The sequence below is a fragment of the Pseudomonas sp. B21-047 genome (assembly GCF_024748775.1).
In the GTDB taxonomy this organism is placed as follows: Bacteria; Pseudomonadota; Gammaproteobacteria; order Pseudomonadales; family Pseudomonadaceae; genus Aquipseudomonas; species Aquipseudomonas capeferrum.
The window spans coordinates 1,423,045-1,480,715 of the sequence record NZ_CP087169.1; the positions used below are offsets into that span (position 1 = coordinate 1,423,045).

General features: G+C 59.5%; 44 protein-coding genes and 1 pseudogene (2 of these 45 only partly in view). 24 read left to right on the forward strand and 21 right to left on the reverse strand.

The genetic code is table 11. From position 1 onward, the window contains the following. The 13 genes from pheA to LOY26_RS06625 form a co-directional block, all read left to right on the forward strand. On the forward strand, nucleotides 1-1,033 hold the 3' portion of the coding sequence (pheA, locus tag LOY26_RS06565) for a prephenate dehydratase (RefSeq protein ID WP_033700696.1). Its footprint begins 62 nt before the window's first position; only the last 1,033 of its 1,095 coding nucleotides appear in the window; its start codon lies off the left edge, out of view; the stop codon is at nucleotides 1,031-1,033. Between the two features lie 109 nt (nucleotides 1,034-1,142). Next, a complete protein-coding gene (locus tag LOY26_RS06570) occupies nucleotides 1,143-3,350 on the forward strand; it encodes a bifunctional prephenate dehydrogenase/3-phosphoshikimate 1-carboxyvinyltransferase (protein WP_033701506.1) in 2,208 nt (735 codons plus the stop codon). Then, nucleotides 3,347-4,033 carry a (d)CMP kinase gene (gene cmk / locus LOY26_RS06575; protein ID WP_186663014.1) on the forward strand — a complete coding sequence of 229 codons (687 nt, stop codon included), beginning with the start codon at nucleotides 3,347-3,349 and terminating at the stop codon, nucleotides 4,031-4,033. Before LOY26_RS06570 ends, cmk begins: the two co-directional genes overlap by 4 nt. A gap of 124 nt (nucleotides 4,034-4,157) precedes the next feature. After that, nucleotides 4,158-5,834: a 30S ribosomal protein S1 gene (rpsA, locus tag LOY26_RS06580; RefSeq protein ID WP_003252673.1), complete on the forward strand. Its 1,677-nt coding sequence runs from the start codon at nucleotides 4,158-4,160 to the stop codon at nucleotides 5,832-5,834. 223 nt (nucleotides 5,835-6,057) lie between these two features. Beyond that, nucleotides 6,058-6,354, forward strand: coding sequence for an integration host factor subunit beta (ihfB, locus tag LOY26_RS06585; protein WP_003252675.1), 297 nt, complete (start codon nucleotides 6,058-6,060; stop codon nucleotides 6,352-6,354). A gap of 19 nt (nucleotides 6,355-6,373) precedes the next feature. Next, a complete protein-coding gene (locus tag LOY26_RS06590) occupies nucleotides 6,374-6,637 on the forward strand; it encodes a lipopolysaccharide assembly protein LapA domain-containing protein (protein WP_033700693.1) in 264 nt (87 codons plus the stop codon). 102 nt (nucleotides 6,638-6,739) lie between these two features. Further along, entirely contained in the window at nucleotides 6,740-8,167 is a 1,428-nt protein-coding gene (locus tag LOY26_RS06595) for an MBL fold metallo-hydrolase RNA specificity domain-containing protein (protein ID WP_258714495.1), read from the forward strand. Nucleotides 8,168-8,683: 516 nt separating this feature from the next. Then, complete coding sequence (locus LOY26_RS06600; RefSeq protein ID WP_258714496.1) at nucleotides 8,684-9,943, forward strand: glycosyltransferase family 4 protein; 1,260 nt, start codon at nucleotides 8,684-8,686, stop codon at nucleotides 9,941-9,943. Next, a complete protein-coding gene (locus tag LOY26_RS06605; RefSeq protein ID WP_186659305.1) occupies nucleotides 9,940-10,800 on the forward strand; it encodes an SDR family oxidoreductase in 861 nt (286 codons plus the stop codon). The genes LOY26_RS06600 and LOY26_RS06605 overlap by 4 nt, the downstream gene beginning before the upstream one ends. A gap of 21 nt (nucleotides 10,801-10,821) precedes the next feature. Beyond that, nucleotides 10,822-11,832 carry a polysaccharide biosynthesis protein gene (locus LOY26_RS06610; RefSeq protein ID WP_033700690.1) on the forward strand — a complete coding sequence of 337 codons (1,011 nt, stop codon included), beginning with the start codon at nucleotides 10,822-10,824 and terminating at the stop codon, nucleotides 11,830-11,832. After that, nucleotides 11,825-12,949, forward strand: a complete 1,125-nt coding sequence (gene wecB / locus LOY26_RS06615) for a non-hydrolyzing UDP-N-acetylglucosamine 2-epimerase (protein ID WP_156310840.1) — start codon at nucleotides 11,825-11,827, stop codon at nucleotides 12,947-12,949. Before LOY26_RS06610 ends, wecB (LOY26_RS06615) begins: the two co-directional genes overlap by 8 nt. A gap of 195 nt (nucleotides 12,950-13,144) precedes the next feature. Continuing rightward, nucleotides 13,145-14,071: an NAD(P)-dependent oxidoreductase gene (locus tag LOY26_RS06620; RefSeq protein ID WP_186659307.1), complete on the forward strand. Its 927-nt coding sequence runs from the start codon at nucleotides 13,145-13,147 to the stop codon at nucleotides 14,069-14,071. Continuing rightward, on the forward strand, nucleotides 14,068-15,198 hold the full coding sequence (locus LOY26_RS06625; protein ID WP_162525098.1) for a glycosyltransferase: 1,131 nt from the start codon (nucleotides 14,068-14,070) through the stop codon (nucleotides 15,196-15,198). The genes LOY26_RS06620 and LOY26_RS06625 overlap by 4 nt, the downstream gene beginning before the upstream one ends. Nucleotides 15,199-15,246: 48 nt before the next feature. Here the strand turns inward: LOY26_RS06625 and LOY26_RS06630 are convergent, their stop codons facing one another. From LOY26_RS06630 to LOY26_RS06645, 4 genes are all read right to left on the reverse strand, one after another. Then, nucleotides 15,247-16,557: a hypothetical protein gene (locus tag LOY26_RS06630; RefSeq protein WP_258714497.1), complete on the reverse strand. Its 1,311-nt coding sequence runs from the start codon at nucleotides 16,555-16,557 to the stop codon at nucleotides 15,247-15,249. Nucleotides 16,558-16,807: 250 nt separating this feature from the next. Next, complete coding sequence (locus tag LOY26_RS06635) at nucleotides 16,808-18,427, reverse strand: hypothetical protein (protein WP_258714498.1); 1,620 nt, start codon at nucleotides 18,425-18,427, stop codon at nucleotides 16,808-16,810. 60 nt (nucleotides 18,428-18,487) lie between these two features. Continuing rightward, on the reverse strand, nucleotides 18,488-19,393 hold the full coding sequence (locus LOY26_RS06640; protein ID WP_186659316.1) for a glycosyltransferase: 906 nt from the start codon (nucleotides 19,391-19,393) through the stop codon (nucleotides 18,488-18,490). After that, the gene (locus LOY26_RS06645) at nucleotides 19,380-20,756 is read right to left on the reverse strand and encodes a lipopolysaccharide biosynthesis protein (RefSeq protein ID WP_186659318.1); all 1,377 of its coding nucleotides are present in this window, start codon (nucleotides 20,754-20,756) and stop codon (nucleotides 19,380-19,382) included. Before LOY26_RS06645 ends, LOY26_RS06640 begins: the two co-directional genes overlap by 14 nt. A 300-nt stretch (nucleotides 20,757-21,056) precedes the next feature. Here LOY26_RS06645 and LOY26_RS06650 point away from each other — a divergent pair, with 300 nt between their 5' ends. The 4 genes from LOY26_RS06650 to LOY26_RS06665 all read left to right on the forward strand — a co-directional run bounded on the left by LOY26_RS06650 (nucleotide 21,057) and on the right by LOY26_RS06665 (nucleotide 27,231). After that, on the forward strand, nucleotides 21,057-22,019 hold the full coding sequence (locus LOY26_RS06650) for an NAD-dependent epimerase/dehydratase family protein (RefSeq protein WP_408980756.1): 963 nt from the start codon (nucleotides 21,057-21,059) through the stop codon (nucleotides 22,017-22,019). Beyond that, nucleotides 22,016-23,029, forward strand: a complete 1,014-nt coding sequence (locus LOY26_RS06655; RefSeq protein ID WP_033700680.1) for a glycosyltransferase family 4 protein — start codon at nucleotides 22,016-22,018, stop codon at nucleotides 23,027-23,029. Before LOY26_RS06650 ends, LOY26_RS06655 begins: the two co-directional genes overlap by 4 nt. Nucleotides 23,030-23,089: 60 nt before the next feature. Beyond that, nucleotides 23,090-25,087 (forward strand): nucleoside-diphosphate sugar epimerase/dehydratase, encoded by a 1,998-nt coding sequence (locus LOY26_RS06660; RefSeq protein WP_033700679.1) that lies wholly within the window; start codon nucleotides 23,090-23,092, stop codon nucleotides 25,085-25,087. A gap of 227 nt (nucleotides 25,088-25,314) precedes the next feature. Then, nucleotides 25,315-27,231: an acyltransferase family protein gene (locus LOY26_RS06665; protein WP_258714500.1), complete on the forward strand. Its 1,917-nt coding sequence runs from the start codon at nucleotides 25,315-25,317 to the stop codon at nucleotides 27,229-27,231. Nucleotides 27,232-27,327: 96 nt separating this feature from the next. Here LOY26_RS06665 and LOY26_RS06670 read toward each other — a convergent pair whose 3' ends face one another. The 11 genes from LOY26_RS06670 to wecB (LOY26_RS06720) form a co-directional block, all read right to left on the reverse strand. Next, entirely contained in the window at nucleotides 27,328-28,437 is a 1,110-nt protein-coding gene (locus tag LOY26_RS06670) for a DUF6270 domain-containing protein (protein WP_258714501.1), read from the reverse strand. Nucleotides 28,438-28,667: 230 nt separating this feature from the next. Further along, complete coding sequence (locus LOY26_RS06675; protein WP_258714502.1) at nucleotides 28,668-29,645, reverse strand: D-glucuronyl C5-epimerase family protein; 978 nt, start codon at nucleotides 29,643-29,645, stop codon at nucleotides 28,668-28,670. A 231-nt stretch (nucleotides 29,646-29,876) separates the two neighbouring features. Then, entirely contained in the window at nucleotides 29,877-30,260 is a 384-nt protein-coding gene (locus LOY26_RS06680; protein WP_186659330.1) for a hypothetical protein, read from the reverse strand. A 72-nt stretch (nucleotides 30,261-30,332) separates the two neighbouring features. Next, the gene (locus tag LOY26_RS06685; protein WP_033700675.1) at nucleotides 30,333-31,559 is read right to left on the reverse strand and encodes a glycosyltransferase family 4 protein; all 1,227 of its coding nucleotides are present in this window, start codon (nucleotides 31,557-31,559) and stop codon (nucleotides 30,333-30,335) included. A gap of 7 nt (nucleotides 31,560-31,566) precedes the next feature. Beyond that, on the reverse strand, nucleotides 31,567-32,802 hold the full coding sequence (locus LOY26_RS06690; RefSeq protein WP_095064130.1) for a glycosyltransferase family 4 protein: 1,236 nt from the start codon (nucleotides 32,800-32,802) through the stop codon (nucleotides 31,567-31,569). Next, the gene (locus LOY26_RS06695; RefSeq protein ID WP_258714503.1) at nucleotides 32,799-34,574 is read right to left on the reverse strand and encodes a hypothetical protein; all 1,776 of its coding nucleotides are present in this window, start codon (nucleotides 34,572-34,574) and stop codon (nucleotides 32,799-32,801) included. Before LOY26_RS06695 ends, LOY26_RS06690 begins: the two co-directional genes overlap by 4 nt. 3 nt (nucleotides 34,575-34,577) lie before the next feature. After that, nucleotides 34,578-34,991: a hypothetical protein gene (locus tag LOY26_RS06700; protein WP_186663023.1), complete on the reverse strand. Its 414-nt coding sequence runs from the start codon at nucleotides 34,989-34,991 to the stop codon at nucleotides 34,578-34,580. A 12-nt stretch (nucleotides 34,992-35,003) separates the two neighbouring features. Then, the gene (locus tag LOY26_RS06705) at nucleotides 35,004-36,803 is read right to left on the reverse strand and encodes a putative rhamnosyl transferase (protein ID WP_258714504.1); all 1,800 of its coding nucleotides are present in this window, start codon (nucleotides 36,801-36,803) and stop codon (nucleotides 35,004-35,006) included. Between the two features lie 8 nt (nucleotides 36,804-36,811). Continuing rightward, a complete protein-coding gene (locus tag LOY26_RS06710; RefSeq protein WP_258714505.1) occupies nucleotides 36,812-43,441 on the reverse strand; it encodes a methyltransferase domain-containing protein in 6,630 nt (2,209 codons plus the stop codon). 13 nt (nucleotides 43,442-43,454) lie between these two features. After that, complete coding sequence (gene wecC, locus LOY26_RS06715) at nucleotides 43,455-44,717, reverse strand: UDP-N-acetyl-D-mannosamine dehydrogenase (RefSeq protein ID WP_033700671.1); 1,263 nt, start codon at nucleotides 44,715-44,717, stop codon at nucleotides 43,455-43,457. Further along, nucleotides 44,714-45,856 (reverse strand): non-hydrolyzing UDP-N-acetylglucosamine 2-epimerase, encoded by a 1,143-nt coding sequence (gene wecB / locus LOY26_RS06720; RefSeq protein ID WP_033700669.1) that lies wholly within the window; start codon nucleotides 45,854-45,856, stop codon nucleotides 44,714-44,716. Before wecB (LOY26_RS06720) ends, wecC begins: the two co-directional genes overlap by 4 nt. A 687-nt stretch (nucleotides 45,857-46,543) precedes the next feature. On the opposite strand from wecB (LOY26_RS06720), the gene LOY26_RS06725 reads away from it, so the two are divergent. After that, on the forward strand, nucleotides 46,544-46,876 hold the full coding sequence (locus tag LOY26_RS06725) for a ComEA family DNA-binding protein (protein ID WP_033701499.1): 333 nt from the start codon (nucleotides 46,544-46,546) through the stop codon (nucleotides 46,874-46,876). 80 nt (nucleotides 46,877-46,956) lie between these two features. Here the strand turns inward: LOY26_RS06725 and LOY26_RS06730 are convergent, their stop codons facing one another. Further along, the gene (locus LOY26_RS06730; protein WP_077068581.1) at nucleotides 46,957-47,124 is read right to left on the reverse strand and encodes a DUF2897 family protein; all 168 of its coding nucleotides are present in this window, start codon (nucleotides 47,122-47,124) and stop codon (nucleotides 46,957-46,959) included. 182 nt (nucleotides 47,125-47,306) lie between these two features. Here LOY26_RS06730 and pyrF point away from each other — a divergent pair, with 182 nt between their 5' ends. Beyond that, the gene (pyrF, locus tag LOY26_RS06735; protein WP_047581794.1) at nucleotides 47,307-48,008 is read left to right on the forward strand and encodes an orotidine-5'-phosphate decarboxylase; all 702 of its coding nucleotides are present in this window, start codon (nucleotides 47,307-47,309) and stop codon (nucleotides 48,006-48,008) included. 134 nt (nucleotides 48,009-48,142) lie between these two features. Here the strand turns inward: pyrF and LOY26_RS06740 are convergent, their stop codons facing one another. Then, complete coding sequence (locus LOY26_RS06740) at nucleotides 48,143-49,144, reverse strand: NADP-dependent oxidoreductase (RefSeq protein ID WP_047581796.1); 1,002 nt, start codon at nucleotides 49,142-49,144, stop codon at nucleotides 48,143-48,145. Between the two features lie 183 nt (nucleotides 49,145-49,327). Here LOY26_RS06740 and LOY26_RS06745 point away from each other — a divergent pair, with 183 nt between their 5' ends. Beyond that, nucleotides 49,328-50,089 carry an SDR family oxidoreductase gene (locus LOY26_RS06745; RefSeq protein ID WP_258714506.1) on the forward strand — a complete coding sequence of 254 codons (762 nt, stop codon included), beginning with the start codon at nucleotides 49,328-49,330 and terminating at the stop codon, nucleotides 50,087-50,089. A gap of 137 nt (nucleotides 50,090-50,226) precedes the next feature. Here the strand turns inward: LOY26_RS06745 and LOY26_RS06750 are convergent, their stop codons facing one another. Continuing rightward, nucleotides 50,227-51,396 carry an MFS transporter gene (locus LOY26_RS06750; RefSeq protein ID WP_258714507.1) on the reverse strand — a complete coding sequence of 390 codons (1,170 nt, stop codon included), beginning with the start codon at nucleotides 51,394-51,396 and terminating at the stop codon, nucleotides 50,227-50,229. A 136-nt stretch (nucleotides 51,397-51,532) separates the two neighbouring features. Between LOY26_RS06750 and LOY26_RS06755 the strand changes: the two genes are divergently transcribed. The 3 genes and pseudogenes from LOY26_RS06755 (at nucleotide 51,533) to LOY26_RS26985 (ending at nucleotide 54,987) form a co-directional block, all read left to right on the forward strand. After that, entirely contained in the window at nucleotides 51,533-52,930 is a 1,398-nt protein-coding gene (locus LOY26_RS06755) for a PLP-dependent aminotransferase family protein (protein ID WP_186659340.1), read from the forward strand. Nucleotides 52,931-53,598: 668 nt separating this feature from the next. Continuing rightward, a pseudogene (locus LOY26_RS26980) lies at nucleotides 53,599-54,126 on the forward strand (HAMP domain-containing protein); the annotation flags it as partial. Then, nucleotides 54,124-54,987 (forward strand): methyl-accepting chemotaxis protein, encoded by an 864-nt coding sequence (locus LOY26_RS26985; protein WP_408980767.1) that lies wholly within the window; start codon nucleotides 54,124-54,126, stop codon nucleotides 54,985-54,987. The pseudogene LOY26_RS26980 and the gene LOY26_RS26985, both read left to right, overlap by 3 nt. 117 nt (nucleotides 54,988-55,104) lie before the next feature. Here LOY26_RS26985 and LOY26_RS06765 read toward each other — a convergent pair whose 3' ends face one another. Continuing rightward, on the reverse strand, nucleotides 55,105-56,295 hold the full coding sequence (locus LOY26_RS06765; RefSeq protein WP_258714508.1) for a benzoate/H(+) symporter BenE family transporter: 1,191 nt from the start codon (nucleotides 56,293-56,295) through the stop codon (nucleotides 55,105-55,107). 143 nt (nucleotides 56,296-56,438) lie between these two features. Here LOY26_RS06765 and LOY26_RS06770 point away from each other — a divergent pair, with 143 nt between their 5' ends. Further along, nucleotides 56,439-57,041 carry a glutathione S-transferase family protein gene (locus LOY26_RS06770; RefSeq protein ID WP_258714509.1) on the forward strand — a complete coding sequence of 201 codons (603 nt, stop codon included), beginning with the start codon at nucleotides 56,439-56,441 and terminating at the stop codon, nucleotides 57,039-57,041. A gap of 19 nt (nucleotides 57,042-57,060) precedes the next feature. Here the strand turns inward: LOY26_RS06770 and LOY26_RS06775 are convergent, their stop codons facing one another. Both LOY26_RS06775 and folE read right to left on the reverse strand, forming a co-directional pair. Continuing rightward, nucleotides 57,061-57,426: a glutaredoxin domain-containing protein gene (locus LOY26_RS06775; RefSeq protein ID WP_186659348.1), complete on the reverse strand. Its 366-nt coding sequence runs from the start codon at nucleotides 57,424-57,426 to the stop codon at nucleotides 57,061-57,063. A gap of 59 nt (nucleotides 57,427-57,485) precedes the next feature. After that, nucleotides 57,486-57,671, reverse strand: the end of a protein-coding gene (gene folE, locus LOY26_RS06780; RefSeq protein WP_033700657.1) for a GTP cyclohydrolase I FolE. 360 nt of this gene lie beyond the right edge of the window; 186 of the gene's 546 nt are visible here — the last part of the coding sequence; its start codon lies off the right edge, out of view — the gene reads right to left on this strand; it ends in the stop codon at nucleotides 57,486-57,488.

A 57,671-nucleotide genomic window follows, 5' to 3' on the forward strand; every position in this document is an offset into this window, starting at 1 on the left:
TGAGCTGATCAGTGAGCGCGCCCGTTGTGCCCAGGAAGTGGCCAGGGTCAAGACCGCCACGCTCGCCGAGGGCGAAAAGCCGGTGTTCTACCGCCCTGAGCGCGAAGCAGCTGTGCTCAAGCGGGTCATGGAGCGCAACAAGGGGCCGCTGGGCAATGAAGAGATGGCGCGGCTGTTCCGCGAGATCATGTCGTCCTGCCTGGCCCTGGAAGAGCCGCTGAAAATCGCCTACCTGGGCCCTGAAGGCACCTTCACTCAGGCCGCGGCGATGAAGCACTTCGGCCATGCCGTGATCAGCCGCCCGATGGCGGCCATCGACGAAGTGTTCCGCGAAGTGGCGGCTGGCGCCGTCAACTTCGGCGTGGTGCCGGTGGAAAACTCCACCGAGGGTGCGGTCAGCCATACCCTGGACAGCTTCCTTGAGCACGACATGGTGATCTGTGGTGAGGTCGAGCTGCGCATCCACCACCACTTGCTGGTGGGCGAGAGCACGAAGACCGACAGCATCACCCGCATCTACTCCCACGCCCAGTCCCTGGCCCAGTGCCGCAAGTGGCTGGATGCGCATTACCCGAACGTTGAGCGCGTGGCGGTCTCGAGCAATGCCGAGGCAGCCAAGCGGGTCAAGGGTGAGTGGAATTCGGCAGCGATCGCCGGCGACATGGCGGCGAACCTGTATGGCCTGACCCGCCTGGCCGAGAAGATCGAAGACCGTCCGGACAACTCGACGCGCTTCCTGATGATCGGCAACCAGGAAGTGCCGCCGACCGGCGACGACAAGACCTCGATCATCGTTTCGATGAGCAACAAGCCAGGTGCCCTGCACGAGCTGCTGGTGCCGTTCCATCAGAACGGTATCGACCTGACCCGCATCGAGACTCGTCCGTCGCGCAGCGGCAAGTGGACCTACGTGTTCTTCATCGACTTCGTCGGCCACCACCGTGACCCGCTGATCAAGGCGGTGCTGGAGCAGATCAGCCAGGAGGCTGTGGGGCTGAAGGTGCTGGGGTCGTATCCGAAGGCGGTGCTTTGATTGATGGTCTTGGGGGCTGCTGTGCAGCCCCATTGGCCCCGCAGACTGTCTTGATTTCTAAACAGGGTTCGCACTCGTGGTAGATGCCGTAACAAACAAACCCGCGCCAATCATCGGGCGCCTGGTCGTCGTAGGCCTGGGCCTGATCGGCGGCTCCTTCGCCAAGGGCCTGCGCGAAAGCGGCCTGTGTCGCGAAGTGGTCGGCGTCGACCTGGATGCCCCCTCGCGCAAGCAGGCCGTGGCCCTGGGCGTGGTCGACCGCTGCGAAGAAGACCTCGCCGCCGCTTGTGTCGGCGCCGACGTCATCCAGTTGGCAGTCCCCATCCTGGCCATGGAAAAGCTCCTCGCGCGCCTGGCCCCGCTCGACCTTGGCAACGCGGTGATCACTGACGTCGGCAGCGCCAAGGGCAATGTGGTTCGCGCCGCGCGCCAGGTGCTGGGTGGGCGGCTGTCGCGCTTCGTCCCCGGCCACCCGATCGCTGGGTCCGAGCAAAGCGGGGTAGAAGCCTCCAATGCCACCCTGTTCCGCCGCCACAAAGTCATCCTCACGCCGCTGCCGGAAACCGACCCGGACGCCCTGGCCAAGGTCGACCGCCTGTGGCGCGCACTGGATGCCGATGTCGAACACATGCCGGTCGAGCGCCATGACGAAGTGCTGGCTGCCACCAGCCATCTGCCGCACCTGCTGGCCTTCGGCCTGGTCGATTCGCTGGCCAAGCGCAATGAAAACCTCGAGATCTTCCGGTACGCTGCAGGGGGCTTTCGCGATTTCACGAGAATCGCAGGCAGCGACCCGACCATGTGGCACGACATCTTCCTCGCCAACCGCGAAGCTGTCCTGCGCACGCTTGATACATATCGCAGCGATCTCGACGCCTTGCGCGACGCGATCGATGCAGGGGACGGGCATCAGTTGCTGGGTGTATTCACCCGCGCACGTGTTGCCCGCGAGCATTTCAGTAAAATCCTGGCCCGCCGGGCCTATGTGGACGCTATGAACGCCAACGATCTGATTTTCCTGGCCCAACCGGGTGGCCGCCTGTCCGGGCGAATCCGCGTACCGGGCGACAAGTCGATTTCCCACCGCTCGATCATGCTCGGCTCGCTGGCCGAAGGCACGACCGAGGTCGAAGGCTTCCTCGAAGGTGAGGATGCGCTGGCGACCTTGCAGGCCTTCCGTGACATGGGTGTGGTCATCGAAGGCCCGAACCAGGGTCGCGTGACCATCCACGGCGTCGGCCTGCACGGCCTCAAGGCGCCACCTGGGCCAATCTACGTGGGCAACTCCGGCACCTCGATGCGCCTGTTGTCCGGCCTGCTGGCCGGCCAGGCGTTCGACGTGACCATGACCGGTGACGCCTCGCTGTCCAAGCGCCCGATGAACCGGGTGGCCAACCCCCTGCGTGAAATGGGCGCAGTGGTCGAGACCGGCCCCGAAGGCCGCCCACCGCTGACCATTCGTGGTGGCCACAAGCTCAAGGCGCTCACCTACACGCTGCCGATGGCCAGTGCGCAGGTTAAATCGTGCCTGCTGCTGGCCGGCTTGTACGCCGAAGGCAAGACCACCGTCACCGAGCCTGCGCCGACCCGTGACCACACCGAGCGCATGCTGCGTGGCTTTGGTTATGCGGTGCAGACCAATGGCCCGGTGGCGTCGCTGCAGTCCGGCGGCAAGCTCACTGCAACCCGCATCGAAGTGCCTGCCGATATCTCGTCGGCGGCGTTCTTCCTGGTCGCGGCCTCGATCGCCCAGGGCTCGGAGCTGGTGCTCGAGCATGTCGGCATCAACCCGACCCGTACCGGTGTAATCGACATCCTGCGCCTGATGGGTGGCGATATCACCCTGGAGAACCAGCGTGAAGTCGGCGGCGAGCCGGTGGCCGACCTGCGCGTGCGCGGCGCCCAGCTGAAAGGTATCGACATCCCTGAAAACCTGGTGCCATTGGCCATCGACGAGTTCCCGGTGTTGTTCGTTGCCGCGGCCTGCGCCGAAGGGCGCACCGTACTGCGCGGTGCCGAAGAGCTGCGGGTCAAGGAATCCGACCGTATCCAGGTGATGGCCGACGGCCTGATCAGCCTGGGCGTGAAGTGCGAGCCGACCCCGGATGGCATCATCATCGACGGCGGCCAGATTGGCGGCGGTGAAGTGCACGGCCACGGTGACCACCGTATCGCCATGGCCTTCAGCGTTGCCTCGCTGCGCGCCAGTGCGCCGATCCGTATCCATGACTGCGCCAACGTCGCCACCTCGTTCCCCAACTTCCTGGCGCTGTGTGCCGAAGTCGGCATTCGTGTGGCTGAAGAGGGCAAGTCGTGAACACCCAGGCGCCAGTCATCACCATCGACGGGCCAAGCGGTTCGGGGAAAGGCACAGTTGCCGGGCTGCTGGCCCGCGAGCTGGGCTGGCGGCTGCTGGACTCCGGCGCGCTGTACCGTCTGCTGGCCTTCAACGCCAGCAACCACGGTGTCGACCTGACCAACGAAGAGCTGCTCAAGCAGCTTGCCGCCCATCTGGATGTGCAGTTCATCGCGGCCGAGCCCGGTAAGCTGCAACAGATCATCCTCGAGGGTGAGGACGTCAGTAACGTCATCCGCACCGAAACCGTCGGTGCGGGCGCCTCGATGGTAGCTTCGCTGCCCGCCGTGCGCGATGCCTTGCTGATGCGTCAGCGCGCATTTCTGGAGGCTCCGGGCCTGATTGCCGACGGGCGTGACATGGGCACCGTGGTGTTCCCGGATGCGCCATTGAAGGTCTTTCTCACCGCCAGCGCGGAGGAGAGGGCACGTCGCCGTTACCTGCAGTTGAAGGGCAAGGGCGAAGATGTTAGTCTGTCGAGTCTGCTGGATGAGATTCGTGCACGCGATGAGCGTGACACCCAACGTGCAGTGGCCCCGCTGAAACCAGCGGCCGATGCCATTCAGTTGGACTCCACCGAGTTGTCCATCGAGCAGGTGTTGCAACGTATCAGGAGTGAGATCGCACTACGCGACCTTCACTGATAGCCAGGAGAGCAGGCAGGTGCACCAGTCAACGTCCTGCCCGCTTTCCTTTTAAATAACGAAACCCACATTGTCTGGAATGTGGCGATGGGCGTCTGTTTCGCCCGAATCTACAGGAATTAAAATGAGCGAAAGCTTTGCAGAACTCTTTGAAGAAAGCCTGAAAACCCTCAATCTTCAGCCGGGTGCGATCATCACCGGTATCGTTGTCGACATCGACGGCGACTGGGTTACCGTACACGCTGGCCTGAAGTCCGAGGGCGTCATCCCGCTCGAGCAGTTCTACAACGAAGCTGGCGAGCTGACCATCAAGGTCGGTGACGAAGTTCACGTTGCGCTGGACGCGGTCGAAGACGGCTTTGGCGAAACCAAACTGTCCCGTGAAAAAGCCAAGCGCGCCGAGTGCTGGATTGTTCTGGAAGCAGCTTTCGCCGCCGAAGAAGTGGTCAAGGGCGTTATCAACGGTAAGGTTAAGGGCGGCTTCACTGTCGACGTTAACGGCATCCGTGCGTTCCTGCCGGGCTCCCTGGTTGATGTCCGCCCTGTGCGCGACACCACCCACCTGGAAGGCAAAGAGCTGGAATTCAAGGTCATCAAGCTGGACCAGAAGCGCAACAACGTTGTCGTTTCCCGTCGCAGCGTGCTGGAAGCCGAGAACAGCGCCGAGCGCGAAGCCCTGCTGGAGACCCTGCAGGAAGGCCAACAAGTCAAAGGTATCGTCAAGAACCTCACCGACTACGGCGCCTTCGTGGACCTGGGCGGTATCGACGGCCTGCTGCACATCACCGACATGGCCTGGAAGCGCATCAAGCATCCTTCCGAAATCGTTAACGTTGGCGACGAAGTCGACGTTCGCGTTCTGAAGTTCGACCGTGAGCGCAATCGCGTTTCGCTGGGTCTGAAGCAGATGGGCGAAGATCCGTGGGTTGCTATCACTGCCCGCTACCCAGAAGGTACTCGCGTACAAGCTCGCGTTACCAACCTGACTGACTACGGCTGCTTCGCTGAGCTGGAAGAAGGCGTTGAAGGTCTGGTACACGTTTCCGAAATGGACTGGACCAACAAGAACATCCACCCGTCGAAAGTCGTTCAGGTTGGCGACGAAGTGGAAGTCATGGTTCTGGACATCGACGAAGAGCGTCGTCGTATCTCCCTGGGCATCAAACAGTGCAAGTCCAACCCATGGGAAGACTTCTCCGGCCAGTTCAACAAGGGTGACAAGATCACCGGTACCATCAAGTCGATCACCGACTTCGGTATCTTCATTGGTCTGGACGGCGGCATCGACGGCCTGGTTCACCTGTCCGACATCTCCTGGAACGAAACCGGCGAAGAAGCCGTACGTCGTTTCAAGAAGGGCGACGAGCTGGAAACCGTCATCCTGTCGGTCGACCCAGAGCGCGAACGCATCTCCCTGGGCATCAAGCAGCTGGAAGACGATCCGTTCTCCAACTTCGTTGCTGTCAATGACAAGGGCGCTATCGTCAAGGGCATCGTGAAAGAAGTTGACGCCAAAGGCGCCATCGTCACCCTGGCCGACGACATCGAAGCCACTCTGAAAGCTTCCGAAATCAGCCGTGACCGCGTTGAAGACGCGCGTAACGTTCTGAAAGAAGGCGAAGAGATCGAAGCCAAGATCATCAGCGTTGACCGCAAGTCCCGCGTTATCAGCCTGTCGATCAAATCGAAAGACGACGCTGAAGAGCGTGAAGCCATCCAGAGCCTGAAAAACGCTCCGGAAGCGGCTGCCGACACCACCATGGCTGCGCTGCTGCGCGAAGCAATGGCCAAGCAGAACTAAGTTCTGTTTGATCGGTAGAAAGGGCGACCCTCGGGTCGCCCTTTTTTTATGCCTGTTTTTTCCAGGTACAGACTGCCCCTGTAGCAGCGTGATTAGCCCATTCTTGTATAACTTCAATCTTGAATTTTTTTATTAAGTCAAGAACCACCCTGTTCAAATCCTTCCCGGCGTGCTACAAACTGGTTAAGCAATGATCTAGCTGCTTGATAACGAAGGGAAAAATATGACGAAGTCGGAGCTGATCGAACGTATTGTCACCCATCAGGGGCTGCTCTCCTCGAAGGATGTGGAGCTAGCCATCAAGACCATGCTTGAGCAGATGTCACAATGCCTGGCCACAGGCGATCGCATCGAGATTCGCGGATTCGGCAGCTTCTCGCTGCACTATCGTGCGCCCCGTGTCGGCCGCAACCCCAAGACCGGCCAGTCGGTCAGCCTCGAAGGCAAATTTGTGCCGCACTTCAAGCCCGGCAAAGAGCTGCGTGATCGGGTCAATGAAGAAGACGAGGCTGAAGCCTGATCAACCAAGGAGCAATCTGATGCGGAACCTCAAGCGCGCCCTCGCGGCGGTGTTCGTGCTGTTGTTGGCGGCTGTGGTGCTGTTCTTCGTGCTGGAGAATCAGCAGGCGGTCTCGCTGGTCCTGTTCGGCTGGGCGGCACCGGCCGTGCCGGTTGCGGTGCTGGTGCTGGCGGCCCTTGTCATTGGTTTGGCGGTTGGGCCATTGCTGGGCGCCTACGGCGTACAGCGCAGCAAGCGCAAGATTCGCGCTTCTGCCCGTGAGGCGGCGCTAAGCGGTAACTAAGGAAATCTCTTACGCATACTTGGGGCGTTTCCTCTATGCCTGAAACGGCTGTCGTGAAGTAATAGCGGACTTCATTGTCGGCCCAGGCGAGTACGCGGCAGCATGGAATTCCCCGTCCTTTCTCATCATGGCGGCACCCGAGGTGTCACCGGGTCTTGTCACCAGCTTCACCTTGATCACAGTGTCAGCCTGCTGATCGATTGTGGTCTGGAGCAAGGTGCCGATGCATCGCCGGGCGCAGAGTCCGCACCCCTTGGTTTCGACGTGGGTAGCGTTCAGGCGCTGATCCTCACCCACGTGCACATCGACCATGTTGGCCGTATTCCGGCGCTACTGGCAGCCGGCTACCGAGGCCCCATTCTCTGTAGCGAACCTTCTGCAAAGCTTCTTCCGCTGGTATTGGAGGATGCGTACAAATTGAGCATCAGTCGTGAACCGGTACACGTGGCACATTATCTCGACATCCTCGATGAGCTGATCATATCGGTGCCGTTCGGGCATTGGCATGATGTTGCCGTTCGCGCTGGTGTCGAATGCCGCATCCGCTTGCAGCGTGCTGGCCACCTGCTGGGCTCTGCCTATGTAGAGTGCGATGTGCGCTTGGTTGAGGGTGATAGTCGTTGGGTGTTCTCGGGGGATCTGGGCAGCGGTCGTAATCCCATGTTGCGCCCTGTGCAGCCGCCAGAACGTGCCGACGTGCTCGTACTCGAAAGCACCTATGGTGACCGTCTGCACCCGCAGCGCAGCAATCGCCGGCGCCAGTTGGAAGCCGCCATCGATCATGCGCTGGCAGACCGCGGAACCCTGCTTATCCCCGCATTCAGTCTCGGCCGGACCCAGGAATTGCTGTACGAAATCGAGGACATCCTGCATCACAAGTCATTGCTGTCTGATACGGCAGCATCCGCGCGTGATGGCCTCGATTGGTCACAGTTGCCCGTCATTCTCGACTCGCCCCTGGCGCAGCGCATCACCATTGCCTACCGTGAACTGCACGATTACTGGAGCGCCGAGGCCAGGGGGCGAGTGGGTGAGGGGCGCAATCCGCTGGGGTTCGACCAACTCGTTGCCGTTGATACCCATGCCCGGCACCAACAGGTGGTCAATTACCTCAAAAGTACGGGCCGTCCAGCGATCGTGCTTGCGGGTAATGGCATGTGCTCGGGCGGCCGTATCGTCAACTACCTGAAGGCGATGCTGGAAGACCCGCGGCATGAGGTGCTTTTTGTAGGCTATCAAGCAAAAGGCACGCCTGGCGCCGCCATACAGGCAAGCGAAGGCAAACAGGGCTTGGTGCAGATTGATCTGGACGGGCAGCGGTATGAGATACGTGCGAAGGTGATGACCGTCGAAGGCTACTCGGGGCATGCCGACCAGGCGGGGCTGGTGCGGTTCGCTTCGCAAGGCGCGCAGCCGGCCAGCCATGTGGTGCTGGTTCACGGTGAGCAGGCGGCAAAAAAAACCTTGGGCAAGGCTATTGAAGCGCAATTCAAACAGCAGGGATATATGGTAACGGTCAGCGTTCCTTGAGCGGCCGATCCATGCAGAGGCAGGTTGGCAATTTCGCCAAATGGGGATCTATCTCCACGCTATGCGATGAAATGCTACGTACTATCCGATGGATGGCGGCTTTTTTTCGCGTGTGTGTGGAACTTGCAATCGCAAATGAGAGACTTACCGTGGGTGTTGCGCCAAGGGGTTGAAGCCGCTGGCGCAGGGTAGTAGCTTGATGGCCGTGTGTTGGCATGGGTTGCAGCAAAACATTAGCAAGCTACAGTTTATTAATTGATGGCCAAAGGATGGCGATCCTTGGGTAACTACAATAACATGCGTCAACATCGGGAAGTGGCTAGGGCAATAGTAGTGGGTTGCTTGTCTTCTGGTATTCCGGCGGTCGTGGAATGGCAGTGGATTAGTGGTGATGGCGCAATGACTGTATTCCGCAGGCCAGCGCTTGCCATCTGATAGCTTTCGCGCCCGCTACCGCGAGGGTTCAGGGCACTTCATGCAGCTCCGATACCGCCACGCCCAGAAGGATAAGTCAGTGTGACGCAAGCCCCTTTGAAAATTGCTGTGGTCAGCCAGTATTTCTACCCTGAGAACTTCATCATCAATGATATCGTTCGGGAGTTGAGTGCGCTGGGCGTGCATGTCGAAGTGTTCACGGGCAAACCTAACTATCCAGGTGGAGAGGTTTTCCCAGGTTATACCGCCAATGATCCTGTCGAAGATCGCTTCGCCGACACGGTTACAGTTCACCGTGCGCCCCTGCGGCCGCGCAAGCACGGTGGCGCGAAAAACCTCATCCTTAATTACCTGTCGTTTGTTGCCAATGGTGTCAAGTATTTCAGACGCCACGCAAAGCGCAGCAAGTTCGATATCTATTTCGTCTTTGCGCCGTCACCGATCATTTCCGTCATCCCTGCCCTCGCCATGAAACGCGTACACCGCGCGCCGGTTTTTCTGTGGGTTCAGGATCTGTGGCCAGAAAGCCTGGAAGCTACCGGCTTCGTGCGTAACAGGTTCCTGCTGTCCATTGTCGGGCTGCTGGTGCGCGGGCTGTACTGGGCGGTCGATGTGTTATTAGTGCAGTCGCGGGCGTTCATCGAGCCGGTCAAGCGCTATGCGCGGGCAGACAAGATCAACTATTACCCCAATTCTTACCTGCAGCAAGACGAGTCTGGCGAAGTCAGCCCCTTGCCCGAATCGCTGACGGCGCTGCTGCGAGCGCATTTCTGCGTCGTCTTTGCCGGCAACCTGGGCAGTGCCCAGGGGTTGTCAACCGTCATCGAAGCCGCACGTACCCTGCAGGCCGAGCAGTCGCAAGCCAGAATCGTGATGGTAGGCACGGGTAGCAAGGCCGTATGGCTGAGCGAAGAAAAACACAAGTGGGGGCTGGATAATCTGATCATCACCGGGGCCTACCCGCGGTCGGCAATGGCGGAGCTCTTCGCGCTCAGTTCGGCGTTGCTGGTTACACTCAAGCGTGATGAGATTTTCAGTTTTACAATTCCAAGCAAGGTGCAGGCTTATCTGGCAGCCGGCCGGCCGATCATTGGTTGCCTGGACGGTGAGGGTGCCCGCGTGATCAACGACGCTGGCGCCGGTATAACCTGCCCGGCGCAAGACGGTGCCGGGCTCGCAGCCTGCATACAGTCGATGCAGACGATGCCCATGGAGCGGCGCGAGCAGATGGGCGCCAAGGCACGTGCCTACTTCTTGAAACATTTCGAACTCAGGGCGCAGTGCAAGACACTGGTGCGAATGTTCGAACAACGGATTGAACAGGACAAGACGACGCGATGAACATATTGGTATTGGGTGTCTCGGGCATGTTGGGGAGCGCCGTCTTCCGGTATTTCTCGGCGAATTCGCAACATCGTGTATTGGGCACCCTGCGGTCCTCGTCCGCGCTCAGGTATTTCACGCCGCAACAGTCAGAGTGCCTGTTGACCGGGGTCGACGTGCTCGATGCCGACGCGCTGATGGCGGCGTTTGCCAAAGCGCGCCCCGACGTGGTGATCAACTGCGTGGGCCTGATCAAGCAACTGGCCGATGCCAAGGACCCGCTGACCGCCTTGCCCATCAACGCCATGCTGCCTCATCGGCTGGCAACCTTGTGCCGGGTAGCGGGCGCGCGCCTGATCCATGTCAGCACCGACTGTGTGTTTTCAGGTACCAAGGGCATGTACCGTGAGCAGGATGAGTCTGATTGCACCGACCTGTACGGTAAATCCAAGTTCATCGGCGAACTGCATGACCTGGACGATGCGGTGACGCTGCGCACTTCGATTATCGGCCATGAGTTGCAGAGCAACGCCTCGCTGGTTGACTGGTTCCTGTCCCAGCAAGGCAGTGTCAAAGGTTTCAACAAAGCGATCTTCTCTGGGCTGCCGACTGCCGAGCTGGCCCGGGTCATGCTGGAGTACGTGATTCCAAACCCCACCTTGAAGGGGCTTTATCACGTCTCGGCCGAGCCTATCGACAAATATGAGCTGCTCAAGCAAGTGGCTCAGGTATACGGCAAGGACATCCAGATCGTGCCGGATGACAAGCTGGTCATCGACCGCTCGCTGGACTCCTCGCGCTTTCGCGCCGATGCCGGCTACCAGCCGCCAACCTGGCCGGCGCTCATAGAATTCATGCACGCACAGCGTCAATAACGTATTACAAGGAGCGCACACGTGTTCGATAACAAAATTCTAATGATCACCGGTGGTACCGGCTCTTTCGGCAATACGGTACTCAAGCGTTTTTTAAACACCAGGGTCAAGGAAATCCGCGTCTTCAGCCGTGACGAGAAGAAGCAGGAAGACATGCGTATCGCCCTGGGTAATGACAAGGTGAAGTTCTACATCGGCGACGTGCGCGACTATCAAAGTGTTGCCGAGGCGATGGTCGGGGTCGACTACATCTTCCATGCTGCAGCGCTCAAGCAAGTACCGTCCTGCGAGTTCTACCCCATGGAAGCGGTCAAGACCAATGTCATCGGCACCGAGAACGTGTTGAACGCGGCCATTGCCAACGGCGTGAAGCGCGTGGTGGTACTCAGTACCGACAAGGCGGTGTACCCGATCAATGCAATGGGCATTTCCAAGGCCATGGCCGAAAAGCTCATGGTCGCCAAGTCGCGGATGATCCCTCAGCAAGGCCCGGTGATTTGTGCGACCCGTTACGGCAACGTGATGGCTTCGCGTGGCTCGGTGATACCGCTGTTCGTCGACCAGCTCAAGGCCGGTAACGAGCTGACGGTGACCGACCCGAACATGACGCGCTTCCTCATGTCGCTGGAAGACTCCGTCGACCTGGTGCTGCACGCATTCGAAAATGCCGAGCAGGGCGATATCTTCGTGCAGAAAGCGCCAGCGTCGACCGTCGCAGACCTGGCAGAAGCACTCAAGCAGCTGTTCAAGCGGGAAAACCCGGTAAAAGTGATCGGCACCCGCCATGGCGAGAAGCTCTATGAGTCGCTGATTTCCAGAGAAGAGATGGCCAAGGCCGATGACATGGGCCGTTACTACCGTATCCCTGCCGATAACCGCGACCTGAACTACAAGAAGTACTTTGTCGAAGGCGAGCAGCATATCTCCGAGCTGGATGACTACACCTCTCACAATACCGAGCGGCTTGATATCGAGGGCATCAAGGCCCTGCTGCTGAAACTCGACTACATCCAGGAAGAACTCAATGCTTAAGGTCATGACCCTGGTCGGTACTCGGCCCGAACTGATCAAGATGAGCCGCGTCATCGCTGAACTCGATGAGCAGGCTAACCACATCCTGGTGCACTCCGGGCAGAACTACGATTACGAGCTCAACCAGGTGTTCTTCGACGACCTGGGTATTCGCAAGCCGGACCACTTCCTGGGCGCCGTGGGTACGACGGCGGCCGGTACGATCGCCGAAGTGATTGCCAAGTCGGATGAAATCTTCGAGCTGGAAAAGCCCGATGCGCTGCTGCTTTACGGCGATACCAATACCTGCCTGGCGGTGATCGCCGCCAAGCGTCGCAAGATTCCTGTTTTCCATATGGAAGCGGGTAACCGCTGTTTCGATCAGCGCGTGCCGGAGGAGCTCAACCGCAAGGTACTCGACCACCTCAGCGACATCAACATGGTACTGACCGAGCATGCCCGGCGTTACCTGTTGGATGAAGGTATTCGCCCGGAAACCATCATCAAGACCGGCTCGCACATGCAGGAAGTGCTCGACTACTACCGGCCGCGAATCGATGCCTCGACGGTGCTGGAGCGTGAGGCGCTGGAGGAGGGCAAGTACTTCATCGTCAGCACGCACCGTGAAGAGAACGTCGATACGCCGCAGAACTTGCGCGACCTGCTTGCCTCGTTGCGCGCGCTTGCCGATGCCTATGGCCATCCGATCATCGTCTCGACCCACCCACGCACCCGCAAACGCCTCGAAGACCTGGGTGAGAGCCTCGATCACCCGCTGATCCGCTTCGTCAAACCTTACGGCCTGCTGGACTACATCCGCCTGCAAATGGGTGCGTTGTGCGTGCTCTCCGACAGCGGGACCATTACCGAAGAGGCTTCGCTGCTCAATCTTCCAGCAGTGACCATTCGTAATGCCCATGAGCGGCCCGAAGGCATGGACGAAGGTACGCTGATTATGTGCGGCCTCACGCCGGATCGCGTACTGGATGCCGTTCGCGTGGTGATCAGCCAGCATGACCGCACCCATCGGGTGATACCGGTGGTGCAGGACTACCTCGGCGGCCCGGTGTCCAAGCAGGTCGTGCGTATCGTCTACAGCTACACGGACTACATCAACCGCACGGTCTGGTCCAAGTAAAGCACCTCGCCAAGGCTGCCCGTCGGTTGATCTCGGGCAGCCCTGCATCTCTACCGTGCCCAGCACCGGCATGCCCCGGCGTGCCGCCCACCGACCCCAGCAATGCCTGCCCCTCTGTTACGCGAGGCCCGGTGGTGCGACCGAGTGGGGCAAAGGCGACTGCCGAAACAGGCCGCATGGAGGATTGAACAGCACATGAACAAGCTGGTGGTTATTGGGGGAAGCGGCTTTGTCGGCCGGCACTTCCTGGATTTATGCAGTGCACTTCGTGACACCGAAGTCGTCTATGCGATTCACCGTACCGAACCTGACTGGTTGCGCGCCGCCAACGTGCGCATCGAACGGTTCGATGTGAATGACCCCGAATCGCTGGCGGTCATCCTGGCGCCCGGTTGTACCGTGATCAACCTGCTAAGGCCAGATGGCAGCGGCTGGTTCGAACCTGCCATCGTCAATGTGCTGAAAGCCTGTGAGCAAGTGCCGGTGAAGCGCTATGTGCATGTATCCAGTATCGATGTCTTCGGCGCTGCCCCGGACCCGGTGGTCGATGCCGCTACCCCGATCCAGCCCCGAACCCCCTACGAGCGCGAGCATGCCGCTGCCGAGGCCTTGGTGCGGGCGGTGGCGGCCAGCCGTTTTGAAGTACTGGTGCTGCGCCTGGGGGCGGTGTTTGGCGATGGTGGGTTGAACATCGTGTCGTTCGTGCGTGAAGTTTCCAGTGCCCCGGCCTGGAAGCTGGGCTTGCGCCGGGTGCTGTACGGGCCGCGGCGTATGCACCTGGTCAGTGTCGAAAAGGTGGTGCAGACGTTGGTGTTCGTGGCGCAAGTGCCCGAGATACGTCAAGGCGAGGTGGTGCTGGTGACCGATGATGCGGCGGCCGAGAACAACTTCGGCTACCTGCAGGATGCCCTGCTGAAGGCATTCGGGCGGCCATCGATCAGCTACCTGCCGCATGTGCCCCAGGCCCTGTTACGGCTGCTGCTACGCCTGCGCAATGTCAGCAATGCCAACCCCATGCGACGGTTCAGCGAAGCCCGGCTTGCCGAATGGCGGCAGCCCCCGACGGCAGACTTCAAGCAACAACTGCACCGCTACATTGCAGTGCTCAAGGAGTCGGCATGAAGGTACTGCTGGTCAACATTTCACTCGATGCCAAGCTGGGCGGTGGCACGGCCGAGCGTACCCGCCACCTGGCCACCCATCTGGCAAAGGCGGGGAGCGGTTGTGCAGCCATCGCCATGACCGGCAACTCCTGGCAGCGCGAGTTCGATGAGCACGGCGTGCAAAGCTACATCACCGGCCGCATCGGCCAGCACTTTCCCATCCCGTTGCTTAACCCCTGGCGTGCCTGGCGCCTGGTGCGCAATGCCGATGTGCTGCACATCATGGGTTACTGGAACCTGCTGAGCGTGGCCATGGGCCTGCTCGCGCTGTTCGCAAGGCGCCCCTACGTTTTGTGCCCGGCAGGGGAATTCGCTTCGGTGGGGGCGCCATCAACGATCAAGAAAGCCTTCCACTTGAGCGTCGGGCGCTGGCTGATCAAAGGCGCCTCGGGCTTCATCGCGATTACCGACCTGGAGCAGGGCGTGATTGCGCAGGTAGCTGACGTCCCTCAGGCCAGTGTGCCGGTGATCGGCAATGCCGTGGCCGAGCCAGGCGAGCAGCAACAGGCACCCACCGTCGTTGTTCCCGACGAACCCTTCATTCTGTTCATGGGGCGGCTAGCCCCGGTCAAGGGGCCGGATTATCTGATTCAGGCCTACCTCGATACGCCGGCCGCGCAGCGGTACCCGCTGGTGATGGCCGGGCCGGATTTTGGCATGCAACAAGCTTTGCAGGCACAGGTGAGCGCGTCAGGGTTGGCCGAGCGGATCCACTTCATCGGTTTTCTGAATGAGGCGCAACGCACCCAGGTCTATCGCCAGGCGATGCTGCTGGTCATCCCGTCGCGCTCGGAAGCCATGTCGCTGGTTGCACTGGAGGCAGGCGTGGTCGGGCTGCCGGTACTGCTGACCGACACCTGCGGGTTCAACCAGGTCGAGGATGTACAGGGCGGTATGGTGGTTCCAGCCAGCGCTGACGGCATCGCTTCGGGGCTGCAACGGATGCTGGAAGATGAGGCTGAGCTCAAGGCCAAGGGCGCGCGGCTCAAAGCCTTCATCCTTGGGCATTACACCTGGTCGGCGACGGTTCAGGTCATGCTGCGTCGCTTCACCCAACTGCTGCGCAGTGGGTCGATGAAGGATTGAGGTGGCGCCGTGCCCGTAGCATGGGCTACGTGCACGGCGCCAGCGGCTTCAGGTAGCTGGCTGCTGGAGGTTCGATGCAGAAGACTTGCGGCGCCCGGCCAGCGTCGAGCTGCAGATGAACATGGTGAAGGCATAGGGCATCCAGACGATGGGCCGCTGGTAAATACTCAGTGCGAACAGCGCGAAGAACAGCAGCACCCACAACCGGCGCTTGGCATTATGCGTAATGGCCAAGGTCAGGCTGATCATGCTCAGGGCGAACAACAGCGCCCCTATCAGGCCGAAGTCCGTGAGCAATCGCGTGACAACCTGGGACACCCCGCCATACACCACGCTGGAGTCAGCGCCCATGCCGAACAGCAAGGTCTTGGTGTCAGCATCGAAATAGCGCGCCAACAGTTTGTCCATTTCCGGCAGCGACCGGTTATTGAGGTACTGAGTCTGGCGAAGGTGCTGCTCTGGCTGCTGGGTTGCCGGCACTTGCGGCGTTGTCGCAGCATCACTGGCTGACCCGTTGGCGGAGTCGGCGGCGGGTGAGAACAGTAGATCCCCACTCTGAGTTACTGCTTTTTCATCGGCTGCCTGCGCGGCTGCCTGCGCGACAGGTGGTGGCGGCGGTGCGCTGGGCTTGATGATGCCCAGCACCAGCAGGCCGAACAGGCCAAGCACGGCCAAGGGCAGCAACGTGATCGGTGAACGGGCCTGTACCAGGCGGAACAGGAAGCCCAGCGATGCCATGACGATAAATGCCAGCGAGAACGACAGTACGCCGCCGACGAAGATGATCAGAAACGGGAAGGGCTTTAGGCGGAACCGGTTGCCCGCCAACAGGAAGGCGGCGAGGGTGCCGACCATGCCAGGTTCATCGTACATCGCGCACAGCCGGTACAGTTCGCCTCCCCAGGGAAGCGACAGGTTGTTGCCCGACAACAGCAACGCGCCCGGGGCATGCAAGTAGTACCCGCCCGCTTCGGCCATTGTCGGGTTGAGCAGGGGCACGCGGTCCAGCGTAATGGGGATGTTGGCGATGGCACACAGGGATACAACGATGCCAGGGATCAGGCTGATAGCGAAGATCCAGCCAAACCACTGCAGCACCTTGCCGCGTCGCTGGTCGGAAAATACACACAATGCCATCAGCGTTGGGAGTACGAAATACCAGCGCGTGGTGGTGCCGTCGATCTTGGGTAGCATGCTGATATAGACCACGAACAGGCAGATCAGGATGAACCCTGGCAGCTCGCGCCGGCGTGGCCGATCACCGAGCAGGAATGCAGCGACGGCCAGGCAACCCGAGAGCAGCCCTGCAACCGCCATATGGCGCAACGAATACCAGAGAAAATACGGGTTCAGCGTCACCCACGCACACAGCGCAAAAAGCGGCGCTACGCATGCATCGAGGGACGGGGTCGCGCTGTAAGTCCTGATAGCTGCTGTCATCGTAGGGGATCTGCCTGATCACACCTGGGCATGCCGCTTGCTGGGTTCAGCAGCGGCATGTGCCTGGTCTGTAATAATGAGGGTTGACCTAACTGTGACAAAAGTTGAGCGAAAGTGTGCGCTACAAAACACGACGTTCGTCGGAATTTTCTTACAACTGCGACAGGGGCTAAGGGGTCGCTATGAGGGATGCCTGACCTGGCCGTGGCGCAATCACCAGGATGCGTGCCAGATATAACCCTGCGATGAAACCCAGCAGTTCGATCAGGAAGAAGAACTGCACGCGAGGGAAGTTGGTTTGCACCACCAGATACGCCAACGCTACGCCTATGGTGGCTTGGGTGAAGATATTGCCGACCAGCTGGCTGGCCAGCCGTTCGGCCAGGGTGCCGACCAGGAACAACAACGCCAGGCCCCCTGCCAACAACGCAAGATTACCGCTGTAGAGCAGGATGGCAATCGGGCCCGGAATGGTCATGAAGGTGAAGTTTTCGAAGGTCTGGTACTGCGCATCCGACATCCGCTGGTAAATTGCCTGGGTGCCGCTTTCCGGGCGCTCGGCGAGGCTGCGGACAAACAGCGGCCAGCCGGTGTCCTCGTGGCTGACGACCGCCAGTACGCCTTCCAGGCCTACCCAACGGTCCACCACCAGCTTGCTCAGTTCCATGAGCATGCCTTTCCAGCGTTCGCGCTTGATCTGTGCTGTTTCTTCGGGTGGCATCACGGGCAGCGGTACTGCCTGGGTGGCGATGCGCAACAACGGCATGGCGGGGGCGAGCATGGCCGTGACGGCTTGGGCGGCGTCGGCGGGGACCAGGGTCATGCCGCCGAGCGCGAGGTTCGGTTGGGCGCTGGTTTGGTTGGCAGCGCTGGCCAGTAGCTGGCTGCTGACGGCAACCGGTGCCCCGACCGGCCTGGCCTGGGCGAACGAATGCAGGCGATCGGCGGAAACCAGCAGCAGCGAGGCCACGAACAGCGCTGCGGTGACGGCCAGGATCCTGGCCCACTGGACCACGCGTAACGCCGTGACCAGCTCACGGCTGTGGGTAAGGTAGACCACGAACGGAGCCGCAACGTGGAGGATCATTTGCGCCCGGCTACCCATGGAAACCGCCGTTATCGCGCCTTCCAGAATGAGGATGTAGAACAGCACCTCCAGCTTCATCCTGCGTGCCTGCACCAGCCAGTAACCCAGGGTGGCCAGAAGGATCAGGTTGCCCCAGGCGATCATGAACGATACCAGCACATAAACGACGCTGGGCAGCTTGAGGGCGGGTTCGGTGCCTACCTTGAGAATGGCGTACTTGAAGTTGAGTGCCAGCAGCAGGCCAGTCAGCGCCAACGCCAGCCACAGGGCGGGTACCAGCAGTGCCCGGGGCTTGTCGACAGAGATGGCCGCCGGGGGCCGCTGGCGTGAGGCGATGGTTTGGCAGACCAGCAGTGTGGCGAAGGTGATGTTCAGCGCCATCAGCGCGGCGTCCCACAACTGCGGTGAGTCGTCGAAGGCGCCTATCGGTTCGATGAACTGGGTATCCAGGATGAAGTGCAGCACCAGCTTTGCCCAGCAGCCAAGGATCAGAAAGGCCAGCAGGAAGAACGAAAAGAAGCTGGTGCGGTTGTTCAGCACGCTGCGCACCAGCAGCGCTGCCAGCGCGCCATTGAGCAACAGCGGCAGCAGCGAGGCTGGATAATTCAAGGCTGCCGCGACCGTGGCGATGGCCACGACCATCATCGCCGTGACTTGCAGGTAGCGATTGCCCAGCAAGTGCCCTTGGACAGCTTGAATCATTGACGCACCCCGGTGTTGCTGTTCAGTTGAGTGTTGCGCTGACGCTGCCCTGGCCAAGGTTCAGGCTTTGGATTTAGGCCTGACGATAGTCAATACATAGCTGACCATCTTGCGCGACAGGAGCGAAGAAGGGTCGAGCAGGGCCGCCTTGCCCATGCGCGCCAGGAACAGCGTATAGCGGCCAGAGAAGCCGTGCATGAAGCCAGACAGCATCAGGGCATTGGCCAGCGCCTTGCGCTTCCAGCCCAGGATGGAGGGCGACAGCCCGCGCGTCTGGTACAGGCTGTTGATTACCCGCAGCGGCTCGTCGGAGCGTTCGGCGTTGCAAGGGTTGTAAGTGGTCGAGCCGGAATGGATGCGAAAATCTGCAAGCGGTGTCGGCACGCGGGTAAAAGGCCCGTGTTGGCAAAGACGCAGGAAGAAGTCCATGTCGGGGATGTTGCGCAGGCCAGTGTTCCAGCCGCCCACTTGCTCCCATACCGAACGGCGGAACAACGCCCCCGGCCCAGGCAGGCACTGGAAGTTGGCGATCAGCAGGCGCTCTTCATAATCAGGGGTGTGCACGGTGCGTACAGGTTTGGAGTCTTCGTCTATGACGCAGAAGTCCGGGTAGGCCAGCACCGCCTCGGGCGCTTTGGCCATGGCGGCGACAATGGCCTCGACCGCGCCCGGATGCAGCCGATCATCAGCGCTGAGGTAGCCCAGCAGCTCACCGCTGCTCTGTTGCCAGCCAAAGTTCATCGCTGCGCTCTGCCCGGCGTTGGCCTGCCGATAACGAATGAAATTGCCCGGGTGCTGCTCGAGCAGGGCAGGGGTCTCGTCGCTCGAACCGTCGTCGACGACGATCAGCTCGACATGCGGATAGGTCTGCGCAAGCACACTGTCGATCGCATCCAGCACATAACGCCCAGTATTGTAGGTAGGAATGACGATCGAAACCTTGGGCTGTATGTTACTGGCGACCATGAGAGACCTTTCGACGGTAATAAAGGCGCACGAAGCGGCGCAATGAAGTGTAATCCGCAGTGGTGTTCAGATTGAATATCCGCTTGACGCAATAGATTTGCGCCAGTGACTGGCAGACCCCGCCGAGGCTGTATACCACGGCTAATCCGATGATTCCATACAGCCACATCGCCAGTAGCCCGGCGGCGATCATGCACGCGCCACTGACTACCGAAATGCGCATGGCGACATGTTGCTTCTGCAGCATCATCAGTACGAATCCGGCAGTGCCTGCGTAGGTCTGCGCCAGTTGCGACATGCCCAATATGGCGAAAATATAGTAAGCATCGGCATAGTCGCTGGACCATACGTGGGTCAGCAAGAACTGGCCGCACGCAATGAACAGCAGATAACCCACCAGGCCGAGCAGCGTCGCAGCGCCGGCACCGACCCCCAGCACGCGTTGCAGGTAGCGCTTCTTGCCACGCACCCAGATGCGCCCGATCGATGGTGCTACCACGGTGTTGATCACTGCCAGCGGTATCAGTACCAGCGCCGCCAGGCGCGTGGCCAGGCCATAGATGGCCAGCCCTTCGGCATCGCCAAACCAGGCGATGATCCACAAGTCGGCCTGCGACATCACGAACAGCACCACGGTGGTGGTGAGGTTGGGACGGGTTTCCCGTAGCAGGGTGGCATAACCGATGTCTGTCGCGGGCTTGCTGGCGGCTTGCGCCCGATACCAGCGCCTGAGGCTGTAGGCACCCAGCAGCGCGGTACAACTGGCCCCCACTGCGCCCGCCAGGACCAGCATGTCGAGGTTGAGTTGCAGTTCGCCCCGCCAGGCAAGGATGACGGTCGCCGCACTGGCCACACTAGCCCCGGTGGTGAGGAAGCTGGCCTGTACGAAATGGCCAAGCGCCCGGTGCTGCTCGGACAGGATGGTGGTCATCGCGGCCAGGACCATGCTGATCGAGACCAGGGGGGCAATGGCGTGAAGCAGACGCAGCAAGTCGGCGCCTTCATAGCGCGAAAACACCTGCATGAAGAGGTTGAAGCCGATCGCCAGTGCCAGGGTGGAGAGTACGGCAATCAGCAGTGTACGGCGGATTACCTGCTTCACCTGCCCGCTATCGCGGTGCCCTTGGGCTGCGGAAATACAGGCTGGTGCGGTGATGCTCAAGCCCAGTTGCCCCACGGTGGCGAGGGCAGCGATCAGCGATTGGGCCAGAAAAAACACGCCTACCGAAGCCTGCGGCATGGTCAGCGGAATGATGATGCCGGTCAGGGCTCCCGCCCCAAGAAGCAGAAAACGGCCAAATATAGCGGCAATACTCGCGGCAATCGGGGAGGAGAGCGCGTTGGTGACTTTCCCTTTGGACATGAGTTCTTATTGGCACTTGAATGGGAGCAGGGATTCTGTTTTGTTTTGCAAACCCTGTCCATGGTCTGCAAGCAGCGAGCTTAGGGCACTTTGATATCGATTAGCCGATTTGTAGTTTTCTTTCAGATTCTTTAGGGTCGTGTGCATTGAGTCAGTTTGATGACGCGCAATAGGCTATTGTGTCGTCGTTCAAGGCTGGTTTTTGTCGGAAATTTCATCGCGTGATGCAGATGCCTTCCGTTGTCATGCGATCTATCCGATAGTAATAGCCAATAAACCAAAAAAAGCGATCAGGTGAGAATGAGAGTACTTTTGACTGGCGCGTCCGGCTTTGTGGGCGCAGCGGTGCTGCAGGCGCTCAGTCGCAACGCAAATGTCGAAACCGTCGTACCTTTGCGTTCACCCCTGCGCCATGTGCCTGCCGGGGTCATCACTTACCCCATTGGCGATCTCACAGACGACCAGACAGCCGAATTGCAGGCGCACAAGCCCGAGGTTGTCGTGCATTGCGCATCGCGGGTGCATGTCATGTCGGATACCGCCGTCGATCCGTTGGCCGAATTTCGCCGGATCAACGTCAACGGCACCCTGGCGTTAGCCCGTGCGGCGAGTGCTGCTGGTGCCCGACGTTTCGTCTTCGTCAGTTCGATCAAGGTCAATGGCGAGCAGACCGAACCCGGCAAGGCGTACACCGCAGACGACCTGCCACGCCCGGTCGACCCATATGGCGTCTCCAAGCACGAGGCAGAGCAGGGCTTGCTGGCGCTCGGCGCACAGACCGGCATGCAGATCGTCATCATTCGCCCTGTGCTGGTGTATGGCCCGGGCGTGAAGGCCAATTTCCTCAGCATGATGCGCTGGCTCGACCGTGGTGTGCCCTTGCCCTTTGGTGCCATCCACAACCGCCGCAGCCTGGTGGCGCTGGGCAACCTGGTCGACCTGGTGCTGACCTGCATCGACCACCCGGCAGCCGCTGACCAAGTGTTTCTGGTGAGCGACGGCGAAGACCTGTCCACCACCCAACTGCTCGGGCGCATGGCCCACGCGTTGTGCAAGCCGGCACGTTTGCTGCCGGTGCCGGCCTGGGTGCTGAGCAGCGCTGCCAAAGCGTTGGGCAAGGCCGCGTTGTCGCAGCGCCTGTGTGGCTCATTGCAGGTGGACATCGGCAAGACCCGCGAATTACTCGGTTGGCAACCACCTGTGAGCGTGGATGCGGCACTTCTGGCAACTGCCAGGCACTATCAGGAAAACGACAAGAAATGATGCTTTTGTGGTCTCTGCCCGCTGTACTGGTGCTGTCCTTGTTGATGACCGCAGGCCTGCGCCGCTACGCCTTGGCACGCAGCGTCATCGACGTGCCCAATGCCCGCAGCTCGCATACCGTACCGACGCCCCGTGGCGGTGGTGTCGCCATTGTCCTGACCTTCCTGCTGGCCATCGTCGGGCTCATGCTGACCGGCGCCGAGGGCATCCACTCGCTCGTCGCGCTGGGTGGTGGGGGTGCCCTGATCGCGATCATCGGCTTCATGGATGACCACGGCCACATTGCCGCACGCTGGCGCCTGCTCGGGCATTTCGTCGCCGCAACCTGGATGCTGGCGTGGATGGGCGGGTTGCCACCGCTGACACTGTTCGGCTGGGTGCTGGACCTGGGGTGGCTGGGGGGTGTGCTCGCTGCCGTATACCTGGTCTGGTTGCTCAACCTCTACAATTTCATGGACGGCATCGACGGCATCGCCAGTATCGAGGCCATTACCGTGTGCCTGGGCGCGGCGTCGCTATACTCTCTGACGGGCCTGGGCAGCCATGCCGTTCTGCCCTTGCTGCTGGCCGCTGCTGTCGCCGGGTTCCTGTTCTGGAACTTCCCCCCAGCAAAAATTTTCATGGGCGACGCAGGCAGCGGTTTCCTCGGTATCGTCCTCGGCGGCCTGTCGCTGCAAGCTGCCTGGGTTTCACCGCCGATGCTCTGGTGCTGGCTGATTCTGCTCGGCGTGTTCATTGTCGATGCGACCTACACCCTCGTCAGGCGCTTGTTGCGCGGCGACAAGGTCTATGAGGCTCATCGCAGCCATGCCTATCAGTTTGCTTCCAGGGAATTCGGCAAGCATCTGCCGGTCACACTCGCGGTTGCCGTGCTGAACCTGTGCTGGCTGCTGCCGATCGCGTTCTGTGTTGCAAAGCTTGGCCTGGATGGCGCCGTGGGCGTGGTGCTGGCCTATATCCCATTGATTGTGTTGGCGGTCCGCTTCCACGCAGGCGAATGTGAAGATTGACACTAAGGTAATGTGAGCAACTCGATGTCAGGGAATTTCTGGAAACGTTTCAGAGGAGCGATGGATAAGGTGCGCGCTAAACTGCTTGCTCTACCTCGTAGGCATAAACGCTTGCTGCAGGTGTTGACCGACATCGTGCTGATCTGGGCCGCCCTGTGGCTGGCCTTTGTGGTTCGCCTTGGCATCGATGAGCTGGCCAACCCCATCATCGACCACGGCTGGCTGTTCCTCACCGCACCGGTGGTAGCCATCCCCCTGTTCATCCGCTTTGGCCTGTACCGCGCGGTGATGCGCTACTTCGGCAACGACGCGCTGATTGCCATCATCAAGGCCGTGACCCTGTCGTCGCTGATCCTGGGCTTTATCATCTACTGGGCCAGCAACCATCAGAACGTCGTACCCCGGTCCATCACCTTCAACTACTGGTGGCTGAGCCTGATCATGATCGGCGGGCTGCGCCTGGCCATGCGCCAGTACTTCCTCGGCGACTGGTTTGCAGCCGCCGTGCAGCACGTGCCTTTCGCCAGTCGTGACAACGGCCTGCCCAGGGTTGCCATTTATGGTGCTGGCGGTGCCGGCAACCAGCTGGTCGCCGCCTTGCGCACCGACAAGACATTACGCCCAGTAGCGTTCATCGACGATGACACCAGCATCACCGATCGGGTAATCGCCGGCCTGCAGGTTTACCGCCCCGAACAATTGCAGGAAATGATCGACGCCACCGGCGCCCAGGAAATCCTCCTGGCGATCCCGTCATCCACCCGCACCCGACGCCGCGAAATCCTCAACTTCCTTGAAGGTTATCCGCTGCACGTGCGCAGTATTCCGAGCTTCGTCGACCTGGCCAGCGGCAAGGTCAAAGTCGACGACATCCAGGAAGTGGACATTGCCGACCTGCTGGGCCGTGACACCGTGCCAGCGCAGGCCGACCTGCTGGAACGCTGCATCGTCGAACAGACTGTCATGGTCACCGGCGCCGGTGGTTCGATCGGCTCTGAGCTTTGCCGGCAGATTCTCGGCCAGTCGCCGAAAACCCTGCTGCTGTTCGACCACAGCGAGTTCAATCTCTACAGCATCCTCTCCGAGCTGGAGCAGCGCATTGCGCGCGAATCGTTGTCTGTGTGCCTGATCCCGATCCTCGGTTCGGTGCGCAACCAGGCGCAACTGCTCGACATCATGAAGACTTGGCGGGTCGAAACTGTCTACCACGCCGCGGCCTACAAGCACGTGCCGATGGTCGAGCACAATATTGCCGAAGGCTTGCTGAACAACGTCATCGGCACCTTGCACACAGCCCAGGCCGCCTTGCAGGCTGGGGTAGCCAACTTCGTGCTGATCTCCACCGACAAGGCCGTACGCCCGACCAATGTGATGGGCAGCACCAAACGCCTTGCCGAAATGACCCTGCAAGCCCTGAGCCGCGAAGTGGCACCGGTGCTGTTCGGTGATAGCGGCAAAGTCTCGCAGGTTAACAAGACCCGTTTCACCATGGTGCGTTTTGGCAATGTGCTGGGCTCTTCGGGCTCTGTGATCCCGCTGTTCCACAAGCAGATCAAGGCCGGCGGCCCACTGACCGTTACCCACCCGAAAATCACCCGCTACTTCATGACCATCCCCGAAGCCGCGCAGCTGGTGATCCAGGCCGGCTCCATGGGCAAGGGCGGTGACGTGTTCGTCCTCGACATGGGCGAGCCGGTGCGGATTGTCGAGCTGGCAGAGAAGATGATTCACCTGTCCGGGTTCAGCGTCCGTTCCGAACGAAACCCGATGGGCGACATCGCCATTCAGTTCACCGGCCTGCGGCCAGGGGAGAAGCTCTACGAGGAGCTGCTGATTGGTGACAACGTGATTGCCACCCGGCATCCAATGATCATGAGTGCCAATGAAGATTTCATGTCGTGGGACGTGCTCAAGGATGCGTTGCGGGAGCTGTTGGCGGCGGTGGCGCATGACGACTTTGTGCGGGTTCGGCAACTGTTGCGGGAGACGGTGATCGGGTATGCGCCGGATGGCGAGATTGTGGACTGGATTTATCAGCAGCGGCGGTTGGAGCCTTGAGGTAATGAGCTAAGGGTAGGTGTTCGGGTGTGCGCCGGGTACTTCAATGCGGTTTGCAGATGTAAGTGCGTGGCGTGCCCGGATGAAGAATGACGCTTTCACTCTGCGCGGTGTGCTTGTGAGGTTGTCGGCACCCGCTCGTGAGCACCACGCGGCAGCCTTTGTCGTCCTTGGTGCCCTCAATATTTAGATATACAATTCGCGGCTGTCGAACGAAACGAGCCGGGATGTCGATGTCTACAATCAGGGTTGATATACAAGTCCTAAGGGGACTTGCCGTTGCATTTGTGGTGCTTGAACACTTGGCGATCCCTGGATTTCAGTATGGATACCTGGGTGTAGATATTTTCTTCGTGATCTCAGGCTTCTTGATCACATCGATTGTGTCCAAGGGACTGGCGCGCGATAACTTTTCATTCAAGCAGTTCTACCTCCGTCGAGCAAAGCGCCTGCTACCGGCGTCTTTCGTTACCCTCCTGGCGACAATCATTGCAGCTAAATTCTTCCTGCCACCGATGCAGATCGAATCGATGAAGCAGCAAGTCATTGGCGCGTTGACGTTCTCCACGAACTTTGTATTGCTTAGCCAAGCTGGATATTTCGATATCGAATCCGCCACCAAGCCACTGCTGCACATGTGGTCGCTGGCGGTAGAGGAGCAGTTCTACTTCGTCGTTCCTGCGCTCCTGGCTTTCACGCCCGCCAAGCATTGGAAAAAGATCCTCATTGTGCTTGCCATTGCAAGCTTCATGGGTTGCCTCTACCTTTCTGCAAGCAACCCGTCAGCGGCGTTCTACTTGCTCCCCACTCGAGCATGGGAGCTACTCATTGGTAGTGTCGCGTCGATGGTCGTTCATAACGGCATTGTCAAAAGCGTCTCGTTAAAACTGGCAGTACCTGCTTTTGCGGTTCTGTTGGCGTCGCCATTTGTTAACTCGGGCCTTTCGCATCCGGGCCTCGATGCCGTGGTGGTTTGCTTTGCAACGGCGATTATACTGCTGGCCAATCACCGTTTATTGAATGGTCAGGCGCGGATGCTGTTCGTCAATAAGCTTGGCGATCTTTCGTATTCGCTGTACCTCGTTCACTGGCCAATAATCGCGTTGGCTAATGCCTCGATCGATACTGATAGCCTGGTTGTCAAAGGTGCATTACTCGCGGCATCGCTCTTGTCGGCTATTGCGTTGCACAGGTGGATAGAAGAGCCGTTCAGGAAAATGCCTTATGGCTTCAAGCCGTCGATGGTCGTTTTCCCTGCGCTGACCCTAGCGTTGTTCGGTCTTTCGCATACGTTCCTGAAAGGCCAGTCTGCTGAGAAGATAAACGAACTGTTCGCTCCAAACTATGGGCTTGACAGGTCCTGCGGTGCCAATATTTATAAAGATACTGAGCAGTGCCGGACTTCGGCAAACCCCAAGATTATTGTTTGGGGTGACTCTTTTGCCATGCACAACATTCCAGGGATGTTACAGTCGCAGAAAATCGACATTCGCCAGGCTACCCGCAGCGCATGCGCGCCCTTCTTGAACGCAGCGCCCAATACGAAGCGTAGCGACTTCGAGGTGCAGGCGCGGCAGTGTGTAGGGTTCAATGACAGTGCTTTCAAATTTATTAGTGAGCACCCATCGATTACGACCGTTATTTTGGCAGGGTCGTACGGGCAGTATGTGCAGGATACATTCGAGACGATTTCTTTTGACGGGGGCGGTGCGATGGAAATCGCTAAATCGACACCCGAACGTGCGAAGCAAGATATGCACAATGTTGTCGAAAAGCTTAAATCGCTTGGAAAGGACGTGGTGATTATCTCGCCTCCACCACGTATTGATAACGCGCTTGTTTCGTGCATTCAGAATGAAGTGGCCAAGCCCTCATTCTCTGATCCGTCGGCTAAATGCATGCTGGCAAGGTCAGCCTTTGACCGGGCGAATAAAAAGATGAATGACCTGATGAAATACGCTGAAACGGCCCTGGGTGCCAAGGTGGTGTACTTGTCTGATGTCTTGTGTGACGAAAAGGCGTGTAAAACCATCATTGATGGGGTCCCCATCTATCGTGACAATGGGCACCTGAGCATTACAGGTTCGGTAAAACTGTACCAGAAAATGCCCAATATCCTCGCCGGCGTGAAAGGCAATACGTAGGGCTGTCCGGGTATTCGATGAGTGGCATGCAGTGGTTGCTCTAATGGCGGCCACTGCTTGAAAGTCAGATATCAGCGTTGGGTTTGCCTTGCCTGGTTAACGTGTCAGGCAACTGACGCTTCGTTTACTGGAAGTTTGTTGATCTTGCGGGTCCTTGTAAAATGCCACCACTACGAGTTCGCCAGGTGTATCAGGGATAGGGAATCGTGCGCGCGGTGACGGCTCGTACCAGCGTACATCATGGCGAACGCCATCAATCAGCAAATAGAAAGCGAAGTTGCCATTTTCATAGATCTTGCCGTCCATGACCAATGAGCAATGCGCGAAAATTTCACTTTCTGTTCTGTAAGCCGCCACCGTGATTTTGGCGCCGTCGGACACCAGGGGGGCTTTGCCTGACGCGTCGTTGATCGCGGGGTTATCACCACCAATCGACTTTTGCTTGGAGGTTAACTGCGAGAGCGCTTCTTTGTAATAGCCCTCACAATAATGGAAGGGCGATGCGCCCCAGCGATGAGACTCATCGGCGGTTAGGAGTTCAGGCGGGAAGGTGAGGAATTGGTTGTCTTCCAGCTGGCTATGAAGCGCAGCATACATCCATTCCAGCTCCTGGTTGGCCTTGTTTACTGCAGTAAGGGTAACTGGGAAGTTTGAATCGCTCGGTGTTTCAAACTGGGAAGCCCAGTAGACTTTATTGACAAGTACGCTGTCCAGCTTGTTGTGCTGCTTCAGCAGCTCAAAGAACTTCTGCATGCCTTCAAGCCACAGCGCTCTGCGTTCTTCAGTGCCTTGCTGAATTAATCGAAACCCTTGTATGTCGCTGTCAGCCAGCAGGCCGCTTTCGGTAAGCTCGCTTGAGTGGGTGATGACTTGGCCTGTCGGCAGGGCGACGAGGTCGAACCGCTCGTCAATCAAGTCGATCAATATGATGTCGGCGCTGGACAGTCGTTCAGGCTGGAGGATCAGCTCTTTGGAAAAGTCATACCCGACCATGCGTCGTCGGAAAGCTGAGGGTATACGGTCTAATGCCGCATCATTGGCATAGGGCGAGCTCGACAGTGACGCCATTGAAGACCTGGCAAAGTAATCGGTTAACTTAAAGACCCGGCTATCCTCTAAGTTGAATATATCTCTGGATACACAGCTACCGTAAATCAGTAAGTTCTTGATCACTGTTCCTGTCAGCCTCATGTGGTGATGTTTCAAACAGCAATCCATAAGCGGGCATGCTGCGTACGTCTCGGACAATCCATTATCCCTAGGCTCCAGTAGGAATGCAACGCAGTCGCGCTCGCGGGCTGGAGTACATGCGTACTCTTAACAAGCATTCAGTTAACGCTCGGGATGTCCCGCGATGAGGGGGGCGAGATGGGGGGGAACCAATGACGCGCCTTTGGCCTCGCTTGGGTTCCTGCTGCACTGCACGTCGCTAACGATCATATCGATTTGAGCGGGGTGTACAACTCGCGTGCAGTTGCTCTTCCCGCGGCATAAACCTCCTTCTCGCGGTCCTTGATTGACTCACGGTAGAACTTATCAAAAGCTTGATACGTGAGTTTTAGTTGCTCATCATCCGTGGCTTCGGACAGTTGCTTGGCAAGATGGACTGCTCTCGCTTGCCCGTAATCCGGAAGTTGTGGGGCTTCAATCGAGTAGGAAAAAAACTGATTATCTAAAAGCTGGCTGCCCAGATTTTTCGACATTGTTAAAAGGGCTTGTTCGATGGTGTCATCGACAAATCCCATGTTTGTCAGTTTTCTGAATTTTAGCAGTGCAATCAAGGCGCCGATGTGGCCGTTATAAATCCGGAAGCGCATGGTGCCGTCCGGCTGGGTTTCAGTGCCTAACTTCTTGAAATGCTCTGCGTCTGTCTCCAGGGGGGTGAAGACATATTCGTAGAGCCAGAGGTCGCCACGCGAGTCTTTCTCGGATAACTTGAGCTTGGTGTCGTTGGATGTTATCGTCGAAATGAGCTTCAATGCTTTGTTTAAATGTTTCTCATCATGGGTGGCTTCAAATATGCGCATGTAGCCGTAGGCGGTATACGCATTCATGAAGGCGCCATAGAAAGGTTTTTTCATGGTGGCCCAATACATTGGGAATGAAAAATCGTTTCTGATGTAGTTGTGATTGCCCAGTGTGTCAGTGTAGATAGAGGCCGCCAGGTCCAGGTAGTCGATCTGGTCGAGTATTACTTTTGACGGGCCCTGAATCTTGCAGGCGCTCGCCAATGCGCAGGCATTAATAGCGAAGGCGAAAGGGTTGAAGGGTTGATTGAAATCAACCACATACTGCTCTGGCCATTGCCTGTATAGGTCGAGGTGATGCTTTGGTTTCCACTTGCCGCCTTGTGGGCCCGTTCCCATGGCTCTGTCGAACCAGTCGGTAGTGAGCGCTTCGTAGTTAATGTGCATAGGTAGCCTAACCTGAGTGTGGGGCGGTGACAGATTGATTATTATTGATGCGCTGGGCGCTGATTGTGTGAGGATTGATTGATCGTTTATGCAGGTATAAGTCTGTTGGGGGCACAGACCCAGGGGGCGCCGAGCGCAATGCAGGTCAGTGATTGATACTGAAAGATATTCCCACTGTGAGTGCTCGGCAGTGGGAATATTCGTCTTTCGATGCGCGGGTGCCGGAGCAGCTTATTGCTGCTTTTCTTGCCAGTAGATGCTCACCAGTGCTGGGTTTTTATCATTGATCAAAACACCAATGGTCGGAGAGTTTTTCTTCATGTAATGGACTTTAACTGCCGCGGATTCAGCGTTTGGCTGCTCGGCAGCAACATACCCCAGTGCGCGGAAGCGCTCGTCGACTTTAGCCTTGGTTTCAGCTTGAGCCAGGTTGTACTGGATTTCGAAAGTCTTGAAAGTACCGTTTTCGATAGGTTTGGTAACATTTTTTGTCATGTTACCTTCGAGCGTCAGCTTTTCGCCGGAAGGAAGTTGGATGTCAGTCCCTTTTTCTTCATTGCAGCCGCCCAAAGCGAGCAGGCAGGACAAAACCGCGACGTAGGTGATTTTTTTCATGTTAAGCGTTAGACCTTGGGTTTGTTAATGTAAATTTAAACTCTGAATTCTAGCAAACTTGTCGACCCTTGACTATTCAGTTTGCTCGAACTCCGAATGCTTGGGTGATGTGGTCAGCAAGTCGAAGGCCATCCTCCTTTTGATAGCTGTTCGCGAGTATTTTTGTATGAAATCATTTCGAGCTGTGGGGCCCAGTTCCAGGCTCCTGAATGATCTGATAGCGGCTTCGAGATCACAGGGGCTGAATACGGCCGTATTGTGAATGCGTCTGCTTGCAAATCGACCTGGGTACCCGGACAAACCTGCCAAAATAGGTTTCTGAGTTGCTGCGTACTCGAACAGCTTGGAGGGCAATACTCGTCGGAACGCCTTCATGTCATTCAAGTGCAAGAACAGTACATCGGCTTCACGATAAAGCTTCAATAAAGAGTCACGTTTCATCGGGGGCGCGAGATAGACGTTCGTCACCTGCTCGCGAGCCAGTGCTTTCTTCAAGCGCTCGATGGCCCCGCCAGATCCGATCAGATGAAAGTCGGCTTCATCCTCGAGGTGCTTGGCCAATTGCGGGACAATGAGGTGCAGGCCTTGCCCGGTACCAATATTGCCTGCGTACACAATTTTCAATCGGCGCGGTAGCGCAGGCAGGTATTGCGTGACGACCGGTGCCGGCGGCAACGGCGGCGGCGTGAGGAAGAGCTCATCAATCCCGTTGGTATGCAAGGTGAATACCTTGTCGGGGTAGCGCTTGTTAAAATAGGGCGTAAACCCAGGTGAAATAAGATTAACTTTGTCAGCCTGTCGGATCGTGCTAGCTTCAATGGATGAAAAGACAACAGAAGCTAGTTTGCCGAGGGTAGGTGGCAGTACCCCTTGCAAGGTGTCGACAAAAATATCTCGAATGTCCAGATACAGCTTGGTACCTGTTTTTCGGGAGATGTAAGCGCCCAGCGAGGCTGTCATCAAGCGCGAAGAGGTGGCAAAGATCAGGTCGTACTGTTTGCTGTTGGCTACTTTGCATACTTGGTAGGCAAACGAACCGAATGAAAACGCCTGGTCAATGAAACCACTTTTATGGGCAGGCACCGCCAGTCGCCTTACGGTCAGGCTTGGCGACTGCTCAAAGCTCGAGGCCGTGGTCTTGAAGGTATGGTACCGGTTGGGCTGTGTGGTAACGACATCAATTTCCACATGGTCGCCGACATTATCCAAGAGTGCTTTTACCAATGCCTCGGCACGGAAGGAGCCTGCCGACAGGTCCGGCGGGTAGTAAAAACTCAAAAAGAGAATGCGTGTCTTCACGGCCGGGTTACCTGGTGTGAGCGTGGGTGAGCAGCACCCGCTCGTAGAGATCAACTAAACACTTTTCCTGGCTTTCCCAATTCAAGTTTTGCGCCGTCTTCCTGGCGTTGCTGGCGAACCGTGCGCGCAGCGCGGGGTCTTCCAGCAATTGAATGATTGTGCGGCTGAGGGCTTGCTCGTTATTGGCCGGTACCAGCAGGCCGATGTCATTGCTTCTGACAATCCGGCGGATTTCAGGGAAGTCAGTGGCAATCACCGGTAGCCCGGCGATTACATACTCGAAGAGTTTGTTCGAATCCGTGGTGTAATGATTGAGGCAGGTGTTTTCAATAGGTTGCACACCCACGTCGGCAGAGGCCGTATAGCTTGGCAGTTCGGCCAGGGCCACCGTTGGAATGAAATGCACTTTGTGCTGCAGGTTCAGTTCTTGCGCCAACTGCGTGAGCGGTTGGGTCAACCGGCCTCCGCCGATCAGCACAAAGTAACAATCAGGCACGTGCTGCGCCGTGCGGACCAGTTTTTCCAGCCCGCGGCCTTGCTGTAAACCACCTTGATAAAGAACGATCGGCCATGGCTCGACCAGGCCGAGCTCTTCTCGAATGCGGTTCGAGGGTGGGCTTTCAATCAGCCTGGGTCGGTTTTGTAGAACCAATGGCCGCTCCACGCCATAGGCGCGAGCAAAGTACTTGGCCCGTGCGTCGGTTGTGGTGATCGTGCCATTTGCCGAGGGCATCAGCTGTTTTTCTACAAACCCGACGACCTTCCGCAGGCTCTTGTAGCCTTCTCTGCTGGTACTGATTTCGTGTGCGTCGTACACCAGCCTGGCGCGTGACAGTTTTGCTGCCAGCCAGGCGGTGGGCAGGGTATTGACGTCATGCGAGTGCACGACCGTCGCCCGGTACTCAAGCATCTTGAACAGCAGCGCGAGGTGCGTCCACCCGCGTGATACAGCTCTTAGAACGAGCAATTTCAGGCTGGGCTTCACCGGCGCGGACTGCTGAGACTCGCCACCGGCTTTCACCGCAGGCTGCAGGTTCTTCTTACGCAGTTTCCAAAGCGGCGAGCGGGCCACTCGAACAACTTCTATGCCATCGTCGAGCACCGCCTGCTGTTGGGTGACGCCTGGCGTGTGCAGTGCGAACACGCGAACTTGATAACCGGCCCGTTGCAGCGTTTGAGCTTCCTTCATCACGCGCGCGTCGTTGAGGAATTCATTCCATACAATCATCGAGACTTTCGTCATTGCGTCGCGCCCTCTACAGCTGTGGGTGTATCAAAAATCTCGATGCAGCTGACGATGTCAGGTGTCAATGCAAGGGCTGCCGAATAGTCTTTACGCACAATATGTCTTTCCAGCATGTACATCAGTGCAGCCAGCCAGACCTTTTGCTGCTCGGCGTTAGCAAGTGCCGGGCGCTGGTCGCTAGAGCCGAGCGTTTCGAAAAGCGCATCTTTTTGCGCGATTGGCCAACTGCAGCCAATCGCTTCAATGCGCCAGTTACTCCAGTGGCTGAGGACAAAGCCGGAGGAGGGGGACGCCAGTAGTGTGTTGTTGGTGACATCCAGGGGCACGATCTGGCGAGGAAGCTCGGCCAGTTGCCGGGTAATGCACGGCAGGGTGTTGATGATGCGCTCGACACGTTGAGTGTCGTCATCATTGATACAGGCCAGACGGAGCGAGCTGATCGTGGCTTCATCAAGACGTTGTTCGAGGTACAAGCGCGTGCGGGTGAATTGGGCAATCAGCTCTGCAGCGGGCTCCAGCAGTATCAGCCTCTTTGCCACGCCAAGTATGCCTTCGCCAATCTGCCGGCCGGCCAGCTTGTCAGACGCTTCAAATCGATAGACATGGCAATCTATATTGCTGACCTTGTAATGACCCACAAAGGGCAAGACTGGCAAGCCGCGTTGCGTCGTCAGCAGCGCCCGTTCCTGCAGCGCCGAGGATGAGATGTTGTTGCCAAACACTTTGACCAGCAGGCTGTGCTCAACAGCGTCATCGGCAAACTGCAGGGTGAAGGCGTAGATGTCGGTAAAGCCCACCTGATGCCATTGCATCTGATAGCTGTCGACCGCCTCAGCATTCAGTTTTTGAAGCAGCTCGCGTACCCATTTGTCTCTGTTTTCTGCCTGCAGGATATAGTCCAAGCCATTGCTTTGCGGGCGCAGTTCGATGAGCGGCTGAGACTGATAAAACAGCGCATTGACCTGCCGATGCTGAATGCGCAGGCCGATAACGTCCAGCATCATGCTCGACAGCCGCTGCAAGCCCTGGCGCATGATCAGAACGGCGATGACGGCGTTGAAAATCTTGGTGTGCTGGAAATACAGGAAGTCAGTCACCAGGACGAAGAAACTGAGCAGGAACCCTGTTGCCGCCAAGGCATTCAGAATAGGGCTGTAGTGCTGGTGGAAGCTATCGCGAATGCGCTTGCTGTGGTTGTAGGCCAGCACGCAAACGGTCGATGCTACGGCCAGATACGCGAAAATCGCCAGCAGCAGGCTCGGGTATACAAAGGCAAGCGCCACCGTGCTCAAGCCGAAAAAAGCCCCCCCTGCCATCGCTCGGTTGAAGCGAGAGTAGGCGTTGGTGGCAATTTTTTCCTGGTTCTCGAACAAATTGAGCTTGGACGTGCGAGCGAGGAGGGTCTGGGTGCCTTTACGGCACAGCAGTGCGGTCGCCAGTTCCGCCAGCAGATAGGCGATATAGGAAAGGGCCGCCGCTGCCGTCAATGCATAGATCAAATGATCCTTCTCGAGCGTATGCAGGATCGAAGGAAAATAGGCAGGGGTTTTGTCTGAGCCTAGAAGAATGATGACTTTAAGAGGCAGGAAGAAAGCCAGCAAAAGAAATATCTGGCTCGCCAAGGTGCTGATTTGCACCAGGCCGGTAATGATCGGCACCACCTTGACGAATTTCACGCCCAGGGAAATACACCAGCCGATGGTGGCTTTTATCTGCTGCTGGAGTTTCATACTAAACTGAAACCGTATGAGCAAAGGTGCTGCGAGCATTCATTATTTTTCCTGCCAATAGATACTGGCGAGGGTCTCGTGCCCGTCATCCTTAGCACGAGTAATAAATATTGCCCCGATTGGCGGCACTGATTTTTTGTAATACTGCACTTTGAATTGGGTTGCGTCGTTGGTAATGATCTTGCGTGTATAGCCATTATTTTTCAGCACGGCGTAAACGTCATTTTCGGCAATCTTGTCAACGCCGGGATACACAAATTCGTGCATGCTCAGGAACCCAGCACTGTTCGGCTTTTTGTACGACTTCTGATGTGTACCCCGGAGGAGCACATAGGTAGCGTCACTCAGGCGCAGGGTGTTGGCCGATTTTTCCGCTGGCATCACCTCGCCTGTCGGTTGCTGATCACAACCGGCCAACATCGTCAGGAGTGCAATAAGGAAGAGGTACGGTTTCATGATCTGATCACTTCAATTGATGATCCGCGCCAGCAATTGTTTGGCGAGGGTTCTGTAATAGGTGCCGTGGTAGTAATACGGGCAAAACGCCCATTTGTGCTCGTTTTTTGAGACGTGTTGCACCATCTTGGCAAATACTTGTTTGGCGATGGTTCTGTAGTACGGGCTGTCATAGTGATACGGGCAATAGGCCCAGCGAGGCGCCCCCCCTGCAATCAAGCCAGCGTCCTTGCCGCCGATTCTCTCGACTGGGATCGTCGAGTTCTCCAGGCCTTCCAGCATCGGGTCAATGATTGCATTGTTGAGGTCGATGAGGTTCTCGAAGGTGCTCCCGGCGAAGCTTGCAACGGTTTCCTTGCTCTTGTACTGGCTCGCCCAGTTGGCCTGGTGCACGAAAATGTTCGGGCACAGGCTAGCCAGGCGCTCAAGGAACATGGGCAGCGCCCAGGTGCGCAATTGCTTGGCCTCCTCACTCCAGGGGGCCTGCAACTTGAACTCGATACCGCAACGCGACAGGGTTTTGAGCATAAGCGGGCTGGCCGAAACGATGGAACTTCCAAACGTTGCGATGCCGATGCTTTCGTCAAAGAAATCGACAATGACGATGTCGGGCCGAGCTTGCTCAAGCTGTTTCCAGTGGTCTTTGGAGGCGTCCCACTGAACACGTTTAGCCTCGGCGTCTTCGGTATCGACCTTGAACCGGGCATCAAGGCAGGGCGGTGCCATGTAAGAGATGACCGACGATTGAGACATGTAAAAACACACCTCGAAGCGTTCGAGGGCTTCTTGTTGAAACGTGAACAAATTGTGCGAAGCACTTGAACCGAGAATGGCAACGCGAATCTTCCCTGCCTTCGCTTTCACGGGGTTCGGGCGCGAGGCCTTCACTTCAAGGCGAGCTTTTTGCGACAGGAGTTTGTTCAATACTTCTTGGTCGGCACCAAAGACGTTCTGTTGTTCAGCCTTGATTTGCTGACGGACCGTATTTAGCTTCTCAAGGTATTTGTGCGGCATGCCCAGCGGAGACTCTCGCAGCAGCTGGGTCAGGTATTCAAGCTGGGTAGTCTGTAGGCCGAACCGCGCAAACAGCGCCGGATCAAACCCTTTCACGCACTCGGGCGAGCTGAGTATGCGTGCGCGCGCGCCAAAGAAGTACGAATCGCTGAGCGGGTGCTTGGTATACAGATAAAGCGGTTCCGCTCTGCTCAGATGAATGTGCTCGGCGGAAATCCGATGCTGTTCCAGCGTCGAGACGACCAGGTGGTGCGCATACTGAGTAATGGCGTGCGACTTGGGGCCTGCTGTCTTGTCCACCAGGGTCAGTGCAAGTGCCAGCGTGTCGTATTCGACCGGGCGATAGCACTCATCCGAAGGCAGGAATTCGATACCGTTTTTCAGCGATATCAGCAGCACCTCCGAGATGTTGTGCTCGGAGGTGGCCTCGGCCTGGATCAGGTCGATGACGTGCTCATCAATGCAGTCGTCATCATCCATGCGCGAAGTTACCAGGACCGCCTCGTCAACGTCCTTGATCAGGCGCAGGATTTCGCGACTGACCATAGAATAGTCGCTGACCCGAAGCGTGCGCGCATTCAGGCCAGAACCACGCAGCAACGTCTCCAGTCGCGTCCGGTGCAGTGTCGGCAGTGCTTCATCAACGAAGATGATCCATTCGAAACCCTGATTGCTCTGGTTGGCCAAAGACGGGAGGGCAGTATTGCTAAAGACCTCCAGCCTGTAGGACAGCCACAGTTCATCCTTGATGCCGATACCAAAATTGGTAAAAACGAAATGCTTCAAAGCGGGTTTCATCATCGTCTTCAATGATTCTGTATCACAGCAACTTCCCGCTCGGCCATCTTGACGCTGGCGCTTTGCTCGCGAACACGCTTGGCTGCAGCTTTGGACTTCACGACGAAGGTGCTGCCATTGAGGTACATGTCCTCGATCGCTTTCGCCAGTTGCTCGTGGCTTTCGGGCTCGACCACGTAGCCGGATTGGTTGTCGACGAACTCGGGTACTGCCGCGACGGCGGTAGTCACCGGTACCAGGCCTGACGACATGGCCTCATCACGGGATACGCCTTGGGTGTCCATGCGGCTCGGGCACAGGAAAATGCCGTAGTCCTTATGGGTTTGAGCGATCTCCGTGTGGTTGAGGAAGCCCTGCTGGATTTTCACGTTGGCGTAGCTGCGCAGCGGAGCCAGCGTTTCTTCAAACAGAGGGCCATCACCGATCAGGCAGAACTCCATGTCATTGAACCAGGGCTTGCTCGTCAGGCTCTGGATTGCCTTGACAGTCAGGTCGTTGGCGTAGGTCTTCGAGGTGTAAGGACGAATCGAGAGCACCTTCTTGCGCTGCTCGGCCGACTTTTCCCGATGGTCGAACAAGTCGGTGTTGATCGGGTTGTGAATGATCTCGTACTGAGCTTCCGGCAGGCGGAATCCCAGGTCTTCCATGACTTCTTCGGCGAAGTAGCGAGACACGAACACCAGCTTGAGGTTCGGGTGCATGGGTTGCAGCAGCCCACGCCAGAAGGTCATGCGTTTTTCGCTGGCGAGCTTGCCCAGGTGCAGTTGTTCGTCGGTCGCGAAGTTGAACTCACGACGCCACCAAGGCTGAATATCCGCGCCGTGTACCCAGACAGTGATGCGTGTGCTGTTCAGGAATGGACGCAGCACATTCCACATCTGCTCGTCGAGGAAATGCACGAGGATCGATTTGTAGCGATTCTTCTCGAGCATCTTCGTCAAGGTCGATGTGCAACCTGTGACTACATCGATGTTCTGGAACTCGTGGTAGCTCACGGTCTCATTGGGGCGCAAACGGAACACGTCTACATCGATACCGTGTTCCTGGTAGGCCGTTACCCGGGTGTGCACGAACTTGTTGCGGTACAAGTCGGAGTAGGTCGGGTAGTGATTGGTCAGCAGCAGGTGCTTGCCACGGCCCATCATTTCAGAGGGCTGCAGGTTGCGATGCCCCAGCACCAGTGCTTTCAGGTCAGTGCTGCCCGCCGCGTAGGCGCGCAGGCCAAAACGCACGAACACAGCTTCTGGCGGAACATCGGCGGTCTGGTTGCGGTTCGGATACTGCATGACGTGGCTGATGCGCTGTTTGTCGGCATCCAGGAACAGCACGACCAACTGTAGGTTCAAGCCGGGTGTGCAGTCGAGGAACAGCTTCAGGCGGCCCTCTTCGCAACCCAGTTCATCCACACGGACTTCCTGTTGGGCGTAGATGTATTCGTGCTTGCCGTCCGCGAGCTTGGAGTGCACGCGCCAGTTATCGCCGTCGACGATCAGGTCCACGAACTTGTTGCGAATGACGCCAAACATGTCGGCCAAACCGCGGCCAGTGATCTCAGGCGCATCGTGGCTGACCTGCAGCGGCGCGATCGACTGTGCCCGGGCTTGCAGCTGATCGATGGTCATGCCCAGGTTCAGCTCGAGGTCGTTGACCTTGGTGCAGACAGCCTCGTGCTGTGCCGCGCCGTTCTCGCAGTAGTTGAACGGATCAATGGCCAACCCTTGAGCATGGGTGTACTGCAGTGATGGCAGGTTCTTCAGCCAGCTGCGCAGGGGTTGGGCGGCAACGATCTCGGTTGCCACCAGCGAACGGCGGGCGGCAAGTGTTTGCGTCGGGCGGTAGGCCTGTTCGTTGGACAGCAGTTCGGCTTGCTGGCCTTTGCAGGTGAAGTGTGCAGCTTTACCAATCACCTGGGCACGGCTGTAGCGGGTTGCCAGTGCCAGGTCGAGCAGGTAGTTGGGGCCGTAGTAGTCGCCAGGCACGAAGGCGGCAACCCAAGGGGTATTGCCGACCAGCTCACCGAGAGAACTCTTCTTCAGTTGGGCAGGCTTGAGCACCAGGATTCGCGGGTCGTCAGTCACGATGCTGCTCTGGTAGGCATCGCTGATGATGACCATGCGCACCTGGCTGTAGGTCTGACGGTTCAGGTGAGCGCGCAGCATGTCGAATTGCTGGCGATCCTGAGCCTCACAGACAACCACGATCTCCGGCAGGCGCTGGGCCTTCGAGGTGCCGGTGACCTTGCTCATGACGTATTCCAGACGCTGGGTATAGGTGTGCTCCTGCATCACTTTACGCAGGGCGGCCAGCCTCAGCTTGTCGCTGTTCAGCGGGTCTTCTGCCAGCAGTTGCAGGCGACGGAGCATCTCTTCGCCATTGTCGGTGGTCACGACCAGGTCGCCGAACAGCAGGCGCACACCGCGCGAGAAGTTGCTCACGGTCAGGGTGTTGCAGCCGAGCAGTTCGAAGACGCGTCGGGCAAACATCGATTGCGACTGTTTGATCGAGTTGAGGTTGATCGCGTAGCGGTAACCTTTGTATGCCGTGTCGATTTTCTCGAAGGGCAGGGTGCCGACGATGTACGGCTGGTATTCCTCGGGGAACTGATAGTTGACATCGTTCTTGCCGAAGTTACGGTCGAAGATTTCCAGTGGGCGGAACTTCGGCAGCTCGGTGACGAAGTTGCCCAGGTCGCGGGTGCGCTCAGGGTAACGGGCGTAGTAGGCACCGGCGAAGCAGAAGGCATCCTTGCGTTCGTACAGTTCGATCGGGTTGTGCAGCGCAGGCTGGCAAGCGAACGGCAGCAGGTAGACGCGGTCGTGACCGAGTGCGCCCTTGTAGCGGTGGATGCAGTCGATATCGGTGGTGAACACGTGGTCGAACTGCTTGGCCGTGGTCAGGAAGGTCTCGAAGTGGACCGGGTCTTCCTTGTTCCAGAAGACGGTCGGCACTTTGTTCTGGCGGCACCAGGCGAGAATGTCTTGCAGCTCCTGGCCGTTGTGGCCAACCTTGCTGCCCCACAGGTCATCCTTGCCGCGCCAGGCGGACTCGATGAACAGCAGTTCTGGACCGAAGCCTTCGATTTCCACTTTCCAGTTGGCTGGCGTGAGTGGCATCAGGTCGCATTCGTAGCGGTACGAGCCGAAGGTGAACTCATCCATCACGCACGCCACTTTCAGGCGGCTGACGGGCTGGTCGGCCTGGCGCAGCAGGGTGGTGCGGCTCTGCTCGCTGGTTGCCAGGGCAGCTGGGAGCTTGAGGTAGTTCTCGTCCTGCACCACAGGTGGGGGCGGCAACAGTGCCTTGAGCGGTTCGTTGGCCAGCAGTTTCTGTTCGTTTTGCTGGCGTTGCTGGTTGGCCTTGCGGTACAGCCGCAGCAGGCGCACCGGCAACTTGACCAGGCCGCCCAGGGAGCTGGCGCTGTTCTTGATCTGGTAGCCGAGCTGGTAGGTCATGCTGGAACGCGTCTTGACCAGGCGCTGTTCTGCCAGGTGACGCTGGGTGTTGGCTCGGCCCAGGTTTTCGTTGAGCTCGTCGATCTTGCGTTGCTGAGCTGAGCTGCGTTCCAGCAGCTGATTGAGGCTGGCCTTCAACTGCGGAATCTGTTCGCCGGTGAGGGCGCGGTACTTCATGTTTGCCGCGCCAAGACCTGCCTTGGACGAGTTGAGTTCGGCTTCCAGTTGCTGACGCAGGCCCTGCCATTCTTCGTTGGTGGCGGCGAGACTGGCTTCGGCAGCTTGGCGGCTGACGCTTTCCAGCTGGAGTTGCTCTTCGAGCATGTCCTTGGCTTGATTCAGCGACGCAATGGTCTCTGCCAGCGAGGCCCGGGCTTCTTCGGACTGGGTGTTGGCGAGCGTCAGCGCCTGCAAGCGGTCTTCCAGCACGGCACGTTGTTCAACCAAAGCATTGATGGAGTTGACTTGTGCTGCATGCTCGCGCTGGCTTTGTGCCTGAACGTCGTTCATCACCTGCAACTGGACTTCCAGCTCAGTCTGACGGTTCTGCAATGCGGTAATCGTGGTCGCGTGTACGGCATTGGCCTGCTGGTTCTGAGCCTGCAGTTCGTTCATGGTCTGGCGCTGATCGGCCAGCTCTGTTTCCAGTTCAGCTTGACGGGCTTTCAACAGAGCGATGGTCTCAGCCTGAGCAGCGTCGGCCCTTTGGGTTTGGGCCTGCAATTCGTTCATATACTCCAACTCGCTTTCAAGTTCGGCTTCCAGTTCCGCTTGGCGCATGCGCAGCGTAGTGATCGTGTCGTCTTTCTCGGCAATATCCTGATTGCTTTGGGTTTGCAGACGGGTCATTGCCTGAATCTGGTTTTCCAGCTCGGCTTCCAGTGCTGCCTGGTGTGCTTGCAAGGCAGTAATGTCTTCCATGTGGGCTGTATTGGCCTGATGGGTTCTCTCCTGTAGCTCGGCAGCCTCCAGCAGCTGGTTTTCTAGCTGTTCATGGCCCGACTGCAACGCTGCAATGGTGTCGAGGTGGGCAGCGTTGGCCAGGTCGGTCTGGCCCTGTAGCTCGGCTGCCTGCTGCAGCTGGGCTTGCAGGTCGGCATGGCCAGACTGCAATGCAGCGATGGTGTCGAGGTGGGCGGCTTCCTGCTCTTGAGCCTGAGTTTGGTACTCGCTCATGGCTTGCGCCTGGTCTTCAAGCTTGGCCTGGACTGCCGCTTGATGTGCGCGCAACGCCGTAATGGTGTCTATATGCTCGACATTGGTCTGTTGTGCCTGCGCCAACAGGTCGTTCGACTGTTGCCGTTGGTTTTCCAGCTCGGCTTCCAGTGCCGTCTGGTGGGCGCGCAAGTCGGTGATGGTGGCAACGTGGCCCTCGTTGACCTGCTGTGCCTCGGCCAATTGTCCGGCTACCGAGCGGAACTGGTTTTCCAGGTCACTGTGCTGCTCACGAAGCGCGCTGATGCTATCGCCCAAGGTAGCGTTTGCTCGCTGGTCCTCGGCGCGCAGTGCTGACATCTGTTCGAGCTGGACTGCGAGCGCATCGTGCTCCGCCCTCAATGTTTCGAGTCTTGCGGCCTTGTGCGCTGCCCGCTCTTCAGCGGCAGTTCGCTGCTGTGCCGTTGCCTGCAGTTGCTCTTCGATGGATTGATGCAACTGCTGCAAGGACTCCAGCGCTGCTTCCCGCTGGCTGAGTTCCGAGCTGAGCTGGCTGATGTGGCCGGCTTTTGCGTCGGTACTTTGCTGGGCCTCTTGCAACTGAGCCTGAGTGCTTTGCAGTTGCTCTTCCAAGGCCCGCTGCTGCTCTGCCGAGGTGGCCAGGTTGTCATGCAGTGCGCGATTGCTTTGAGCCAGCTGAGCGAGTTCGTCGCTTGCTTCGCTCAATTGCTTGCGCGCGTCTTCATGCTGGCTCAGCAGCGTGTCATATCGTTGCTCTGCGTCTGCAAGGCTCTGCACGCTGGCTTCTTCGAGCGCTGCAAACTGTTGCTCCAGAAGGGCGTACTGCTCCGCAGCCGTAATGCACTTCTGATTTGCCTCGGCCAGTTGCGCTTTGACGGCGTCGAGTTCTTCGCTCAGTTGTTGAACGTTGCGAACGCTGGCTTCAAGGGACTCCCGGCTCGACTGTTCAAGCGAGGCGATATCCGCTTCACGTTCCTTGAGCTGACGGGAGAGGGCCTCGGCCTTCTGTGCTTCAGGTTTAAGCAGGGCTAGCTGCTCGGTCGCTACGCGATACTTCCTGTTGGCTTCTTCCAGCCGCTGTTTGATTTCCTCAAGCTCCTGGACCCGCTGGGCCTTGGCATCGAGGATTTCACGGTTGGATTTCTGCAGGGTTGCAATGTCCGCGTCGCGCGTTTGCAACTGCTTGGACAATGCCTCGGCCTTCTGGGCCTCAGGCTTGAGTTGGGCGATCTGCTCGGTGGCGCCGCGATACTTCTTGTTCGCCTCTTCCAGACGTTTGCTGATCGCGCCGATGTTCTCGCGCAGGGTGCGCTCGATGGACTCAAACGCCTTTTCCAGCTCGCGTACGCGCTCGACCGTCAGCGAGTCGATGATGCCGGGTTTATGCGTTTCGCTTTTAACGGCGACAATGCCCAGCCACTTGCCCAGCATCTTGATCTCGATGATCTGCAAGTGCTCGGCCAGCAGCCGGAAAGGTTCCATCAGGTAGAACGTGTGCTTGTGGTCAATGAAGTCATTGACCCCGAACGGCACGGTGATCACCAGGCGGCCACCCTGCTTGAGCAGTTCGTTGGCCTTTTCGACGAACAGCTCCGGGCGGACCAGGTGTTCGAGTACTTCGCTGATGACGACGGTGTCGGGTTCGACCTCGAGCGTGTCCAGCGCGAGGAAGTCAGAATTGATATACGTGACGTTTTGCTGGATGTGGGCCGGCTCGGTCGACAGGTAACCCTTGGCCTCTTCGATGGCCTGCGGGCTGGTGTCCACACCGGTGACCTGGCAGCCTTCACGTGCCAGCAGCAGGGGCACGATGCCCTGCGAGCAGCCGACATCCAGGATCCGGCGCCCTTTGACCTGGGCGCAGATCCAGTGGATGCGGGCTTGGGTTTCCCGCATGAACTGATCACCCAGCTTGCCGTAATAGGCTTCCATCACACGGTCATGAATATCGGCCAAAGGTGACGGCAGCTCATTGTTCACGGTAGGTTTCTCAAGCGTGGTGTTGTTCATGCGGACTGTTCCATCAACCCTGGGTAACGCCTGCGGCGTCGATCACGAATGCAGCATCGCGGACGGTGAAGGTGCCGCGGAATTCACGGTGCTTGACCAGCAGTACGTGAATGTCGGCGCTGTCCTGGGCGAAGTCGAATTCCACGTGCTCGTGGCGCGACAGGCGCTGCGGCAGGGCTTCGATGTTCGGCTCGACCAGTTGCAGGGTGGCTTCCAGCTCGTTGCCCAGGCGCTCGGCAATGCTCAGGGCCGGGCTTTCGCGCAGGTCGTCGATGTCGGCTTTGAAGGCCAGGCCGTAGCAGGCGATCTTGACTTGCTGGGCCGATTTGCCCGGGTTCTTGATCAGGAAGTTGGCCAGGGCCATCTTGACCTTGTCGATCACCCACTCAGGCTTGCTGTCGTTGACCACACGGGCGGTACGGATCAGGCGCGCCTGCTCTGGGGTCTGGCTGACGATGAACCATGGGTCGACGGCGATGCAGTGGCCGCCTACGCCAGGGCCAGGCTGCAGGATGTTGACGCGCGGGTGGTGGTTGGCCAGGCGGATCAGTTCCCAGACGTCGATGTCCAGCTTGTCGCAGATGATCGACAGTTCGTTGGCGAACGCGATGTTCACGTCACGGAAGCTGTTTTCGGTCAGCTTGCACATTTCGGCGGTGCGGGCGTTGGTGACGATGCACTCGCCTTCGACGAAGGTGCGGTACAGGCGTACGGCAGCGTCCGAGCACTTCTTGGTCATGCCGCCGATGATCCGGTCGTTTTCGACCAGCTCACGCAGTACGTGGCCTGGCAGGACGCGCTCAGGGCAGTGGGCGATGCGGATGTCGGAGTCTTCACCGTGGGTCTGCGGGAAGCTCAGGTCCGGGCGCGCCTGGGCCAGCCAGAAGGCCATCTGCTCGGTGGCGCCGACCGGGGAGGTCGATTCCAGAATGACCAGGTCGCCCTTTTTCAGTACAGGGGCGATGGCTTTGCTGGCGGACTCGATGTAGCTCAGGTCCGGCTCGTGGTCGTCCATGAACGGGGTTGGCACGGCGATCAGGAAGGCGTCGGCAGCTTCCGGAACGGTGGAGGCACGCAGGAAACCTTCGGTCACGGCAGCGTGAACGACCATGTCCAGCTCAGGCTCGACGATGTGGATTTCGCCGCGGTTGATGGTGTCGACCGCGTGCTGGTTGACGTCGATGCCGATGACCTGCTTCTTGCGGGCGGCGAAAACGGCGGCAGTTGGCAGGCCGATATAGCCCAGACCTACGACAGAAATCTTGTTGAAGCTCATGCTGCGTCCTTGGAGTTAGAGAATACGGAAAGGGCATCGAGGATTCGCGCGCACGCTTTTCCGTCGCCGTAGGGGTTGTGGGCCACGCTCATCTCGCGATAGGTCGCTTCATCGGTGAGCAGTTGCACCAGGTGTTGCTGGATCGAGTCGACGTCGGTGCCAACCAGTTTGACGGTGCCAGCCGCGACCGCTTCCGGGCGCTCGGTGGTGTCACGCATGACCAGTACCGGCTTGCCGAGGGCTGGGGCTTCTTCCTGGATGCCACCGGAGTCGGTGAGGATCAGGTACGAGCGGCTCATCAGGTAGACGAACGGCAGGTAGTCGAGCGGCTCGATCAGGTGGATGTTGCTGACCCCGGCCAGCAGGCGGTTCACCGGCTCGCGCACGTTGGGGTTGAGGTGCACCGGGTACACCACGTCCACATCCGGGAACTGGCGAGCGGTCTGCACCAGGGCCTGGCAGATGCGCTCGAAGCCATCGCCGAAGTTTTCGCGGCGGTGGCCGGTGACCAGCACCATGCGGCGGTTGGCGTCGAGGAAGTCGAACTGGCTTTCGAAGTGGCTCTTCAGCGCTGGGCTTTCCAGCTTGCGTACCACTTCCAGCAGCGCGTCGATCACGGTGTTGCCGGTGGTGTAGATGGTCGCGGCGTCGGTGCCTTCCTTGAGCAGGTTGTCACGCGAGGTTGAGGTCGGCGCGAAGTGCAGCGCTGCCAGCGTGCCGGTCAGGCGACGGTTGCCCTCTTCAGGCCACGGCGAATACAGGTTGTTGGTGCGCAGGCCAGCTTCGACGTGGGCGATCGGAATTTGCTGGTAGTAAGCCGCCAGGCTGGTCGCCAGGGTCGTTGCGGTGTCGCCGTGGACCAGTACCACATCCGGCTTGAACTCGGCCAGTACGGGCTTGAGCCCCTGCAGGATGGCCGTGGTCACGTCTGTCAGGTCCTGGCCTGGCTTCATGATGTTCAGGTCGTAATCGGGCGTGATCTCGAACAGCTCCAGTACCTGGTCAAGCATCTGGCGGTGCTGGCCAGTAACGCAGACACGGGACTCGAAACGGTCGTCCTGGTCAAGGTTGAGGGCCAGAGGTGCCATTTTGATGGCTTCTGGGCGGGTGCCAAATACGATGAGGGTCTTGAGGGACACGGCGACGGTCTTCTTTGTGTTGAGTGAAGGCGGTTGTTACTGGGCTAGGGCTGTGAAACTCAGGGGTTGTGCAAGTCGGCCGGGGGGGTTGGCCTGGCTGGCACCGCGTACGAGGAAGCGAGCGGTTCCAGTGGGGGGTGTGAAAAAAAATTCATCTTGCTCGGATCCTTCAAGCACAGCGGTTGTCCAATGGCCGCAAATTTATCACTTAGTCATCAGAATGGCATCCCGTCTGGCACGTTTTTTTCCCCTGATTCAGGGAAAATGCTTATTGACATCGAAATATCGGATCCGATTTTTCTCGGAGCAATCAACAAAAACGATTGTTTGATGTTATTCAGGCATCATGCCAATAGAGACGATGTAGCGAGAGTTTGCGACGAGCGGGTGGGGACCATATCCGGCAAGGCTTGTAGGAAAAGCAACAGCGTTTGGTCTGAATGAAACGCAGGTTAAACGGGAATTCACCTAAACGCCATCGTCTATCTCAACTAGTTCATGAAGTTAGCGCGAAATATGGCATTGCGCCATTATTTTTGGGGGCGTGAAGTTGGTTTTCTTGCTGTCCGATTCGGTAACGATTCGCCGGGGTGAGTGCCTGTTGCGAAATCAGGCGAACCGCTAGGGTTGATTGCGCAGCCACAGGAAAACGGCTGTTCGATTAGACCAACCCAAGGAATATTCATGATGCGTAATACCGTACTGTCCTACCTGCTGCTGCCGCTGTTCGCCAGCCTATCCTTTACCCTCAGCGCCGCTCCCGCGACTACCACTGCGGTACCCGACCCAGTGCCAGTGGTCAGCCATGTGGCGGCGCAGCCGTTGCGGGTGGATCTGAATAAGGCTGATGCCGCTACCCTGCAAAAAGAGCTCAACGGGATTGGCAAGGCCAAGGCTGAGGCCATCGTTGCCTACCGGGAAACCCATGGTCCGTTCGCTTCGGTGGATGAGCTTTTGGAGATCAGGGGTGTCGGTAGCGCGTTGTTGGAGCGTAATCGCGACAAGGTGATGGTGGAGTAAGCGAAGGGGGGCTTGCCCTGCTTAATTGCGGGGCAAGCAAGGTGCTCACGCCAGGGGAGGGCTGGGGCTGGCAACAGTGGCTAGCGGTCCTGGGAATCCTTGGCATCCGCCTCGGCATTGCGCTCGTGCACCTTGCGCAGCTGGTCGTCTGTTAGCGGCAGTTTTTTCGCTGTATCTCGCAGCATCATCAAGCCACCGACAATCGAGCCGAGGGCTAAGATGAGTATCAGCCAGGCATACCAGGGCATTGTCGTTCTCCTTTGATCGTCAGTGGGCGGCGTTTGTACGCATGTTGAGCAATTGCCGGATCCTTTGGTTCAATTATAGGAGCCGTGCACCGCAGGGCCAATTCCATGACCTGCGGCCCCCAAAGCCTGCGCCACTTCGTTTACAATGCGCGCCGTTTTCGACTTGCCAAGAGACCCTGACCATGTCCGCCTGCCAGACGCCCCTGATCGTCGCCCTCGATTTCCCTACCCGTGAGGCCGCTCTGAAGCTGGCTGACCAGCTCGACCCTGCGCTGTGCCGGGTAAAGGTGGGCAAGGAACTGTTCACCAGCAGTGCCTCCGGCATCGTCGAGACCTTGTGTGCCAAGGGCTTCGAAGTGTTTCTCGACCTCAAGTTCCACGATATCCCCAACACCACGGCAATGGCGGTCAAGGCCGCCGCCGAGATGGGGGTGTGGATGGTCAACGTACATTGCTCCGGTGGCCTGCGCATGATGTCGGCTTGCCGTGAAGAGTTGGCCAAGCGCAGTGGCACCCAGCCATTGCTGATTGGCGTGACCGTGCTGACCAGCATGGAACGTGAAGATCTGGCCGGTATTGGCCTGGATGTCGACCCGCAAGAGCAGGTACTGCGCCTGGCGGCGCTGGCCGAGAAGGCGGGTATGGACGGCCTGGTGTGCTCCGCGCTGGAAGCGCCGGCGCTGAAGGCTGCGCACCCGCTGCTGCAACTGGTGACCCCGGGTATCCGCCCGGCCGGCAGCGCCCAGGATGATCAGCGCCGTATCCTCACCCCGCGCCAGGCACTGGATGCAGGTTCGGACTATCTGGTGATTGGCCGGCCGATCAGCCAGGCCGCAGACCCGGCGCAGGCGCTGGCTGCGGTGGTGGCGGAGATTCGAGGGTAAACGCCCGCGTTGATAAAAAGGCCAACACGAGCGTGTTGGCCTTTTTCATTTCCGGCTGATGCCGAGAGTACCGGGGCTGCTGCGCAGCCCTTTCCGACCGCTCCGGCGCCCCGGCAAGGCCCCGCCTACAGGGGTTAGACCTTCAACACCAGCTTGCCAAAATTCTCCCCGCTGAACAGCTTGAGCAGCGTCTCTGGGAAGGTATCCAACCCTTCCACCACATCTTCCTTGCTCTTCACCTTGCCACTGGCCAGCCAGCCGGCGATCTCCTGCGCGGCCTTGCCATAGTCCTTGGCATGGTCGAACACCACAAAGCCTTCCATGCGTGCACGGTTCACCAGCAGCGACAGGTAGTTGGCCGGGCCTTTGACGGCTTCCTTGTTGTTGTACTGGCTGATGGCGCCACAGATGACGATGCGGGCCTTGAGGTTGATGCGGGTGAGCACGGCGTCGAGGATCTCGCCACCGACGTTGTCGAAGTAAACGTCTACGCCTTTGGGGCATTCGCGCTTGAGGCCGGCGAGCACGTCTTCGGCCTTGTAGTCGATGACACCATCGAAGCCCAGCTCGTCCTTGAGGTATTGGCATTTTTCGGCGCCGCCGGCGATGCCGATTACGTGGCAGCCTTTGAGCTTGGCGATCTGCCCGACGATGCTGCCCACCGCACCGGCGGCGCCCGAGATGACCACGGTGTCACCAGCCTTGGGCTGGCCGACTTCGAGCAGGGCGAAGTAGGCGGTCATGCCGGTCATGCCCAAGGCCGAGAGGTAGCGGGGCAGGGGCGCGAGGCTGGGGTCAATCTTGTGCAGGCCTTGGGGCTCGCCGGTGAAGTAGTCCTGTACGCCGAGCGCGCCGCTGACGTGGTCGCCGGGCTTGTAGTCGGGATGGTTCGAGACCACCACTTCGCCAACGCCGAGGGCGCGCATTACCTGGCCGAGGCCCACTGGGGGAATGTAGGACTTGCCTTCGTTCATCCAGCCGCGCATGGCGGGGTCGAGGGACAGGTACAGGTTGTGCACCAGGACCTGGCCTTCGCCGGGCTGTTCGGCGGGCACTTGCTCGAAGCTGAAGTCGTCACGGCGCACGGCGCCGACGGGGCGTTTGGCGAGCAGGAAGCGGCGGTTGGTCTGGGTCATGTCGGGTCCTTGTGGGCAGTGAAGGGTGAAGTGCATCCAATCTACCTTGCTGATGCAACCAGGTGGGTAACATCACTGGTAAGCATGGTAGACCAACCGTTGGCCTGATGATGCTGCCCAGCTTGGCTGGGCGCTGACTATGCTTGGCTGCGATATCACAAATGGCCGCGTCAGGAGCAAACGATGAGCATGACCTTTTCCGGCCAGGTAGCCCTGGTCACCGGCGGCGCTGCGGGTATTGGCCGGGCGACGGCGTTGGCTTTTGCCCGTGAAGGCTTGAAAGTGGTGGTGGCCGACCTCGACCCGGTCGGCGGCGAAGCCACGGTGGGCCTGATCCACGATGCGGGCGGCGATGCGATGTTCATCGCCTGCGACGTGACCCGGGAGGCCGATGTGCGCCAGCTGCATGAACGGCTGATAGCCGCCTATGGCCGGCTGGACTACGCCTACAACAATGCCGGCATCGAGATCGAGCAGGGCCGTTTGGCTGAGGGTAGCGAGGCGCAGTTCGACGCCATCATGGGCGTCAACGTCAAGGGTGTGTGGCTGTGCATGAAGTACCAACTGCCGCTGCTGCTGGCCCAGGGCGGTGGGGCGATCGTCAATACCGCATCGGTGGCAGGGTTGGGCGCGGCGCCGAAGATGAGCATCTACAGTGCGTCAAAGCACGCGGTGATCGGCTTGACCAAGTCGGCGGCAATCGAATATGCCAAGAAAGGCATCCGGGTGAACGCGGTGTGCCCGGCGGTTATCGACACCGACATGTTCCGCCGTGCGTATGAGGCGGACCCGCGCAAGGCCGAGTTCGCAGCGGCGATGCACCCGGTGGGGCGCATCGGCAAGGTCGAGGAAGTTGCCAGTGCGGTGCTGTACCTGTGCAGCGATGGCGCGGCTTTCACCACCGGGCATAGCCTGACTGTGGACGGCGGAGCGACGGCGATCTGACTTGCGGTGTGTGCGTGGGTGTAGGAGCGGCCTTGCGTCGCGAAAGGGGCGCGTAGCGGCCCCAGCAATCTATGCGGCGAAGCTGAGACCGTGGGGCCGCTACGCGCCCCTTTCGCGACGCAAGGCCGCTCCTACAATCAGTGGTGTACCTGCACCAGCGGCTTTTCTGGCAAAGCTGCTCGGGCAGACACCACAAGTGCCAGGCCAACCAGCACACACCCCAGCACCAGCACCCCACCAAACACCAGCAAGGCCACCCGCGCGCCCAACCGGTCGCTGAGCAACCCGGTAAAGATCACCGGCAAGCTGAACCCCAGGTACGCCAGCAAGAAGAACCCGGCACTGGCCCGGGTTTTCTCGCTGCCGGCCAGTTGGTTCACCGCCGCCAGGCCGCCCAGGTAGATAAACCCATAACACGCACTGCTGGCCGCCACGGCGCCCAGCAAGACCGCAGCCAGTTGCCCGCTGTCGGCACCCCAGGCCAGCACCGCGTAGCTGCACGGCAAAATCACCAGCCCCAGCAGTGTGGCCTTGAGGCTCGAAAGGCGACGGGCCATCGGCTGGAACAACAAGCCGCAACTGATCACACAGAAGGTCGACAACCCTGACCACGCGCTCAGGCCATGCTGGCGCAGGATCCCCGGCAGCAGGGCGATGACCAGGCCCACGCAGGCCCAGGCCAGCAGAATGGCCAGGCCATAGGCAACGCTGCCACGCGGGTAGTACGGCAGGCGCAGCATGGCGCTGCGTTGCGCCGGGCGTGGGTCGGGCAGGCGCCACACCAGCACCAGGGCAACGACGGCCAGCAGCAGTTGCAGGTGGAAGCTGCCAGGGGTCAGGCTTGGGCCGCGCAGCAGGAACAGGCTGGTAAGCGCCGCGCCCAGGCCAAAGCCCAGCGAGGTGCTGGCGGTAACCCAGTTGGCAGCGCGGCCGCTGCCGTCGCTGCCCATCAGCTCGCTCATGTAGGCGGTGGCCATGGCCGAGGCCAGGCCGGTGCCCAGGCCCAGGAACAGCCGCGCCAGGCCGAGGGTTTGCAGGCTGGGGGCCAGCAGCATGAGCACGGTGGCGACCATCGACAGCAGCAGCGCGGCGATTATCATCGGCCGGCGCCCGACCCGGTCGGCCAGCCCGCCCAGGGCCAGCAGCACTGGCAGCACGCCCAGCACGTAGCCGGAGAAGGCCACTGCGGTGGCGGCGGCGCCTTGCCCGGAGAGGTCGGCGTAGGTGATATAGAGCGGGGCCTGGAGGTTGACCGCCAGAGTGATCAGGCACAGGGCGAAGGCTAATCGGGTAGAGGCGCAGGGCATGGGTGGGATCCTGAAGTTTAGGTATCTGCCCCGCGAAGAGGCCCTGCCCACACTGACCTTTATCCGCCGCCGCAACTAGACACACCCACCACCCATTTATGCTTAACTGTTCGCTCAAAATCCGCGAACACTTACCATGCACTTCTCCCTGGACCGCTCCAGCAGCACCCCCCTGGTGCAGCAACTCACCGACCACCTGCAAACCTGGATCGACCAGCAGCGCCTGCGTCCCGGGGCGCGCCTGCCGTCGATCCGTGCACTGGCGCACAGCCAGGCGGTCAGCGCGTCTTGTGTGATCGAGGCCTATGATCGCCTGGTCGCCAGCGGCTGGCTGGAGGCGCGGCACGGCACCGGTTTCTTCGTCGCCGAGCGCAAACCAGGGGGCGGGGCCGATGATGGCCAGCCCTGGGGCGAGGCCGGCGATGGTCACTGGCGGCAATTTCGCGAGGGCCATGACGAATTGCTCAAGCTCGGTTGTGGCTGGTTGCCCAACAGCTGGCGTGCCACCACCGAGCTGGCCCAGGCCGTACGCCTGGTCAGCCGCGGCAACCCGCAAGACCTGCTCGACTACTGCCCACCCCTGGGCCTGGCCAGCTTGCGCCAGCAACTGCACAAGCGCCTGGCGCGCCTGGATATCGCCGCCGGCCCGGAGCGCATCCTCACTACCCAGGGCGCCAGCCATGGCCTCGACCTGTTGGTACGCACGCTGCTGCGCCCTGGCGATACGGTGCTGGTGGAAAACCCCGGTTACTACAACCTGTTCAACCTGCTGCGCCAGCACCAGGTGCGCATGTTGCCCGTGCCGCGCCTGGCCGAGGGCCCAGACCTGGCTGCGCTGGAGCGCTTGCTTGCGGAGCATCGCCCACGATGCCTGTTCATCAACAGCCTGTACCACAACCCGACGGGCACCAGCCTCACCCCCAAAGTGGCCTACCGCCTGCTGGAACTGGCCCGCGAGCACGACCTGCGCATCATCGAAGACGACATCTACGCCGACTTCCAGGAGGGCCCGGCAACGCGCCTGGCTACGCTGGACAGCGAACAGCGGGTGATCTACATGGCCAGTTTCTCCAAGACCCTGAGCAGCTCGTTGCGGGTCGGCTACCTGGTTGCCGAGCCCTTGTTGCTGGCGCGGCTGGCTGAACTGAAAATGGTCAGCGGCATCGGCACGTCGCGGTTTGCCGAGCAGGTGGTCGGGCAGATGCTGGCCAACGGCAGTTACCGAAAAAGCGTGCAACGCCTGCGGTTGCGCCTGGGTCAGCACATGGCCAAGTTGCTTGGGCAACTGGAGCAAACAGGCTGGGAGGTGTTCTGTGAACCCTATGGCGGCATGTTCGTCTGGGCCAGGGTACCGGGGCGTGACTTCGCCAGCCTCGAGCAACTGGCCCTGGAGCATTCGGTGCTGCTCACCCCTGGCAGCGCCTTCGATTGCCAGGGCGCCGCCAGCGCCTGGCTGCGCATCAATGTCGCTTACGGGCAGGATTCTCGCGCCCAGGCCTTCTTGAAATACGCAGGGCGACCCCCAGCACACTGATAGCGACACGCTCATAGCTATTTGACACTATTCTGGCGTCAGGCCCTTGTGAGTGGACTGGCATCGTTGCCACGCTTGGCCTTCGGCAAACCTGACAAGGTGAAGGGGAATCGGCGATGGGTGCGACCAAGCACGGTGTTCTGGCCAACCTGGGCATGGCCCGCAAACTGGGCCTGGGCTTTACCCTGGTGCTGTTGCTGACCCTGGCGGTGGCGGCCATTGGCATCGCCGCGTTGCACAGTGTGGGCCAGCGCTTTGACGGCTTGCGCCAGCTGGCCCAGTTCAATACCGACCTGCTCAGGTTGCGCCAGCACGAACAAACCTTTGCCCTGAGCTCTGATATCAAGCAGGCCGAGGCGTTGCGCAGCGGTTTGCAGGGGTTGGCCGAGCGCGCCCGTGGCTTGCCGGCGCTGGCGGCGGCCGAGGCTGAGCTGGGCGCTTACGGGCAGGCGTTCGAGGCCTTTGTCGAGGCGGTGCAGGCCAAGGAGCTGGCGCTGGACATGGCCAGTTGGTCAGTGTCCAGCGTGGCCAACAACCTTGATGTGCTGCAGGCCGGGCTGGCCGATGACGGCACCTACACCCTCAAACAATCCCAGGGCCAGCAGGGCGGTGAGTTTCTTGAGCAGGCTGGGCAAGTGGCGCAGGTTTCACGGTTGATGCTGCAGGCGATGGACGAAGCCCGCGTGCGCCTGGAAAAGAGCCGCAAGGGTGAAGAGGGCGTCGGCCAGGCGCGCATCGCCCAGACCCTCGAAGCGGCGAACCTGGTCGAACAGCTTAAGGGCGCCGTCAGCGATGCCGGCTACCAGAGTGTGCTGGGTGAAGTGGCCGGGCACATCGGCAGCTTCTCCGACAAGCTCAACGAATACACCGACCTGCTGGCCAAGGAGCAAGGCCTCAAGGCCGAGTTACAGGCGCGGGCCGAGCAGGTCACCGGCCGGGTCGACCAGGCCTACCTGGGACAGGAGCAGGTCTTGCAGGGCGAATTGTCCCGCAATGCCCTGGCCATTGCCCTGGCCACGGGGCTTGCACTGTTGGCCGGCGTGCTGGCTGCCTGGCTGATCACTCGCGCGGTGGTTGGCCCGCTCAAGCGCGTCATCGCCCGCGCCCAGCGCATTGCTGCGGGCGAGTTAGGCCTGGAGGCAGAAGCGCCGCGCAGCGATGAGGTTGGGCAGTTGCTGCAGGCCATGCAGCAGATGGCGGCCGGCCTGTCGGGCATTGTCAGCGGGTTGCAGCAGGGCATCGAGCAACTGGCCGGCAGCGCCCAGGCGTTGTCAGCGGTGACCGAGCAGACCAACCGCGAGGTGGGCAGCCAGAAGGAGGAGACCGAGCAGGTGGCGACCGCCATGCAGCAGATGACTGCCACTGTGCACGATGTGGCGCGCAATGCCGAGGAGGCAGCGCAGGCGGCCCAGTCGGCCGACGACAAGGTCGAGTCCGGGCAGCAGGTGGTGCGTCAGAGCATGCAGCGCATCGAACAGTTGGCGACAGCCGCAGAGGCGGCCAGTGCCGGCATCGACAGCCTCAGCGCAGAGATCCACACCATTGGTGATGTGCTCGAAGTGATCAAGAGCGTCGCTGAGCAGACCAACCTGCTGGCGCTCAATGCCGCGATCGAGGCGGCCCGTGCCGGCGAGCAGGGGCGTGGGTTCGCGGTAGTGGCTGACGAGGTACGGGCGCTGGCCCGACGTACCCGGCAATCGACCGAGCAGATCGAAACCCTGGTCGCCAGCCTGCGCGGCAATGCCCAGCAGTCGGTGGCACAGATCCGCGGCAGCACCGAGCTGGTGCGCCTGGCGGTGGCCGATGCGTTGCAGACCGAAAGCGCGCTGGGCAGCATCGCCGTGGCGGTTTCATTGATTCAGCAGATGAACCAGCAGATTGCGGCGGCGGCCGAGCAGCAGAGCTCGGTAGCCGAAGAGATCAGCCGCAGCGTCACGCAGATCCGCGGCAGTGCCGATCAGGCGGCGTTGGCGATGCAGGACAACGCCAGGTCGAGTGTCGAGCTGGCGCAGTTGGGCACTGATTTGAAAGGGATGGTGGGGCATTTCAGGTTGTGAGCCTGGCCCCTATCTCTGTTGCCTGTACTGGCCTCTTCGCGGGGCAAGCCCGCTCCCACAGGCACCTGTGGGAGCGGGCTTGCCCCGCGAAGAGGCCGGTACAAGCTACAAAAACCGTCAGTCTCTACGTGGGTTGAGGATCAACAAGGTCAACACCCCCGCCACGATCCCCCAGAACGCCGAGCCAATGGAGAACAGCGTAAACCCTGAAGCCGTGACCATGAAGGTGATCAATGCCGCCTCACGCTCACGCGCCTCACCCATGGCCACGGTCAACCCGTTCATGATCGAGCCGAACAACGCCAAGGCCGCAATCGACAGCACCAGCTCTTTCGGCAGCGCGGCAAACAATGCCGCCAAGGTCGCCCCGAATACCCCGGCAATGCCATAGAAAATCCCGCACCACACTGCCGCGGTATAGCGCTTGCTCGGGTCTTCATGGGCGTGCGGCCCGGTGCAGATCGCCGCGCTGATCGCCGCCAGGTTGACCCCGTGCGAGCCGAACGGTGCCAGCAGCAACGAGGCAAACCCGGTAGCCGAGATCAGCGGCGAGGCGGGCACCTGGTAGCCGTCGGCACGCAGCACGGCCACGCCGGGCATGTTCTGCGAGGTCATGGCCACCACGAACAGCGGAATACCGATGCTGATGGTCGCCGCCAGCGAGAAGCTCGGCGTTGTCCATACCGGCGTTGCCACTTCCAGGCTGAACCCGCTGAAGTCCAGCAGGCCAAGGGCGCCGGACAGCGCGGTGCCGACCAGCAGCGCAGCCAGCACGCAGTAGCGCGGTGACAGGCGTTTGACCAGCAGGTAGCTGAAGAACATGCCAAGCACCAGCAGCGTGCGGTGCTGGGCGGCGACGAAGATCTCGCTGCCGATCTTGAACAGGATGCCGGCCAGCAGCGCCGAGGCCAACGAGGCCGGAATACGCTTGACCAGTCGCTCGAAACTGCCAGTCAGGCCGCAGATCAGCACCAACACGGCGCAGGTGATGTAGGCGCCGATGGCCTCACCATAACTCACCCCGCCCAGGCTTGTGATCAGCAGCGCGGCACCGGGGGTCGACCAGGCCACGGTGATCGGCGTGCGATAGCGCAGCGACAGGCCAATGCTGCACACCGCCATGCCGATCGACAGCGCCCAGATCCAGGACGAAATCTGCGCGCTGGTCAGCCCGGCCGCCTGGCCGGCCTGGAACATCAGCACCAGTGAGCTGGTATAGCCGGTGAGCATGGCAATGAAGCCGGCGACAACCGCCGACGGGGAGCTGTCTGCCAGGGGCCGCAGGCGGGCGGAGGTGGCATCGGTCATGAAAAAATCCTTGTAAAGGTGTAAGCAGTTTTTTCAGACTAACGCGAGCAAGGTTGATCCTTGCCATACAGCGGCCATTGCTTTTAGCCGTACAGTCGCCAACTATTGGGCACGAATGCACAACTGCATGGGAGGGGAGGGCGATGTACAAGGTCTATGGGGACTACCAGTCGGGCAACTGCTACAAGGTCAAGCTGATGTTGAGCCTGCTGGGTCGGCCGTATGAGTGGCATCCGGTGGATATTCTCAAGGGGGAGACCGAGACCCCCGAGTTCCTGGCGATGAACCCCAATGGCAAGGTGCCGGTGCTGGAGCTGGAAGACGGCACGTACCTGTGGGAGTCCAACGCCATCCTCAACTTCCTTGCCGACGGCAGTGACTTCCTGCCTACCGAGCCGCGCTTGCGCACGCAGGTGTTGCAGTGGCACTTCTTCGAGCAGTACAGCCATGAGCCTTATATTGCCGTGGCGCGGTTCATTCAGTTCTACCTGGGGCTGCCGGATGACCGGCTGGCGGAATACCGCAAGCTGCATAAAGGTGGTTACAAGGCGCTCAAGGTCATGGAGCGGCAGTTGCAGATGACGCCGTACCTGGTCGGCGACCGCTATTCGATTGCCGATGTGGCGCTGTATGCCTATACCCATGTGGCCCAGCAGGGTGGGTTCGACCTGGCGGACTACCCGGCGGTCAGGGCCTGGCTGGAACGGGTGGCCAGCCACCCTCGGCATGTGCCGATGGTGGGCTGAGCCGGCCCGTGCCTAGAGGTCAGGCGAAGCGCTTGTCCAGGTAGGCAATGATCGCCTTGGACTCGTACATCCAGCTCACCTTGCCGTCTTCCTCGATGCGCAGGCACGGCACCTTGACCCTGCCTCCGCCTTCGAGCAGCGCCTGGCGATGCACCGGGTCGTTTTTGGCGTCACGCAGCGCCACCGGCACATTCAGGCGGTGCAGGGTGCGGCGAGTCTTGACGCAGAATGGGCAGGCATGAAACTGGTACAGCGTAAGGCTACTGGCCGCTTGCTCGACGCGCGCCTGGGCGGCGGCATCGCGCTTGCGCTTGGCCGGGCGGCTGATCCAGTCGCCGAACACGATGAGCTGGCCGAGGCCAACCCGCAGGGCTTTGACGATCATGGGCAACTCCTGAAAAGAAAAAGCCGACCCCGCAGGGTCGGCTCGGGATCACCAGCCGATCACTTGATCAGGCTGAGGAACTCGCTGCGGGTGGCCGCGTTTTCGCGGAACTCGCCCAGCATCACCGAGGTGATCATGCTCGAGTTCTGCTTCTCGACACCGCGCATCATCATGCACATGTGCTTGGCTTCGATCACCACGGCCACGCCAGCGGCGCCGGTCACCTTCTCGACAGCTTCGGCGAC

What these genes read in the sequence shown, in the direction of transcription:
- rpsA (WP_003252673.1), top strand. Translation starts at nt 4,158, where the DNA reads ATGAGCGAAAGCTTTGCAGAACTCTTTGAAGAAAGCCTGAAAACCCTC.
- ihfB (WP_003252675.1), top strand. Translation starts at nt 6,058, where the DNA reads ATGACGAAGTCGGAGCTGATCGAACGTATTGTCACCCATCAGGGGCTG.
- LOY26_RS06590 (WP_033700693.1), top strand. Translation starts at nt 6,374, where the DNA reads ATGCGGAACCTCAAGCGCGCCCTCGCGGCGGTGTTCGTGCTGTTGTTG.
- LOY26_RS06595 (WP_258714495.1), top strand. Translation starts at nt 6,740, where the DNA reads ATGGAATTCCCCGTCCTTTCTCATCATGGCGGCACCCGAGGTGTCACC.
- LOY26_RS06605 (WP_186659305.1), top strand. Translation starts at nt 9,940, where the DNA reads ATGAACATATTGGTATTGGGTGTCTCGGGCATGTTGGGGAGCGCCGTC.
- wecB (WP_156310840.1), top strand. Translation starts at nt 11,825, where the DNA reads ATGCTTAAGGTCATGACCCTGGTCGGTACTCGGCCCGAACTGATCAAG.
- LOY26_RS06620 (WP_186659307.1), top strand. Translation starts at nt 13,145, where the DNA reads ATGAACAAGCTGGTGGTTATTGGGGGAAGCGGCTTTGTCGGCCGGCAC.
- LOY26_RS06625 (WP_162525098.1), top strand. Translation starts at nt 14,068, where the DNA reads ATGAAGGTACTGCTGGTCAACATTTCACTCGATGCCAAGCTGGGCGGT.
- LOY26_RS06635 (WP_258714498.1), bottom strand. Translation starts at nt 18,427, where the DNA reads ATGATTCAAGCTGTCCAAGGGCACTTGCTGGGCAATCGCTACCTGCAA.
- LOY26_RS06640 (WP_186659316.1), bottom strand. Translation starts at nt 19,393, where the DNA reads ATGGTCGCCAGTAACATACAGCCCAAGGTTTCGATCGTCATTCCTACC.
- LOY26_RS06645 (WP_186659318.1), bottom strand. Translation starts at nt 20,756, where the DNA reads ATGTCCAAAGGGAAAGTCACCAACGCGCTCTCCTCCCCGATTGCCGCG.
- LOY26_RS06650 (WP_408980756.1), top strand. Translation starts at nt 21,057, where the DNA reads ATGAGAGTACTTTTGACTGGCGCGTCCGGCTTTGTGGGCGCAGCGGTG.
- LOY26_RS06655 (WP_033700680.1), top strand. Translation starts at nt 22,016, where the DNA reads ATGATGCTTTTGTGGTCTCTGCCCGCTGTACTGGTGCTGTCCTTGTTG.
- LOY26_RS06660 (WP_033700679.1), top strand. Translation starts at nt 23,090, where the DNA reads ATGGATAAGGTGCGCGCTAAACTGCTTGCTCTACCTCGTAGGCATAAA.
- LOY26_RS06665 (WP_258714500.1), top strand. Translation starts at nt 25,315, where the DNA reads ATGTCGATGTCTACAATCAGGGTTGATATACAAGTCCTAAGGGGACTT.
- LOY26_RS06675 (WP_258714502.1), bottom strand. Translation starts at nt 29,645, where the DNA reads ATGCACATTAACTACGAAGCGCTCACTACCGACTGGTTCGACAGAGCC.
- LOY26_RS06680 (WP_186659330.1), bottom strand. Translation starts at nt 30,260, where the DNA reads ATGAAAAAAATCACCTACGTCGCGGTTTTGTCCTGCCTGCTCGCTTTG.
- LOY26_RS06690 (WP_095064130.1), bottom strand. Translation starts at nt 32,802, where the DNA reads ATGACGAAAGTCTCGATGATTGTATGGAATGAATTCCTCAACGACGCG.
- LOY26_RS06695 (WP_258714503.1), bottom strand. Translation starts at nt 34,574, where the DNA reads ATGCTCGCAGCACCTTTGCTCATACGGTTTCAGTTTAGTATGAAACTC.
- LOY26_RS06700 (WP_186663023.1), bottom strand. Translation starts at nt 34,991, where the DNA reads ATGAAACCGTACCTCTTCCTTATTGCACTCCTGACGATGTTGGCCGGT.
- LOY26_RS06705 (WP_258714504.1), bottom strand. Translation starts at nt 36,803, where the DNA reads ATGAAACCCGCTTTGAAGCATTTCGTTTTTACCAATTTTGGTATCGGC.
- LOY26_RS06710 (WP_258714505.1), bottom strand. Translation starts at nt 43,441, where the DNA reads ATGAACAACACCACGCTTGAGAAACCTACCGTGAACAATGAGCTGCCG.
- wecC (WP_033700671.1), bottom strand. Translation starts at nt 44,717, where the DNA reads ATGAGCTTCAACAAGATTTCTGTCGTAGGTCTGGGCTATATCGGCCTG.
- LOY26_RS06725 (WP_033701499.1), top strand. Translation starts at nt 46,544, where the DNA reads ATGCGTAATACCGTACTGTCCTACCTGCTGCTGCCGCTGTTCGCCAGC.
- LOY26_RS06730 (WP_077068581.1), bottom strand. Translation starts at nt 47,124, where the DNA reads ATGCCCTGGTATGCCTGGCTGATACTCATCTTAGCCCTCGGCTCGATT.
- pyrF (WP_047581794.1), top strand. Translation starts at nt 47,307, where the DNA reads ATGTCCGCCTGCCAGACGCCCCTGATCGTCGCCCTCGATTTCCCTACC.
- LOY26_RS06740 (WP_047581796.1), bottom strand. Translation starts at nt 49,144, where the DNA reads ATGACCCAGACCAACCGCCGCTTCCTGCTCGCCAAACGCCCCGTCGGC.
- LOY26_RS06745 (WP_258714506.1), top strand. Translation starts at nt 49,328, where the DNA reads ATGAGCATGACCTTTTCCGGCCAGGTAGCCCTGGTCACCGGCGGCGCT.
- LOY26_RS06750 (WP_258714507.1), bottom strand. Translation starts at nt 51,396, where the DNA reads ATGCCCTGCGCCTCTACCCGATTAGCCTTCGCCCTGTGCCTGATCACT.
- LOY26_RS06755 (WP_186659340.1), top strand. Translation starts at nt 51,533, where the DNA reads ATGCACTTCTCCCTGGACCGCTCCAGCAGCACCCCCCTGGTGCAGCAA.
- LOY26_RS26985 (WP_408980767.1), top strand. Translation starts at nt 54,124, where the DNA reads ATGGCGGCCGGCCTGTCGGGCATTGTCAGCGGGTTGCAGCAGGGCATC.
- LOY26_RS06765 (WP_258714508.1), bottom strand. Translation starts at nt 56,295, where the DNA reads ATGACCGATGCCACCTCCGCCCGCCTGCGGCCCCTGGCAGACAGCTCC.
- LOY26_RS06770 (WP_258714509.1), top strand. Translation starts at nt 56,439, where the DNA reads ATGTACAAGGTCTATGGGGACTACCAGTCGGGCAACTGCTACAAGGTC.
- LOY26_RS06775 (WP_186659348.1), bottom strand. Translation starts at nt 57,426, where the DNA reads ATGATCGTCAAAGCCCTGCGGGTTGGCCTCGGCCAGCTCATCGTGTTC.